This is a genomic window from Pseudomonas sp. RtIB026 (genome assembly GCF_016861355.2).
Classification (GTDB): domain Bacteria; phylum Pseudomonadota; class Gammaproteobacteria; order Pseudomonadales; family Pseudomonadaceae; genus Aquipseudomonas; species Aquipseudomonas peradeniyensis.
The window spans coordinates 500,001-556,107 of sequence record NZ_AP023348.2 but is presented as its reverse complement, the minus strand read 5'-3'; the positions used below and the strand labels follow the sequence as shown (position 1 = coordinate 556,107).

The 56,107-nt window shown below is 63.4% G+C and carries 51 protein-coding genes and 1 pseudogene (2 of these 52 only partly in view); 23 read left to right on the top strand and 29 right to left on the bottom strand.

From position 1 onward, the window contains the following. Nucleotides 1-733, bottom strand: partial view of a tonB-system energizer ExbB gene (gene exbB, locus PRtIB026_RS02490; RefSeq protein WP_203649378.1) — the 5' portion only. The gene continues 254 nt to the left of window position 1, outside the view; 733 of the gene's 987 nt are visible here — the first part of the coding sequence; the start codon lies at nt 731-733; its stop codon lies beyond the left edge, outside the window. Nucleotides 734-925: 192 nt separating this feature from the next. Between exbB and PRtIB026_RS02485 the strand changes: the two genes are divergently transcribed. Continuing rightward, nucleotides 926-1,783: an SDR family oxidoreductase gene (locus tag PRtIB026_RS02485; RefSeq protein ID WP_203649381.1), complete on the top strand. Its 858-nt coding sequence runs from the start codon at nt 926-928 to the stop codon at nt 1,781-1,783. Between the two features lie 156 nt (nt 1,784-1,939). Here PRtIB026_RS02485 and PRtIB026_RS02480 read toward each other — a convergent pair whose 3' ends face one another. The 5 genes from PRtIB026_RS02480 to PRtIB026_RS02460 form a co-directional block, all read right to left on the bottom strand. Next, complete coding sequence (locus tag PRtIB026_RS02480; RefSeq protein WP_203649383.1) at nt 1,940-2,665, bottom strand: hypothetical protein; 726 nt, start codon at nt 2,663-2,665, stop codon at nt 1,940-1,942. A gap of 59 nt (nt 2,666-2,724) precedes the next feature. Beyond that, nucleotides 2,725-3,105, bottom strand: coding sequence for a RidA family protein (locus PRtIB026_RS02475; RefSeq protein WP_028689951.1), 381 nt, complete (start codon nt 3,103-3,105; stop codon nt 2,725-2,727). 23 nt (nt 3,106-3,128) lie between these two features. Then, nucleotides 3,129-5,237: a bifunctional GTP diphosphokinase/guanosine-3',5'-bis pyrophosphate 3'-pyrophosphohydrolase gene (gene spoT, locus PRtIB026_RS02470; protein ID WP_028689950.1), complete on the bottom strand. Its 2,109-nt coding sequence runs from the start codon at nt 5,235-5,237 to the stop codon at nt 3,129-3,131. Nucleotides 5,238-5,296: 59 nt separating this feature from the next. Further along, nucleotides 5,297-5,560, bottom strand: coding sequence for a DNA-directed RNA polymerase subunit omega (rpoZ, locus tag PRtIB026_RS02465; protein ID WP_008091595.1), 264 nt, complete (start codon nt 5,558-5,560; stop codon nt 5,297-5,299). A gap of 278 nt (nt 5,561-5,838) precedes the next feature. Next, complete coding sequence (locus tag PRtIB026_RS02460; protein ID WP_203649385.1) at nt 5,839-6,714, bottom strand: LysR family transcriptional regulator; 876 nt, start codon at nt 6,712-6,714, stop codon at nt 5,839-5,841. 208 nt (nt 6,715-6,922) lie between these two features. On the opposite strand from PRtIB026_RS02460, the gene PRtIB026_RS02455 reads away from it, so the two are divergent. The 3 genes from PRtIB026_RS02455 (at nt 6,923) to PRtIB026_RS02445 (ending at nt 10,737) form a co-directional block, all read left to right on the top strand. After that, nucleotides 6,923-8,305, top strand: coding sequence for a glutamine synthetase family protein (locus PRtIB026_RS02455; RefSeq protein ID WP_203649387.1), 1,383 nt, complete (start codon nt 6,923-6,925; stop codon nt 8,303-8,305). 4 nt (nt 8,306-8,309) lie between these two features. Beyond that, entirely contained in the window at nt 8,310-9,083 is a 774-nt protein-coding gene (locus PRtIB026_RS02450; protein ID WP_203649389.1) for a gamma-glutamyl-gamma-aminobutyrate hydrolase family protein, read from the top strand. A 112-nt stretch (nt 9,084-9,195) separates the two neighbouring features. Continuing rightward, entirely contained in the window at nt 9,196-10,737 is a 1,542-nt protein-coding gene (locus PRtIB026_RS02445; protein ID WP_203649391.1) for an APC family permease, read from the top strand. Between the two features lie 134 nt (nt 10,738-10,871). Here the strand turns inward: PRtIB026_RS02445 and gmk are convergent, their stop codons facing one another. Together gmk and PRtIB026_RS02435 are read right to left on the bottom strand one after the other, a co-directional pair. Next, nucleotides 10,872-11,492, bottom strand: a complete 621-nt coding sequence (gmk, locus tag PRtIB026_RS02440; RefSeq protein WP_203649393.1) for a guanylate kinase — start codon at nt 11,490-11,492, stop codon at nt 10,872-10,874. Between the two features lie 13 nt (nt 11,493-11,505). After that, the gene (locus PRtIB026_RS02435) at nt 11,506-12,369 is read right to left on the bottom strand and encodes a YicC/YloC family endoribonuclease (protein ID WP_186712300.1); all 864 of its coding nucleotides are present in this window, start codon (nt 12,367-12,369) and stop codon (nt 11,506-11,508) included. 224 nt (nt 12,370-12,593) lie between these two features. On the opposite strand from PRtIB026_RS02435, the gene rph reads away from it, so the two are divergent. Further along, the gene (rph, locus tag PRtIB026_RS02430) at nt 12,594-13,316 is read left to right on the top strand and encodes a ribonuclease PH (RefSeq protein ID WP_009681991.1); all 723 of its coding nucleotides are present in this window, start codon (nt 12,594-12,596) and stop codon (nt 13,314-13,316) included. Between the two features lie 61 nt (nt 13,317-13,377). On the opposite strand, the gene PRtIB026_RS02425 is transcribed toward rph, so the two are convergent. Beyond that, nucleotides 13,378-14,157: an exodeoxyribonuclease III gene (locus PRtIB026_RS02425; protein ID WP_203649402.1), complete on the bottom strand. Its 780-nt coding sequence runs from the start codon at nt 14,155-14,157 to the stop codon at nt 13,378-13,380. 80 nt (nt 14,158-14,237) lie between these two features. On the opposite strand from PRtIB026_RS02425, the gene pyrE reads away from it, so the two are divergent. Then, nucleotides 14,238-14,879, top strand: a complete 642-nt coding sequence (gene pyrE / locus PRtIB026_RS02420; protein WP_011536401.1) for an orotate phosphoribosyltransferase — start codon at nt 14,238-14,240, stop codon at nt 14,877-14,879. A gap of 179 nt (nt 14,880-15,058) precedes the next feature. On the opposite strand, the gene argB is transcribed toward pyrE, so the two are convergent. The 4 genes and pseudogenes from argB to coaBC all read right to left on the bottom strand — a co-directional run bounded on the left by argB (nt 15,059) and on the right by coaBC (nt 19,175). After that, complete coding sequence (gene argB / locus PRtIB026_RS02415) at nt 15,059-15,964, bottom strand: acetylglutamate kinase (protein ID WP_028689938.1); 906 nt, start codon at nt 15,962-15,964, stop codon at nt 15,059-15,061. 30 nt (nt 15,965-15,994) lie between these two features. Further along, nucleotides 15,995-17,368 (bottom strand): annotated as a pseudogene (locus PRtIB026_RS02410) (phosphomannomutase/phosphoglucomutase); the annotation flags it as partial. 134 nt (nt 17,369-17,502) lie between these two features. Continuing rightward, nucleotides 17,503-17,958, bottom strand: coding sequence for a dUTP diphosphatase (dut, locus tag PRtIB026_RS02405; RefSeq protein ID WP_050707525.1), 456 nt, complete (start codon nt 17,956-17,958; stop codon nt 17,503-17,505). 5 nt (nt 17,959-17,963) lie between these two features. After that, nucleotides 17,964-19,175: a bifunctional phosphopantothenoylcysteine decarboxylase/phosphopantothenate--cysteine ligase CoaBC gene (gene coaBC / locus PRtIB026_RS02400; RefSeq protein ID WP_203649404.1), complete on the bottom strand. Its 1,212-nt coding sequence runs from the start codon at nt 19,173-19,175 to the stop codon at nt 17,964-17,966. Nucleotides 19,176-19,301: 126 nt separating this feature from the next. Between coaBC and radC the strand changes: the two genes are divergently transcribed. Next, nucleotides 19,302-19,982 carry a RadC family protein gene (gene radC, locus PRtIB026_RS02395; RefSeq protein WP_203649406.1) on the top strand — a complete coding sequence of 227 codons (681 nt, stop codon included), beginning with the start codon at nt 19,302-19,304 and terminating at the stop codon, nt 19,980-19,982. A gap of 112 nt (nt 19,983-20,094) precedes the next feature. Here the strand turns inward: radC and PRtIB026_RS02390 are convergent, their stop codons facing one another. The 4 genes from PRtIB026_RS02390 to PRtIB026_RS02375 form a co-directional block, all read right to left on the bottom strand. Then, nucleotides 20,095-20,589, bottom strand: a complete 495-nt coding sequence (locus PRtIB026_RS02390) for a DUF1643 domain-containing protein (protein ID WP_203649408.1) — start codon at nt 20,587-20,589, stop codon at nt 20,095-20,097. After that, nucleotides 20,589-21,539, bottom strand: a complete 951-nt coding sequence (locus PRtIB026_RS02385; RefSeq protein WP_203649410.1) for a dCTP deaminase domain-containing protein — start codon at nt 21,537-21,539, stop codon at nt 20,589-20,591. The genes PRtIB026_RS02390 and PRtIB026_RS02385 overlap by 1 nt, the downstream gene beginning before the upstream one ends. Before the next feature lie 14 nt (nt 21,540-21,553). Beyond that, nucleotides 21,554-22,117, bottom strand: coding sequence for a hypothetical protein (locus tag PRtIB026_RS02380; RefSeq protein WP_203649412.1), 564 nt, complete (start codon nt 22,115-22,117; stop codon nt 21,554-21,556). Between the two features lie 407 nt (nt 22,118-22,524). Then, a complete protein-coding gene (locus tag PRtIB026_RS02375; RefSeq protein ID WP_203649414.1) occupies nt 22,525-24,114 on the bottom strand; it encodes an ABC transporter substrate-binding protein in 1,590 nt (529 codons plus the stop codon). A gap of 362 nt (nt 24,115-24,476) precedes the next feature. On the opposite strand from PRtIB026_RS02375, the gene rpmB reads away from it, so the two are divergent. After that, on the top strand, nt 24,477-24,713 hold the full coding sequence (gene rpmB / locus PRtIB026_RS02370) for a 50S ribosomal protein L28 (protein ID WP_003258972.1): 237 nt from the start codon (nt 24,477-24,479) through the stop codon (nt 24,711-24,713). Between the two features lie 10 nt (nt 24,714-24,723). Then, entirely contained in the window at nt 24,724-24,879 is a 156-nt protein-coding gene (gene rpmG / locus PRtIB026_RS02365; protein ID WP_003253507.1) for a 50S ribosomal protein L33, read from the top strand. Nucleotides 24,880-24,974: 95 nt separating this feature from the next. On the opposite strand, the gene PRtIB026_RS02360 is transcribed toward rpmG, so the two are convergent. Then, complete coding sequence (locus PRtIB026_RS02360) at nt 24,975-25,334, bottom strand: cupin domain-containing protein (protein WP_050707521.1); 360 nt, start codon at nt 25,332-25,334, stop codon at nt 24,975-24,977. A gap of 196 nt (nt 25,335-25,530) precedes the next feature. Between PRtIB026_RS02360 and PRtIB026_RS02355 the strand changes: the two genes are divergently transcribed. Beyond that, entirely contained in the window at nt 25,531-27,024 is a 1,494-nt protein-coding gene (locus PRtIB026_RS02355; RefSeq protein WP_203649416.1) for an aldehyde dehydrogenase, read from the top strand. Nucleotides 27,025-27,157: 133 nt separating this feature from the next. Further along, nucleotides 27,158-28,297 (top strand): MFS transporter, encoded by a 1,140-nt coding sequence (locus tag PRtIB026_RS02350; RefSeq protein WP_203649418.1) that lies wholly within the window; start codon nt 27,158-27,160, stop codon nt 28,295-28,297. A 122-nt stretch (nt 28,298-28,419) separates the two neighbouring features. Here PRtIB026_RS02350 and PRtIB026_RS02345 read toward each other — a convergent pair whose 3' ends face one another. Continuing rightward, nucleotides 28,420-29,964, bottom strand: coding sequence for a phospholipase D family protein (locus PRtIB026_RS02345; RefSeq protein WP_203649420.1), 1,545 nt, complete (start codon nt 29,962-29,964; stop codon nt 28,420-28,422). A gap of 60 nt (nt 29,965-30,024) precedes the next feature. After that, nucleotides 30,025-31,455 carry a PLP-dependent aminotransferase family protein gene (locus tag PRtIB026_RS02340; RefSeq protein ID WP_203649422.1) on the bottom strand — a complete coding sequence of 477 codons (1,431 nt, stop codon included), beginning with the start codon at nt 31,453-31,455 and terminating at the stop codon, nt 30,025-30,027. Between the two features lie 178 nt (nt 31,456-31,633). On the opposite strand from PRtIB026_RS02340, the gene PRtIB026_RS02335 reads away from it, so the two are divergent. Then, nucleotides 31,634-31,864, top strand: a complete 231-nt coding sequence (locus PRtIB026_RS02335; RefSeq protein WP_203649424.1) for a DUF1127 domain-containing protein — start codon at nt 31,634-31,636, stop codon at nt 31,862-31,864. 145 nt (nt 31,865-32,009) lie between these two features. Here the strand turns inward: PRtIB026_RS02335 and PRtIB026_RS02330 are convergent, their stop codons facing one another. Then, nucleotides 32,010-33,302, bottom strand: coding sequence for an NAD(P)/FAD-dependent oxidoreductase (locus PRtIB026_RS02330; protein WP_203649426.1), 1,293 nt, complete (start codon nt 33,300-33,302; stop codon nt 32,010-32,012). A 183-nt stretch (nt 33,303-33,485) separates the two neighbouring features. On the opposite strand from PRtIB026_RS02330, the gene PRtIB026_RS02325 reads away from it, so the two are divergent. After that, nucleotides 33,486-33,839 carry a YkgJ family cysteine cluster protein gene (locus tag PRtIB026_RS02325; protein WP_203649428.1) on the top strand — a complete coding sequence of 118 codons (354 nt, stop codon included), beginning with the start codon at nt 33,486-33,488 and terminating at the stop codon, nt 33,837-33,839. A gap of 4 nt (nt 33,840-33,843) precedes the next feature. Here the strand turns inward: PRtIB026_RS02325 and dadR are convergent, their stop codons facing one another. Then, nucleotides 33,844-34,332 carry a transcriptional regulator DadR gene (gene dadR, locus PRtIB026_RS02320; protein ID WP_003258963.1) on the bottom strand — a complete coding sequence of 163 codons (489 nt, stop codon included), beginning with the start codon at nt 34,330-34,332 and terminating at the stop codon, nt 33,844-33,846. 156 nt (nt 34,333-34,488) lie between these two features. Here dadR and dadA point away from each other — a divergent pair, with 156 nt between their 5' ends. From dadA to PRtIB026_RS02290, 6 genes are all read left to right on the top strand, one after another. Next, nucleotides 34,489-35,790 carry a D-amino acid dehydrogenase gene (gene dadA / locus PRtIB026_RS02315; RefSeq protein WP_186732204.1) on the top strand — a complete coding sequence of 434 codons (1,302 nt, stop codon included), beginning with the start codon at nt 34,489-34,491 and terminating at the stop codon, nt 35,788-35,790. Between the two features lie 194 nt (nt 35,791-35,984). Next, nucleotides 35,985-37,058 (top strand): alanine racemase, encoded by a 1,074-nt coding sequence (gene alr / locus PRtIB026_RS02310; RefSeq protein ID WP_203649430.1) that lies wholly within the window; start codon nt 35,985-35,987, stop codon nt 37,056-37,058. A 108-nt stretch (nt 37,059-37,166) separates the two neighbouring features. Then, entirely contained in the window at nt 37,167-37,715 is a 549-nt protein-coding gene (locus PRtIB026_RS02305; RefSeq protein ID WP_023629132.1) for a cupin domain-containing protein, read from the top strand. A gap of 154 nt (nt 37,716-37,869) precedes the next feature. Next, the gene (locus tag PRtIB026_RS02300; RefSeq protein ID WP_036985953.1) at nt 37,870-38,274 is read left to right on the top strand and encodes a c-type cytochrome; all 405 of its coding nucleotides are present in this window, start codon (nt 37,870-37,872) and stop codon (nt 38,272-38,274) included. A 151-nt stretch (nt 38,275-38,425) separates the two neighbouring features. Then, nucleotides 38,426-39,337 (top strand): RHS repeat-associated core domain-containing protein, encoded by a 912-nt coding sequence (locus PRtIB026_RS02295; RefSeq protein WP_203649433.1) that lies wholly within the window; start codon nt 38,426-38,428, stop codon nt 39,335-39,337. 26 nt (nt 39,338-39,363) lie between these two features. Continuing rightward, nucleotides 39,364-41,226 carry an acetyl-CoA hydrolase/transferase C-terminal domain-containing protein gene (locus PRtIB026_RS02290; RefSeq protein ID WP_203649435.1) on the top strand — a complete coding sequence of 621 codons (1,863 nt, stop codon included), beginning with the start codon at nt 39,364-39,366 and terminating at the stop codon, nt 41,224-41,226. 151 nt (nt 41,227-41,377) lie between these two features. Here PRtIB026_RS02290 and PRtIB026_RS02285 read toward each other — a convergent pair whose 3' ends face one another. Both PRtIB026_RS02285 and rep read right to left on the bottom strand, forming a co-directional pair. After that, nucleotides 41,378-41,950 (bottom strand): xanthine phosphoribosyltransferase, encoded by a 573-nt coding sequence (locus PRtIB026_RS02285; protein WP_011536381.1) that lies wholly within the window; start codon nt 41,948-41,950, stop codon nt 41,378-41,380. Nucleotides 41,951-42,172: 222 nt separating this feature from the next. Further along, entirely contained in the window at nt 42,173-44,182 is a 2,010-nt protein-coding gene (gene rep, locus PRtIB026_RS02280; protein ID WP_050707509.1) for a DNA helicase Rep, read from the bottom strand. A 256-nt stretch (nt 44,183-44,438) separates the two neighbouring features. Between rep and PRtIB026_RS02275 the strand changes: the two genes are divergently transcribed. Further along, nucleotides 44,439-46,106, top strand: coding sequence for a putative bifunctional diguanylate cyclase/phosphodiesterase (locus tag PRtIB026_RS02275; protein ID WP_203649437.1), 1,668 nt, complete (start codon nt 44,439-44,441; stop codon nt 46,104-46,106). A gap of 125 nt (nt 46,107-46,231) precedes the next feature. Here PRtIB026_RS02275 and PRtIB026_RS02270 read toward each other — a convergent pair whose 3' ends face one another. The 5 genes from PRtIB026_RS02270 to PRtIB026_RS02250 form a co-directional block, all read right to left on the bottom strand. Further along, nucleotides 46,232-47,725 carry an acetyl-CoA hydrolase/transferase family protein gene (locus PRtIB026_RS02270; protein ID WP_050707507.1) on the bottom strand — a complete coding sequence of 498 codons (1,494 nt, stop codon included), beginning with the start codon at nt 47,723-47,725 and terminating at the stop codon, nt 46,232-46,234. A 267-nt stretch (nt 47,726-47,992) separates the two neighbouring features. Then, nucleotides 47,993-49,429: an NAD(P)(+) transhydrogenase (Re/Si-specific) subunit beta gene (locus PRtIB026_RS02265; RefSeq protein ID WP_203649439.1), complete on the bottom strand. Its 1,437-nt coding sequence runs from the start codon at nt 49,427-49,429 to the stop codon at nt 47,993-47,995. Nucleotides 49,430-49,431: 2 nt separating this feature from the next. Beyond that, a complete protein-coding gene (locus PRtIB026_RS02260; protein WP_203649441.1) occupies nt 49,432-49,746 on the bottom strand; it encodes an NAD(P) transhydrogenase subunit alpha in 315 nt (104 codons plus the stop codon). An 11-nt stretch (nt 49,747-49,757) separates the two neighbouring features. Continuing rightward, nucleotides 49,758-50,879 carry a Re/Si-specific NAD(P)(+) transhydrogenase subunit alpha gene (locus PRtIB026_RS02255; RefSeq protein ID WP_203649449.1) on the bottom strand — a complete coding sequence of 374 codons (1,122 nt, stop codon included), beginning with the start codon at nt 50,877-50,879 and terminating at the stop codon, nt 49,758-49,760. Between the two features lie 441 nt (nt 50,880-51,320). Then, a complete protein-coding gene (locus PRtIB026_RS02250) occupies nt 51,321-52,220 on the bottom strand; it encodes a LysR family transcriptional regulator (protein WP_203649451.1) in 900 nt (299 codons plus the stop codon). A gap of 163 nt (nt 52,221-52,383) precedes the next feature. On the opposite strand from PRtIB026_RS02250, the gene PRtIB026_RS02245 reads away from it, so the two are divergent. From PRtIB026_RS02245 to PRtIB026_RS02235, 3 genes are all read left to right on the top strand, one after another. Then, entirely contained in the window at nt 52,384-53,565 is a 1,182-nt protein-coding gene (locus PRtIB026_RS02245; RefSeq protein WP_028689912.1) for an acyl-CoA dehydrogenase, read from the top strand. 15 nt (nt 53,566-53,580) lie between these two features. Then, nucleotides 53,581-54,801 carry a CaiB/BaiF CoA transferase family protein gene (locus tag PRtIB026_RS02240; RefSeq protein ID WP_203649453.1) on the top strand — a complete coding sequence of 407 codons (1,221 nt, stop codon included), beginning with the start codon at nt 53,581-53,583 and terminating at the stop codon, nt 54,799-54,801. 437 nt (nt 54,802-55,238) lie between these two features. After that, nucleotides 55,239-56,107, top strand: the 5' portion of a protein-coding gene (locus tag PRtIB026_RS02235) for an IS110 family transposase (protein WP_203646634.1). Its footprint extends 157 nt past the window's final position; the window shows 869 of its 1,026 coding nt (coding positions 1-869); it begins with the start codon at nt 55,239-55,241; its stop codon lies off the right edge, out of view.

The window sequence follows — 56,107 nt, the reverse complement described above, 5'->3', positions numbered from 1 at the left end:
TGAAGCTGTTCATGATGCCCCACACGGTGCCAAACAGGCCGACGAACGGCGCGGTAGAACCGATGGTGGCCAGCACGCCGGTGCCGCTGCTCATGGTCCGGCCGCTGGCGGCCACCAGGCGCTCCAGGCGGAAGCTGACGCGTTCCTTGATGCCTTCCTTTTCGCGGGCGTTGGCCGACAGGCGCATCTCTTCGAGGGCGTCATGCACCAGGGTGTGGGCCAGGGTGCCTTCCTTGTTCGACACCTCGCTGGCCTCTTTCAGGCTCACCGAGCGCTTCAGGGCGGCGATCTCGCCACGCAGGCGGCGCTTGGCGCCCATCAGCTCGAAGCCCTTGGCGATCCAGATGGTCCAGGTGATGATCGAGGCGATGGCCAGGCCGATCATCACGGCCTTCACCACCACGTCGGCGTTCTTGTACATGCCCCATGGTGACAGGTCGTGGGCCATGCCCAGCGAGGTGTCTTCGACCATCGCCTGCACGTTCTCGTCGGCTGGTGCCTGGCCTTCCACCGGAGCATTTGCGTCAGCAGGCGCGGCGATCGGCGCGGCAACCGGTGCCTGGCCTTCGGCAGCTGGCGTGGCCGGGGCGGTGGCAGCGGCGGCTGCCGGGGTAGCGGCGACAGGCTCATCGGCCATGGCTGCCGGGGCCAGTACCAGGCTGAACATCAGCGCGGCAATGGCGCGCCAGGCGCGCGACGGGGTTGGCGAAGCGGAAGGTTGAGTACGTGTCATGCTGGCCGGACCTGATGAAGAGAAATGGGTTGAGTTCTTCAAGGCCTCGAAGCAGGCCGAGAACAGACAGGGCCGCCATTATTGCAAGTAATTCTTGTTAACAAAAGTAATACTGTTGCTTTTTTTGACCTTGGTATAGCCGTTTATCGCGCTAACCCGATAGCCTGTGCCTTTCGCATTAGGAGGTTTGGTATGTCAGACGTTTCAGCTTTGATCGTGGGTTGCGGTGATGTGGGCAGCCGCCTGGCCCGCCAACTGCTTGCTCAAGGCTGGCAGGTCAGCGGCTTGCGCCGTTCGGTCGATCAGCTGCCCGAAGGGGTTCGGCCGATCGCCGCCGATCTGGCCGAGCCGCAGATACCGAGCGCCTGGCCTGAGCAGGGGCCTGATTACCTGGTGTATTGCGTGGCGGCCAGCCAGCACGATGAAGCCGGCTACCAGGCGGCCTATGTCGAAGGTCTGCGCCATGTGCTGGGATGGCTGGCGGCGAAAGGGCAGCGGCCACGACGCCTGGTGTTCGTGTCCAGTAGCAGCGTGTATGCGCAGCAGGACGGTGAATGGATTGCCGAAGCGGCAGCCACGCAGCCCGAGGGCTATTCCGGCAAGGTGATGCTCGAGGCCGAGCGGCTGGCGCTGGACAGCGGCATTCCCGCGACGATCCTGCGCCTGACCGGCATCTATGGCCCGGGGCGTGAGTGGTTGCTGAGCCAGGTGCGCCAGGGTTACCGCGTGGCCGAGGAGCCACCGTTGTACGGCAACCGTATCCATGCCGAGGATGCCGCCGGCCTGATGGCGCACCTGCTGCGCGCCGATGCCCGGGGCGTTGCGCTGGACGACTGCTATATCGGTGTCGATGACGATCCGGCGCCGCTGGCCGAGGTGGTGGCCTGGCTGCGCGAGTACCTGGGCGTTACCCAGTGGTCGGATGAGCAGCGGGTGCGGCGTACCGGCAGCAAGCGTTGCAGCAATGCGCGGGCGCGGGCGTTGGGGTGGGTGCCGCAGTACCCGAGCTACAAAGAGGGGTATGCGGCCATTCTCGAGGGAAGAAACTAACCTTCAAGGCTTGATGCGCCCCCTTGTAGGAGCGGCCTTGTGCCGCGAAAGGGCTGCGAAGCAGCCCCAGCAATCCATGCGGCGCCTCTTGAATCCTGGGGCTGCTTCGCAGCCCTTTCGCGGCGCAAGACCGCTCCTACAGAGGGCGTGCGCGCTTCAGTCCTTTTCCAGCACCCACTGCCGCGCACCGGCGGCCAGTTGCGGCATTTCATCCGGCTGGGCGCGGTTCACCGCCTGGAAGATCTCCAGGGTGTCGCCGTCGCGCTTGAAGATCCACGGCGCGCCGCGCTGGTTGCGCTCCAGCCACAGGCTGTCGTTGCCATCGCCCATGGTCGCGCAGTCGCCCGCCAGGCACAGGGCGAAGCGGTCCGGGCCGGGCAGGCCGGTGACGTTACCGGTGTCGCTGAAGTGCACCACGGCGCCCTTGCCCTGGCCTTCGACGATCTTCCAGTCGCCGCCCAGGTATTGCTGATACAGCGCCTTCTCGAAGCTGCCGCCCAGCGGCGTGTTCTGTGGGCCTTCGCTGCGCACGAAGGTTTGCTGGTGACCGGACGGGTCGATCGCCAGCAACTCGTCGCCGTCGAGCTTGAGCTGTTCGACCAGGCCACCTTCGAAGCTGACCTGCCAGTCTTTCTCGTTGGCGCTCAGGCGTCCGTCGGCAGCCTCGAAGCCATTGCTGAAGCTGGCCTGCTGGTTCTTGACGTCGATCTTCCATTCGAACACCGGGCCCTGGGCGTCGAGGGCCTGGCGCAGGCTGGTGCCTTTGCGGGCGGCGTCGATGGCGGCCTGGTTGATCCAGGTGCCGTTGAAGTCTTCGGGTTTGTGGCTGGCGCAGCCGCCCAGGAGCAGGGCTGCCAGCGCGAGAGGCAATGCGTGGCGCATGGGGGAAACCTTGGGGCAGGAGAGGGTGGTGACGGGCGTGGCGCCCGTCACCGGGGGTATTACTCGAGGACCAGGATGGCGTCCATTTCGACCTGGGCACCCTTCGGCAGCGCGGCTACGCCGATGGCGGCGCGGGCTGGGTAAGGCTGTTCGAAGTAACGGCCCATGATTTCGTTGACCTTGGCGAAGTGGCTCAGGTCGGTGAGGAAGATGTTCAGCTTGACGATGTCCTTGAACGAGCCGCCAGCGGCTTCGGCCACCGACTTCAGGTTCTCGAACACCTGGACGGTCTGGGCTTCGAAGCCTTCGACCAGTTCCATGGTCTTTGGATCGAGCGGGATCTGGCCCGACATGTACACGGTGTTGCCAGCCTTGATCGCTTGCGAGTAGGTGCCGATGGCGGCAGGGGCCTTGTCGCTGGTGATGACGGTCTTGCTCATGATGACTCCTTGCGGTTGGCGGACTACGCACGCATCCGGGTGATGCGGACCACGCCGGTCAAGGTGCGCAGCTTCTTGATCACACGGGCCAGGTGCACGCGGTCGTGCACGCTGACCACCAGTTGGACCACGCTGATACGGCCGTCGCGTTCGTCCATGCTGATTTTCTCGATGTTGCCGTCGGCGGCGTTGACGCTGCTGGCCAGCAGCGCGATCAGGCCGCGCTGGTGCTCCAGCTCGACGCGCAGCTCGACGTTGAACTCGCCGGTGATGTCCTTGGCCCAGGAGAGCTGCAGGCACTTCTCCGGGTTGTGGCGGACTTCACTGATGTTGCGGCAGTCTTCCAGGTGCACGACCATGCCCTTGCCGGCCGACAGATGGCCGACGATAGGGTCGCCCGGGATCGGGGTGCAGCACTTGGCGTAGCTGAGCACCAGACCCTCGGTGCCGCGGATCGCCAGCGGGCCTTCCGGCGCCGGCAGCTGCTCGCCTTCGGCGGACAACAGGCGGCGGGCGACCACGTAGGCCATGCGGTTGCCCAGACCGATGTCCTCGAGCAGGTCCTCGAGCAGTTCCAGGCGGTACTCGGCGAGGATCGACTGGATGCGTTCCTGGGGGATCTTCTCCAGGCTGCTGTCGAAGCCGGTCAGCACCTTGTTCAGCAGGCGCTCGCCAAGGCTGATGGACTCGGAGCGACGCTGCTGCTTGAGGGCGTGGCGGATGTGCGTGCGTGCCTTGCCGGTGACCACGAAGTTGAGCCAGGCCGGGTTTGGCCGGGCGCCCGGTGCGCTGACGATCTCGACGGTGGAGCCGCTCTGCAGTGGCTCGGACAGCGGCGCCAGGCGGCGGTTGATACGGCAGGCGATGCAGCTGTTGCCAACGTCGGTGTGCACCGCGTAGGCGAAGTCGACGGCGGTGGAGCCCTTGGGCAGCTCCATGATCCGGCCTTTGGGGGTGAAGACGTAGACCTCGTCCGGGAACAGGTCGATCTTCACGCTCTCGATGAATTCCAGCGAGTTGCCGGCACGCTGCTGCAGCTCGAGGATGCCCTTGACCCACTGACGGGCGCGGGCGTGGCTGCCCTTGGGCTGCTCTTCCTCGTTGGACTTGTACAGCCAGTGCGCGGCGATGCCGTTGTTGGCCATCTCTTCCATTTCGCGGGTGCGGATCTGGATCTCGATGGGCACGCCGTGCATGCCGAACAGCGTGGTGTGCAACGACTGGTAGCCGTTGGCCTTGGGGATCGCGATGTAGTCCTTGAACCGACCCGGCAGCGGCTTGTACAGGTTGTGCACGGCGCCGAGCACGCGGTAGCAGGTGTCGACCTTGTCGACGATGATGCGGAAGGCGTACACGTCCATGATCTCGGTGAAGGCGCGGCGCTTGCCGCGCATCTTCTTGTAGATGCCATAGAGGTGTTTCTGCCGGCCGCTGACCTCGCCCTGGATGCCGTCGGCGGCCAGGCAGTTGGCCAGCGAGGTCTCGATCTTGGCGACGATTTCCTTGCGGTTGCCTCGCGCGCTCTTGACCGCCCGGTGGATCAGCGACGAACGCATCGGGTGCATGGCCTTGAAGCCGAGGTCCTCGAACTCGACGCGCACGGTGTGCATCCCCAGGCGGTTGGCGATGGGGGCGTAGATTTCGAGGGTTTCCTTGGCGATGCGCCGGCGTTTTTCGCCGGACAGTACTTCCAGGGTGCGCATGTTGTGCAGGCGGTCGGCCAGCTTGACCAGGATCACGCGGATATCGCGGGCCATGGCCATGGCCATCTTCTGGAAGTTCTCGGCCTGCGCCTCGGCCTTGGTCTCGAAGTTCATCTGGGTCAGCTTGCTGACCCCGTCGACCAGCTCGGCGACGGTCTCGCCGAATTGCTGGCTCAAGGCTTCCTTGGCGATGCCGGTGTCTTCGATCACGTCGTGCAGCATGGCCGCCATCAGGCTCTGATGGTCCATGTGCATGTCGGCGAGGATGCTGGCGACCGCCAGCGGGTGGGTCACGTAGGGCTCGCCGCTGCGGCGGCGCTGGCCATCGTGGGCCTGCTCGGCGTAGAAGTAGGCCCGGCGAACCAGGTTGACCTGTTCGGGGCCCAGGTAAGTCGACAGCCGTTCGGCGAGGGCTTCTATACCCGGCATGGTTTCACCTCTTGCTGAAGAAGAGGGCCTTGCGCCGCACGGTGTCGACTGGGCATCAATCAGACGGCCTCGTTGTTCTCGTCCTCGAACGCGGCGAATACCGGATCCTCGGTGACGATCTCTTCGGCGGCGATGAACTCTGGCGTGACGATGCCTTCGGCGATTTCACGCAGGGCGACGACGGTCGGCTTGTCGTTTTCCCACGCAACGCGTGGCTCTTTGCCGCCGGTAGCCAGCTGGCGGGCGCGCTTGGTCGAGAGCATGACCAGCTCAAAGCGGTTATCCACGTGTTCCAGGCAGTCTTCAACAGTTACGCGGGCCATGGTCTTCCTCAGTAGCAAATGCGGTAGGCGTGCGCCCAGAATGGGCAGGCGGACTCGATAGTTTAAAAAATCACCAGCCAATAGGGAAGGGCTGTTTTGTCGGGTGTGCCTGTGGCGCTTCTATCGCGGGGCAAGCCCGCTCCCACGAATGTGTTCCCGAAACGGGCAACGTGGGAGCGGGCTTGCCCCGCGATAGGGCCGATCCAGACAACTGGAGCCAACCGCCGATGCCCGACAATAGCGTGCCGTCCATCGCCGACACAACCGCCCCTGACGCGTTAACGCAACATTGCGTCGCGCAGGCGCGGAGTCAGCTCCTCGAACAGCGTCTGCACCGAGCGCAGGGCGCGGCAATCGGGTCGGGTCAGCAGCCACAACTGGGTGTCGCAGCCGGGCAGCGGGCCGCTCAGCGCCTCGACGCCGGGCAGGTCGTGGACCATGTAGTCGGGCAGTGCCGCGACGCCCAGGCCGGTGGTCACCAGTTGGGCGATGGTCGACATGCCGCTGCACTGGTAGCGCGGGATCAGCCCCGGGTGATGCTGGTTACGCCAGACCACCGTGGCGTGGTCCTGCATGGAATCGTCGGGGGCGATCCATGGCACGTTGGCGGCGGACTCCTGCAGGCGCTCGCGCAGCACCGGCAGGCCGCAGACCACGTAGGAGGTCGAGCCCAGGCAGCGGCCCACCAGGTGTTCCGGCGGCGTGTTGGTCAGGCGCAGGGCGATGTCGGCATCGCGGCGGCTGAGGTTGGCGAAGGTGTTGGAGGTGCCCATTTCCAGCGACAGCGCCGGGTAGTTGGGCATGAACTCGGCCAGCGCCGGCAGCAGCAGGCTGTGCAGCACCGCCTCGGTGCAGGTCAGGCGCACGGTGCCGCTGACCACCTGCTCACCGCTGGTCAGGGCGATGCGCGCCGCGTCCAGCGCCTGTTCGGCGCGCTCGGCCTGCTCGGCCAGGGCCTGGGCGGTATCGGTGGGCAGGTAGCCCTTGCGGCTCTTGACGAACAGCGCGGTACCCAGCGCCGATTCCAGCCGGCGGATCGAGCGGAAGACCGTGGAAACGTCGACCTTGAGCAGTTCGGCGGCCTTGGCCAGGGAGCGGCCGCGCTCCAGCGCCAGGACCAGTGAGAGGTCTGCATGGTTGATCTGATATTGCATCGGTGCACGCTCTGCTTGCCAAAATGCCAATGTCTGTTGCGTTGAGGCCATTTTATAGTGGAACGGCCCCCGGGAATCAATGCAGCCGGTCGGCAACAAGCCCCCCACGATGGGCCAGTTAAAAGAACAACAGCAGCACCATCGTCGCCTGCCAAGGCGTCATCCGCAGTTCCCCACATCGCCGCTCCAAATCGAAGGATGTACAGCCATGACGTCGGTCTCCCCGTGCGCCAGTTCTTCCCGCGAGATGAATGAGTTCCTGGATGCCCATCCGGATACCCAGTACGTCGACCTGCTGATCTCCGACATGAACGGGGTGGTGCGCGGCAAGCGCATCGAGCGCGCCAGCCTGCACAAGGTGTACGAGAAGGGCATCAACCTGCCAGCCTCGCTCTTCGCCCTGGACATCAACGGCTCGACCGTCGAAAGCACGGGCCTGGGCCTGGACATCGGTGACGCCGACCGTATCTGTTTCCCGATTCCCGGCACGCTCTGCGACGAGCCATGGCAGAAGCGCCCGACCGCGCAGTTGCTGATGACCATGCACGAACTGGACGGCGCGCCGTTCTTCGCCGACCCGCGCGAGGTGCTGCGCCAGGTGGTGAGCAAGTTCGACGACCTGGGCCTGGATATCTGCGCCGCGTTCGAGCTGGAGTTCTACCTGATCGACCAGGACAACCTCAACGGCCGTCCGCAGCCGCCGCGCTCGCCGATCTCGGGCAAGCGCCCGCAGTCGACCCAGGTGTACCTGATCGACGACCTCGACGAATACGCCGACTGCCTGCAGGACATGCTCGAAGCGGCCAAGGAGCAAGGCCTGCCTGCCGACGCCATCGTCAAGGAAAGCGCCCCGGCGCAGTTCGAGGTCAACCTGCACCACGTCGCCGACCCGATGAAGGCCTGCGACTACGCGATCCTGCTCAAGCGCCTGATCAAGAACGTCGCCTACGACCATGAGATGGACTCCACCTTCATGGCCAAGCCCTATCCGGGCCAGGCGGGCAACGGCCTGCATGTGCACATCTCGCTGCTGGACAAGAAGACCGGCAAGAACATCTTTGCCAACGACGACCCGCTGCAGAGCGACACCCTGCGCCACGCCATCGGCGGCGTATTGGAGACCATGCCGGCGTCGATGGCCTTCCTGTGCCCGAACATCAACTCCTACCGCCGCTTCGGCGCCCAGTTCTACGTGCCCAACGCACCGAGCTGGGGCCTGGACAACCGCACCGTGGCGGTCCGCGTGCCGACCGACAGCAGCGAGAACGTGCGCATCGAGCACCGCGTGGCCGGCGCCGACGCCAACCCGTACCTGATGCTCGCGGCGATCCTCGCCGGCATCCATCACGGCTTGACCAACAAGGTCGAGCCGGACGCGCCGATCGAGGGCAACTCGTACGAACAGCTGGAACAGAGCCTGCCGAACAACCTGCGCGACGCCCTGCGCGCGCTGGACGACAGTGAAGTCCTCAACCAATACATCAGCCCGGACTACATCGACATCTTCGTGGCCTGCAAGGAGAGCGAGCTGGCCGAATTCGAAGTGTCGATCTCCGACCTCGAGTACAACTGGTACCTGCACACGGTGTAAGCCCATGAGCGCAATTGCGGTCCCCTTGATCGGTGTCAGCGCCTGCCGCCAGCAGGTGGGGAAGAACTCGTCGCACACGGTGGGCGACAAGTATGTCGAGGCCGCAGGCTTTGCCGGGCTGCCGCTGATCCTGCCGGCGCGTGATGGCGGCAGCGACACCCAGGCGCTGCTGGCCCGGCTCGATGGCATTCTTTTTACCGGTTCGCCTTCAAATGTCGAGCCGCATCATTACAATGGCGCCCCCAGCGCGGAAGGTACCCGGCACGATCTTGCACGTGACCGCCTGACCTTGCCGCTGCTGCAGGCGGCCATTGCCGCCGGTGTGCCGGTGTTGTGCATCTGCCGTGGCTTCCAGGAACTGAACGTGGCCCTTGGCGGCAGCCTGCACCAGCGGGTGCAGGAGTTGCCCGGCTACCTGGACCACCGTGAACCTGAGGACGCACCCCTGGAGGTGCAATACGGCCCTCGTCACCCTGTCGGCATCGAGCCGGGTGGGGTGTTCGAGCGCCTGGGCCTGGCTGCGCGGTTCGAGGTCAACTCGCTGCACAGTCAGGGCATCGACCGTCTGGCCCCGGGCCTGCGTGTCGAAGCACGGGCCCCGGATGGCCTGATCGAAGCGGTGTCGATGCCTGATGCGCCGGGCTTTGTTGTCGGCGTGCAGTGGCACCCTGAATGGCGTTTCGCCGAAAACCCGGTTTCGCTGCGCCTGTTCGAGGCGTTCCGCGAGGCCTGCATTGCCCATGCTGCACGGGAGGGTGCGCGCCAGGAGCGATTCTGACGTCACCCGAAAGTCTCGGATGACTCACCCCCAAAGCGAGCTTTCAATGAGTGGAAGCGGGCCCTCTACGGCGGGTCTGTGACAACAATTCCAATAGTTACGGCAAATACTCATGAGCGATTACACAGAAGCCGGACGCCCACCCGACGTGGCGTCCGACTCGGGCAACACCCAGCGCGGCAAGGGCCTGGCCAAGGGCCGCCTCGGCCTGCTGGCCAGCGTCGTGCTGGGCATTTCCACCATCGCCCCGGTCTACACCCTGACCGGCGCGCTCGGCCCGACCGTGCGCGAAGTCGGCGCCCACCTGCCGGCGGTGTTCATCGTCGGCTTCCTGCCGATGCTGCTGGTGGCCCTGGGTTACCGCGAGCTGAATTCGGCGGAGCCCGACAGCGGCACCTCCTTCACCTGGTCGGCCCGGGCTTTTGGCCCGATGATCGGCTGGATCGGCGGCTGGGGGCTGGTGGTCGCCACCACTATCGTGCTGTCCAACCTGGCGGGCGTGGCGGTGGACTTCTTCTACCTGTTCCTGGCCCAGATCACCGGCAACCAGGAGCTGGCGGCACTGGCGGACAACCTGTTGGTCAACGTCACCACCTGTTGCGTGTTCATTGCCCTGGCGGTGTGGATCTGCTGTCGCGGCATGGCCACCACCATGACCGTGCAGTACGGCCTGGTGGCCTTGCAACTGCTGGTGCTGATCGGCTTCGCCTTCGCCGCCTTCGGCGAGACCACCGCGCCGCCGCCGCTGGCATTCGATCTTGCCTGGTTCAACCCGTTCGGCGTCGAGTCGTTCTCGGCGTTTGCTGCGGGCCTGTCGTTGTCGATCTTCATCTTCTGGGGTTGGGACGTGTGCCTGACCGTCAGCGAAGAGTCGGTCGGCAGTGAAGAAGTGCCCGGCAAGGCCGCCACCTGGACCGTGCTGCTGATTCTCGGCCTGTACCTGCTCACCGCCATCGCCACCCTGCAGTTCGCCGGGATCAGCGAGGATGGCCTGGGCCTGGGCAATCCGCGCATCCAGGAGAACGTGTTCGCCCACCTGGCCGGCCCGGTCATGGGGCCGCTGGCGATCCTGATGTCCATCGCCGTGCTGGCCAGCACCGCCGCCTCGCTGCAGTCGACCTTCGTCTCGCCGGCGCGCACCTTGCTCGCCATGGGTTACTACGGCGCCGTGCCGCAGCGCTTCGCCACGGTCTGCCCGCGTTCGCAGACGCCACGTTACGCAACCATCTGCGCCGGTATTGCCGCGGGCCTGTTCTACGTGACCATGCGTACCCTGAGCGAGAACGTGCTGGCCGACACCATCACCGCGCTGGGCATGATGATCTGTTTCTACTACTCGCTGACCGCGTTCGCCTGCGTGTGGTACTTCCGCCGCAGCCTGTTCGACAGCGTGCGCCACTTCTTCATGCGCGGCGTCTGCCCGCTGGTGGGTGGGGTGATCCTGTCGGTGATCTTCATGCGCACGGCGATCGACAGCGCTTCGCCGGACTTCGGCAGCGGCTCGCATGTGGGCGGGCTGGGGCTGGTGTTCGTGATTGCGGCGATCATCTCGGCACTGGGGATCGTGCTGATGATGCTGTCGCGGCTGCGGGCGCCGGCGTATTTCCTGGGGGCTACCCTGCGTCAGCAGGCGACCATTCAGTTGCAGGAATGAAGCTGGGGGCGCTCTGCGCCCCTTTCGCGGCACAAGGCCGCTCCTACAAGGGATCGCGTCAATATGGACTGATGCGATCGCCTGTAGGAGCGGCCTTGTGCCGCGAAAGGGCCGCAGAGCGGCCCCTCGGTCTATCAGTTCAGCAGTTCTTTTAGCAGGCCACCATGGCGCTGTTGCTGTTTCTTCAGCAGCAGGCGGTTGGCCTTGAACACAGCCTTCAACTCGTCCAGCGCCACGTCAAAGTCATCGTTGATGATGACGTACTCATACTCGTCGTAGTGCACCATCTCGCTGACCGCTTCCTTCATACGCCCGGCGATGATCTCCTCGCTGTCCTGCCCACGGCCATCCAACCGTTGACGCAAGGCCTCCTGGCTTGGCGGCAGGATGAAGATCGAACGCGCCTCGGGCATCAGCTTGCGCACCTGCTTGGCGCCTTGCCAGTCGATTTCCAGGATCAGGTCGAAGCCCTGGTCGAGAGTTTCCTGCAACGCGCTGCGCGACGTGCCGTAGAAGTTGCCGAACACTTCGGCGTGCTCGAGGAAGTCGCCCTGGGCGATCAATGCCTTGAACTCCTCGTGGACGACGAAGTGGTAGTTCACCCCGTGCTCCTCGCCCGGACGCATGGCGCGGGTGGTGTGGGAGACCGAGACGCGCACGTTGGTGTCGTCCTTGATCAGGGCCGTGACCAGGCTGGTCTTGCCGGCGCCGGACGGGGCCGAAACGATGTAGAGGGTGCCGCTGCTGTGGTTCATGGTGGGGGTGGCCTTACTCGATATTCTGTACTTGTTCACGCATCTGTTCGATCAGCACCTTCAGGTTGACCGCCGCCTGCGTGCTGCGCGGGTCGAAGGCCTTGGAACCGAGGGTGTTGGCTTCGCGGTTGAGCTCCTGCATCAGGAAGTCCAGGCGCCGGCCGGCGGCGCCGCCGGACTTGAGCACCCGGCGCACCTCGGTGACGTGGGTGCTGAGGCGGTCCAGCTCCTCGGCGACATCGCTCTTCTGCGCCAGCAGGACCATTTCCTGCTCCAGGCGCTGCGGATCGAGCTCGGCCTTCATGTCGCCGAAGCGATCGAGGACCTTCTGCCGTTGCGCGGCCAGCATCTGCGGCACCAGGGTGCGCAGGGTGGCGACTTCGCCGGCCATGCTGTCCAGGCGTTCGTTGATCAGCCGGGCCAGCTCGGCGCCTTCGCGCTCACGGCCCGCCTTGAGTTCGGCCAGCGCCTCGTCGAACAGGGCGATGGCTTCGGCATTGAGCGCCTGCGGGTCGCTGGCGTCGGCCACCAGCACGCCTGGCCAGGCCAGCACTTCCAGCGGGTTGAGCGGCGCTGGCTGCTTGATCAGGCCGGCGACGGTCTCGGCGGCGGCCACCAGCTGCGCGGCGCGCTCGCGGTCGACCTGCAACGGCTTGCCGGCGTTGTCCTCGCTCAGGCGCAAGGTGCACTCGACCTTGCCGCGGGACAGGCCCTGGCGCAGGCCCTCGCGTACCGCGCCTTCGAGGTCGCGCAGCGCTTCGGGCAGGCGCAGGTGGGGTTCGAGATAGCGGTGGTTGACCGAGCGCAGCTCCCAGACCAGGGTGCCTTGGCTGCCAGCGCGCTCGACACGAGCAAAAGCGGTCATGCTATGCACCATGGGGAGTACCTCGCGTATTCAGGTGAACGGGGAGCCTGTCGGCTGCAAGGCGCAGGATTGTAGCGCAGTGCGGCCCGGGCGCCCAATCCACCCATGCTACCGACCCTCTTCTGGCCTGTCGGAAAAGGCGACAGGCTGCGCGGGTACGACGACAGGCGTGCCTTCGGCGGGCGGCGGGCTCTATAATGCTCGGCAGATTCAAAGTCCCGGTACAGGTATCCCAGATGAAACGTCCAAGTGGTCGCGCCGCCGATCAGCTCCGCTCGATCCGCATTACCCGCAACTACACCAAGCACGCCGAGGGATCGGTACTGGTCGAGTTCGGTGACACCAAGGTCATCTGCACGGTCAGCGTCGAGAATGGTGTTCCCCGCTTCCTCAAAGGTCAGGGCCAAGGCTGGCTCACCGCCGAATACGGCATGCTGCCGCGTTCGACCGGCGAGCGTAACCAGCGTGAGGCCAGCCGCGGCAAGCAAGGTGGCCGTACCCTCGAAATCCAGCGCCTGATCGGCCGCTCCCTGCGCGCCGCGCTGGACATGAGCAAGCTCGGCGACATCACCCTGTACGTCGACTGCGACGTGATCCAGGCCGACGGCGGTACCCGTACCGCCTCGATCACCGGCGCCATGGTCGCCCTGTGCGACGCCCTGGCGGTGATCAAGAAGCGTGGCGGCCTCAAGGGCGGCAACCCGCTCAAGCACATGATCGCCGCAGTGTCGGTGGGCATGTACCAGGGCGAGGCCGTGCTCGACCTCGACTACCTCGAGGACTCCGCCGCCGAGACCGACCTGAACGTGGTCATGACCAGCGCCGGTGGCTTCATCGAAGTGCAGGGCACCGCCGAAGGCGCGCCGTTCCAGCCTGAAGACTTCAACGCCATGCTGGCGCTGGCGCAGAAGGGCATGACCGAGATCTTCGAACTGCAGCAGGCCGCATTGGCTGACTGACTGTTCCTGTAGACACGAAAAAGCCGACATCAATGTCGGCTTTTTCGTGTCTGGACAGCACTCAGATGGTCAGCGTCCAGTCGTAGTCCACGATCAGCGGCGCATGCTGGGAGAAGCGCGGCTGGCGCGGCAGACGGGCGTTGCGCACGAAGCGGCGCAGGCCTGGGGTGAGGATCTGGTAGTCGAACCGGTAACCCAGGTTGAGCATCTCGGCCTGCTCGTTGTCCGGCCACCAGCTGTACTGGTCGCCTTCACGGCTGACTTCGCGCAGGGCGTCGACATAGCCCATGTCGCCGACGATGGCGTCCATCCAGGCGCGTTCCGGCGGCAGGAAGCCGACCGACTGCTGGCTGTCGCGCCAGTTCTTGATGTCGAGCTTCTGCTGCGCCACGTAGAACGAGCCGCAGTAGATGTATTCGCGACGCTTGCGACGCTGCTTGTCCAGGTACTTGGCGAAGTCGTCCATCAACTTGAACTTCTGGTTCAAGTCTTCGTCGCCGTTCATGCCCGAAGGCAGCAGCAGGCTGGCAATACTGACTTTGTCGAAATCTGCTTGCAGATAACGCCCGTAGCGGTCGGCTGTCTCGAAGCCCAGGCCGGTGATGACTGCCTTGGGCTGCATGCGCGAGTACAGTGCCACGCCACCTTGGGTGGGCACCTCCGCGTCGCAGGCGTAAAGGAAATAGCCATCGAGCTGGAAAGCTGGGTCGTCGAGTTCAAAGGCCGAGGCGCGGGTATCCTGAAGGCAGATGACGTCGGCATTCTGGGCTTGCAGCCAGCTGAGCAATCCACGCTCGGCCGCAGCCTGAATGCCATTTACGTTCACACTGATGATCCGCATAAATGGCCCCAAAAATCTCGTGCGTGTATGATACCCGAGCTCAACACATTTAGCTAAATCCGTGGTGTCCGGGACCTTTCATGCAGCCGTATCAGCGCGACTTCATCCGTTTTGCCATCGATCGCGGCGTTCTGCGCTTCGGTGAGTTCACTCTGAAATCGGGGCGTACCAGCCCGTACTTCTTCAATGCCGGCCTGTTCAACACAGGTTCCGCGCTGGCCCAGCTGGGGCGTTGCTACGCGGCGGCCATCGTCGACAGCAAGATCCCCTTCGACGTGCTGTTCGGCCCGGCCTACAAGGGCATTCCCCTGGCGGCGGCCACTGCCGTGGCCCTGGCCGAACAGCACCAGCTCGACGTGCCGTGGTGCTTCAACCGCAAAGAGGCCAAGGATCACGGCGAGGGCGGCAGCCTGGTCGGCGCCCCGCTGGCCGGTGACGTGCTGATCATCGACGACGTGATCACTGCCGGTACCGCCATCCGCGAGGTCATGCAGATCATCAACGCCCAGCAGGCCAAGGCCGCTGGCGTGCTGATCGCGCTGAACCGCGAAGAGCGTGGCAATGGCGAGCTGTCGGCGATCCAGGAAGTGGAACGCGACTTCGGAATCCCGGTGGTCAGCATCGTTTCGCTGACCCAGGTGCTGGAGTTCCTGGCTGACGATCCGCAGCTCAAGCAGCATCTGCCGGCTGTAGAGGCGTATCGGGCGCAGTACGGGATCTGATCCTGGCCTGGAAATGAAAAAGGCGACCTTCTTGCGAAGGTCGCCTTTTTTGTGTCGCCTGTTCCGGCCCTTTCGCGGGTGAACCCGCTCCCACAGGATCGCCACAGCCCTCAAAGGCGGTGCTATCCCTGTGGGAGCGGGTTTACCCGCGAAGAGGCCAGAACAGGCTAACCGATCACTCAGCGTGGCTTGCGGTTGGTGATCAGGGTGCCCACGCCGCTGTCGGTGAAGATCTCCAGCAGCACGGCATTCGGCACGCGACCGTCGATGATGTGCGAGCTGTTGACGCCGCCCTGGACGGCGTCCAGCGCGCATTTGATCTTCGGCAGCATGCCGCCGTAGATGGTGCCGTCGGCGATCAGTTCGTTGACCTGCTCGGTGGTCAGGCCGGTGAGGACCTCGCCCTGCTTGTCCATCAGGCCGGCGATGTTGGTCAGCAGCATCAGCTTCTCGGCTTTCAGCGCCTCGGCCACCTTGCCGGCCACCAGGTCGGCGTTGATGTTGTACGACTCGCCGTTGGCGCCCACGCCGATCGGTGCGATCACTGGAATGAAGTCGCCTTTGACCAGCATGTTCAGCAGGTCGGTGTTGACGCTCACGACCTCGCCGACATGGCCGATGTCGATGATTTCCGGGGTGGTCATCTCCGGGGTCTGACGGGTGACGGTCAGCTTCTTGGCGCGGATCAGCTCCGCGTCCTTGCCGGTCAGGCCGATAGCGCTGCCGCCGTGGCGGTTGATCAGGTTGACGATGTCCTTGTTCACCTGGCCGCCCAGGACCATTTCCACCACGTCCATGGTCGCCGCGTCGGTGACGCGCATGCCGTCGATGAAGTGGCTGTCGATCGACAGGCGCTTGAGCAGGTCGCCGATTTGCGGCCCGCCGCCGTGCACCACCACCGGGTTGATGCCCACGGCCTTCATCAGCACGATGTCACGGGCGAAGCCGGTCTTGAGCTCCTCGCTCTCCATCGCGTTGCCGCCGTACTTGATCACCAGGGTCTTGCCGACGAAGCGGCGGATGTAAGGCAGTGCTTCGGACAAAACCTCGGCTACATGGGAAGCGGCATCGCGATCGAGGGTCATGCAGGGCTCCAGGTAAGGAACGTATAGTCGTCAGAACGGCAGTTGCAGGCCGGGTTGGACCCGCAGCAACTGCGTGCGGAATACAGCCTTGATTCGGTCGAGCTCTGCCGCGCTGTCGGCCTCGAAGCGCAGCACCAGCACCGGCGTGGTGTTGGAGGCGCGGACCAGGCCCCAGCCGTGGGGATAGTCGACCCGCACACCGTCGATGGTGGTCAGGTTGGCTTCGCCCCAGTCGGCGTCGCGTTGCAGTGCATCAATGATGCTGAATTTACCCTCGTCGGTCACATCAATGTTGATTTCCGGCGTGGAAATATCACTGGGGAACGCGGCGAACAGGGTTTCGGCGTCCTGCCCGGCCTTGCTGAGGATCTCCAGCAGGCGCGCGGCGCTGTAGATGCCGTCGTCGAAACCGTACCAGCGTTCCTTGATGAAGATGTGTCCGCTCATCTCGCCGGCCAGCAGCGATCCGGTCTGCTTCATCTTCTTCTTGATCAGCGAGTGGCCGGTCTTCCACATCAGCGCACGGCCACCGTGCTGCTCGATCAGCGGGGTCAGGCGGCGGGTGCACTTGACGTCGAAGATGATCTCGGCGCCCGGGTTGCGCGACAGCACGTCCTGGGCGAACAGCATCAGCAGGCGGTCGGGATAGACGATGCTACCGGTGTTGGTCACCACGCCGACGCGGTCGCCGTCGCCGTCGAAGGCCAGGCCGATGTCGGCACCGGTCTCTTTCACCTTGGCGATCAGGTCTTCCAGGTTCTCGGGCTTGCCCGGGTCCGGGTGATGGTTGGGGAAGTTACCGTCGACCTCGCAGAACAGCGGGATGACGTCGCAGCCCAGGGCCTCGATCAGTTGCGGGGCGACCACGCCGGCGGCGCCGTTGCCGCAGTCGACCACCACCTTCAGGCGCTTGGCCAGCTTCACGTCGGCGGTGATCTGCTGGAAGTAGCGGTCGAGGATCTCGACTTTTTCCACACGGCCTTCGCCGCGGGTCAGGTCGTTGGTCTTCAGGCGCGTCAGCAGGGCCTGAATCTGCTCGTTGGCCAGGGTGTCGCCGGCGATGACGATCTTGAAACCGTTGTAGTCCGACGGGTTGTGACTGCCGGTGAGCATCACCCCCGACTTGCCGGCCAGCACGTTGGCGGCGTAGTACAGCGCCGGAGTGGGTACCAGGCCGACATCGCTGACCTGGCAACCGGCGTCGGCCAGGCCCTTGATCAGTTGCTCGACCAGCATCGGGCCGGACAGGCGGCCATCACGGCCGACCGAAATCTGTGGCTCGCCCTGGGCGAGGGTCTGGGCGCCGATGGCGCGACCGATCCAGTAGGCGGTCTCGGCATGCAAGGTCTTGCCAACCACACCACGGATGTCATAGGCGCGGAAGATGCTGTCGGGCAGTGCGGGGACCAGCTGGGCCATGTCGTTCATCTCTGGGGACTCCATAAGTCAAAGGCTTCTGGGCAAGCGCAAACTGAACGCTTGGACGGCGGTTTCGCCAGAGAGTTCGCCATCCATGGCCCGAGCGGTCTGCTGTCGGCTCAGCGGGTGCCGGAGTGCCCGAAGCCGCCGGCACCGCGCTGGGTCTCGTCGAACTGCTCGACGATGTCGAAGTGCGCCTGCACCACCGGCACCAGGATCAGCTGGGCGATGCGCTCGCCGACGGTGATGGTGAACGGCGTATTGCCGCGGTTCCAGCAGGAGACCATCAGCTCGCCCTGGTAGTCCGAGTCGATCAGGCCGACCAGGTTGCCCAGCACGATGCCGTGCTTATGGCCCAGGCCCGAGCGCGGCAGGATCATGGCCGCCAGGCCCGGGTCGCCGATGTACACCGACAGGCCGGTGGGAATCAGCAGGGTCTGGCCCGGCTCGAGGACGGTGTCCTCCTTGAGCAGGGCGCGCAGGTCCAGGCCGGCGGAGCCGGGGGTGGCGTACTGCGGAAGGGGGAATTCGGTGCCCAGGCGTGGGTCAAGGATCTTGGCTTGAAGAGCGTGCATGTAACTTATTGAACCTGGTTGAGCCGTTCGGCGATGAAGGCAACCAGCTGGCGGGCGATCTTGCCCTTGCTGGTCTGCGCGAAGAGGGTCTGGTGCTGCTGGCGGTCGATCACGGTCAGGGCGTTCTCCTCGCTGTTGAAGCCGATGCTGGGGTTGGCCACATCATTGGCGACGATCAGGTCGAGGTTCTTGTCCTTGAGTTTGCGCGTGGCGTAGTCGAGCAGGTGCTCGGTCTCGGCGGCGAAGCCCACGCTGAACGGGCGATCAGGCCGACCGGCAATGGTCGCAAGGATATCGGGATTGCGCACCATCTGCAGCAGCATGCCGTCGCCTGTGGTGGGATCCTTCTTGAGCTTCTGTGGGGCGACGACTTCCGGGCGGTAGTCTGCGACCGCGGCCGAGGCGATGAACAGATCGCAGGGCATGGCCGCCTCGCAGGCCGCGAGCATGTCCCGCGCGCTGACCACGTCGATGCGGTTGACCCGGTCGGGCGTCTGCAGGTGCACCGGGCCGGTGACGAGGGTCACCCGGGCCCCGGCTTCGGCGGCGGCCTCGGCCAGGGCGAAGCCCATTTTCCCTGAGCTATGGTTGGTGATGTAGCGCACCGGGTCGATGTTCTCTTGCGTCGGACCGGCGGTGATCAGCACATGCTTGCCGGTCAGGGCCTGGCGCTTGAAGCTCTCGGCGGCGCACCAGGCCAGGTCCGTGGCTTCGAGCATGCGGCCCAGGCCGACGTCGCCACAGGCCTGGCTGCCGGAGGCCGGGCCGAACACCTGGATGCCGCGACTTTTGAGCAGCTCGAGGTTGGCCTGGGTGGCCGGGTCGCGCCACATGGCCTGGTTCATCGCCGGGGCGACGGCCACGGTGGCGTCGGTGGCCAGCACCAGGGTGGTCAGCAGGTCGTCGGCCATGCCTTGGGCCATGCGCGCCATCAGGTCGGCGGTGGCCGGGGCGATCAGCACCAGGTCGGCCCACTTGGCCAGCTCGATATGGCCCATGGCCGCTTCGGCGGCGGGGTCGAGCAGGTCCATGTGTACCGGGTGGCCGGACAGCGCCTGCAGCGTGAGCGGGGTGATGAACTCGGCGCCACCACGGGTCATGACCACGCGCACCTGCGCGCCGTGTTCCAGGAGTCGGCGAATCAGCTCGGCGCTCTTGTAGGCGGCGATGCCGCCACCCACGCCGAGAACGATGCGCTTGCGATACAACCGCTGCATAGGCCTTGCCTTATTCCAGTGAAAGCGGGTGGCGACGATAGCTGCCTGCGGCAGATCGTCGCATTTTCGAAGCGAACTAGATTAACACAGCGCCCGGAGGGGCCGCAGTAACGCAGGAGGAGGGGCATGAACATCAGGGAGTGGCCGGCGGAGGAGCGGCCGAGAGAGAAACTGTTGCAGCGGGGCGCTGGTAGCCTGACCGATACGGAGTTGCTGGCTGTGTTTCTCGGTTCAGGTGTGCGCGGGCACAATGTAGTAGAGCTAGCGCGAGGCCTGCTGGTTAAGTTTGGAAGCTTGCGTCAGTTGCTGGAGGCCGACCGCGAAGCCTTTGTCGATGAGCTTGGGCTGGGTCCGGTGAGGTACAGCCAGTTGCAGGCATTGCTGGAGATCGGGCGCAGGCATCTGGCTACCGCTATCGAGAACGAGTCTGTTATGGATAGCCCGAGAGCTGTGCGCAGCTATCTCAAAGCGATGTTGCGCCATGAAACTAGCGAGGTATTCGGCTGTTTGTTTGTGAATACAAAACACAGGCCACTTGCTTTCGAAATACTGTTCAGGGGAACGATTGATCGAGCGAGCGTTTACCCGCGAGAGGTAGTGCGTCGGGCATTATTTCATAACTCAGCAGCATTGATCCTATGCCATAACCATCCGTCTGGGCATAGTGAGCCAAGTCAGGATGATGTTCATATGACTATTACTTTGAAGCGCGCCTTGGCGCTGATTGAAGTGCGTGTGCTGGATCACATTATCGTCGGAGATGGGGAGCCGCTATCTATGCTTGAGCGCGGGTGGATCGCAGAGTAGAGAGCGCTGATTATAGCTCAGGACGTGTTAATGATTTATGCAGTTCCTAGGCGCGCTTGGTGGGTTGCATATGATGTAGATGCTTGAATACGGTATAAAATTTTCTGCGCAGTCATGGGTAAGGTTTGGGAATGGAATTTTTAGGAAGATAAAGTGGGTGGCCTGGCATTCCCGACTTAGTAACGGCGAGTGCTTGGAGCTTGCCGCTAGCCATTTCTAAAACATCTTTGGCTCTGGCTAATAGTGTTCCGTGGTTTCCCCAGGCGGCGATGATGATATCACTTGAGTCGATAATGGCTTTTATGTGTTTGTTGTTATCCGGTCCGATCGGATCAATAGCTAAATATAATTGCTTGGGGTCGGTGGAACGCAGTGAAAACAAATTAATCATCAAAAGGCTACCGCCGCCCCAAGCTTTAGCGAATGATATGCATCTGCGAATGGTTGGGTCGTCTGAAGATTCGTCAGCGGTGGAAGGGTTAAGTCCAATGAAGGCAATTCTCTTACCCTTGGCATCCCAGGTTCTAGTCAGCAAGTATCTATAATTGCGGCACTCTGAAAATATTGCGCCTTTGTCTTCGGAAAGGCCAAAGAGATCGGTTTGCATTATGGTGCCTTATTTGCTTTTTCGGGGTGTTTGGGTGTTTCTTGATTGGCGCTATTGGCGCTCACGGGGTGCTTAGGTACTTGGGTAGATTTTTTTGCTGTAGGTTTCTCAGCTTGATCTGGCGCGGTGTTGGCGTTTTGGGTTTTGGATTCGGCAACTATTGTTGCATTCACAAGCGGTAGCTGTCCGTTTTCAGATATGGAATTGGAAGTGACTAATTTATATCCGGCAGAGTTTAATGCTACGGCTATAATTGAGCCACTTAGTCCCGGCCACAAGGTGAATAGCGCTACTGCTATAGCAACAAGCGCGACAACCAAGCCTGCAATTGACATCCAGATTTTTCGCAGCTTCTCCATGCTCGATAGCTTCTCATTTACATCATCGAGCCTATTTTTTAAAGACTGAGGGCTAAAAACAGTGCTTGTTAGGTTTTCAACCAGCTTTGTATCAATTTCTTTTTGGTTCTTGGCCGCACCGTTGTAGATTTTTTGGGAGTCACGGTCGAGATAGGCGTAAACTATCAAGAACAAAGGCTCGCCTCGTCGCACGATAATGGGCTTGGTTCCAGCGTTATATACGCTAAATATTAATTTTCCTACCCAGCCTGGGTCGACATGGAACCCAGAAACGTTGATGAGTCCCTTGAACTTGTAGCCGGCTCGTATCGAGATCATGGCGATGGCATTACTTGGCACGGTTATGTTTTCTTCGGTCAGAAGAAACGCAAATTGGCCAGGAGATATGCGTATGGCCCCGTCGCTGGACTGGGTTCCAAGTTGCTTGATTAGGTTTACATCAGGTGATTGTGACTCAAGCTCCGCAGTTGTTACAAATGCCTGTTCGCCTACAGACAATCTGTACGATGCGCAGTCTAAGTTCCTGGAGGTGAATGGAAATATGAGTTGCGGGAGTTTTTCTTCAAGTAGCTCACCACTCCAAAATGTCACTTGGGCCTTCCTTGTTAAAGTGTGAAGTTGGTTTCTATCGCATGGAAGCGTTTTTCCATGGCAGCTTCAAGCTGAATGTCGAGCGTCGTAACGTGCTTTAGGAGATCGAATGTTAAAAGAGGCACGAGAGTCGACATTTCAACTCGAGGGTTTCCGGCCTCCATGTGGTCAGTAGACTCCATTATTTTTGCCATTTTTCCGCCGTGGGTAAGCAGGCTTTCCAAGATTTCACTGTATACGGCAGCGCTATCCGCTTGAGTTTTATGTGAGGAAAGTTCCAGGCAGAGATCGGTAATGTTTTTGGCGCTGCTCTGATGGTAATCGTCTAAAAAAATTCTAAGGGTGTTTGCAGAGGCGAGGCAAATTATTATCGAGTCGATAACAGTCTTTCTAAGTAACTCTGCATCGTCTGTTTTTTTTGCAGTGTTAATTTTTGATGCATACTTAAAAAAGTGCAGGGTCATGTGCTTGAGGCGGACGTACATATTCTCAGAAAGTATGTCCTGGTGTGACTGCTCATCATGACTTTTCTGGCGTCTTTGCAACTTTGTCAGTAGAGTCCGATGTGAGTATGACATTTACTGTTCCTCTGTAGCGGCAAAATCTATTACGTTTCCAGTTGCGATAGATTTTCTAGAAATTAGCGAATTTTACCTCTTTCCGCATTTGATTTCCAACCCACAGCATAGCTGGCAGATGGACAAATTAATCAAAATGTCTCAACGGTCCATGGGTAGCCATTCTTGAGGGCCCGCAGTCTCATTATGCCTATGATGAACGGCTACCGCAGACTTCGGCTCTGATGAACTATTGATTTTCAGTGTTTCAGAGAGTGGCTTCTCCAGCGGTTATGGCATTTTTGATAGTGAGTAACGAGCCGCTGTAAGTGGCCGCGCATAGGTGGCTTGAGGCCTAGGACTAGCCTTTCATGGTGGAGGTTTCAGCCCTTCGCAGGGCATTCCCCGCGAAGAGTCCTCAACATATTTCATTGATTAGCCTGCATCTTGCTGAAATCCTGCCGCCCGAACGGGCTCACCTGATAACCCTCGACCCCTTTGTGCAGCAGCGCCGCCGCCGTCGGATGTGCCAGAGGCAGCCACAGCGCCTGCTGCTGGATCAGCGTCTGCGCCTGCTGGTACAGGCGACTGCGCACGCTCTGGTCGTTGGTGGTGCGTCCGGCATTGATCAGTTGGTCCAGGCGGCTGTCGCAGAAGCGCGCGAAGTTGGTCCCGGACTTGACCGCCGCGCAGGCAAACTGCGGGCTGAGGAAGTTGTCCGGGTCGCCATTATCACCGGCCCAGCCCATGAACAGCAGGTCGTGCTCGCCGGCCTTGGCGCGGCGGATCAACTCGCCCCATTCGATGGTGCGGATCTCGGCCTTGATACCGACCTTGGCCAGGTCCGCCTGGAGCATCTGCGCGCCGAGGCTGGGGTTGGGGTTGAGCAGGCTGCCCGCCGGGCGGGTCCAGATCGTGGTCTCGAAACCCTTGGCCAAGCCAGCCTTGGCCAGCAACGCCTTGGCCTTCTTCTGGTCCTGGGCATAGCCGGGCAGGTCCTTGGCGTAGCTCCAGGTGTTCGGCGGGTAGGGGCCGTTGGCGGCGGTGGCGGTGTCTTCGAACACCGCCTTCAGGTAGGCGGCCTTGTCGAAGGCCAGGTTGATCGCCTGGCGCACCTCAGGCTTGTCCAGTGGCGGGTGCTGGCTGTTGATGGCGACGAAGGCGGTCATGAACGCTGGCGTGGTGACCACCTTGAGGTTGCCGTCCTTGCCGGCTTCGGCGATGTCCAGCGGCTTGGGCGACAGGGCCACCTGGCACTCGCCGCGCTTGAGCTTCTGCAGGCGTACGTTGGCGTCCGGGGTGATGGCGTAGATTAGCGGGTCGACGGACGGTTTGCCGGCGAAGTAGTCGGGGTTGGCGCGGTAGCGCACCACGGCGTCCTTCTGGAAGCGCTGGAAGACGAACGGCCCGGTACCCACCGGCTGGCTGTTGAGCTTGTCCGGGGTGCCGGCCTTGAGCAGCTTGTCGGAGTACTCGGCGGAGTAGATCGAGGCGAAGCCCATGCTCAGGGTGGCCAGGAAGGTGGCGTCGGCGTGGGTCAGGGTGAAGCGCACGGTGTGCGGATCAGGGGCGTCGATCGCCTTGATCAGGCTGCCCAGTTGCAGCGACTGGGCGTGCGGGTAGCCGCCCGGGGCGGTCTTGTGCCAGGCGTGGGCGGGGTAGAGCATGCGCTGGAAGCTGAACAGCACGTCGTCGGCGTCCAGCTCGCGGCTCGGCTTGAAGTACGCCGTGGTGTGGAACTGCACGCCCTGGCGCAGCTTGAAGTCGTAGATCAGGCCATCGGGCGATACCGACCAGCCTTCGGCCAGGCTCGGCACCACCTTGCCGAGGCCGGCGTCGAACTCGACCAGGCGGTTCATCAGCACATCAGCCGAAGCATTGGTGGTGGTCAGCGAGTTGTACTGCACCACATCGAAGCCCTCCGGGCTGGCTTCGGTGCACACCGACAGCGGTGCGGCCTGGGCCAGGCCGGCGGCGCACAGGGCGGTGAAAAACAAGGAAAGGGCGGCGGCACGCATGGTGGCTCCTTGGCTGGTCGGTGGCCCATCTGCCGGTGCAGTCTGGAAATGGCCCTACCCTAGTGCGCGCTACACGAAATGACCACCTTCTTTTTCAGGCGCTTGGCGACGAGCGGTCGACAGTGCGGCGGGCGAGTCGTTATGCTGCTCCCCCGCAATTTGCAGCACGTGGATGCTCACTTTCTGTTGTTGCGGCGTAGTCTTTCTGGTATAAAGCAGCGCTCTTTTCTAGGGGCTCGGCCTGTCGCATCAGCGAATCCGGTCGATAAGACCTCCAGAATCACGGCGCCTGGCGCCAAAGACTGAGAGATTAAGCGGCCAACCCATGCCGGGTTGGGCATGTGGTTTTAGAGGGCTGAGTCATGTCGAGAGTCTGTCAAGTTACTGGTAAGGGTCCAGTAACCGGGAACAACATTTCCCACGCAAACAACAAAACCCGTCGTCGTTTCCTGCCGAACCTGCAGCACCACCGTTTCTGGGTTGAGTCCGAGAAGCGTTTCGTGCGTCTGCGCGTATCCGCCAAAGGCATGCGCGTCATTGACAAGCGTGGTATCGACGTAGTGCTGGCCGAGCTGCGCGCTCGCGGCGAAAAGTTCTAAGGAGAACGTCATGCGTGAATTGATCCGTCTGGTTTCGAGTGCCGGCACCGGCCACTTCTACACCACCGACAAGAACAAGCGCACCACCCCGGACAAGATCGAGATCAAGAAATACGATCCGGTCGTCCGTAAGCACGTGGTGTACAAGGAAGCCAAGATCAAGTAATTGATCGGCGACCTGAGAAAACCCGCTACCGCAAGGTGGCGGGTTTTTTTATGCCTGCGAATCGGCAATCGCGGGGCAAGCCCGCTCCCACAAGGTTACTTCTGCTCGAACAGCACATAGATCTTGCGGCAGGGCTCCAGCACTTCCCAGGTGCCCTTGAAGCCGGCCGGGATGACGAACCGATCACCGGCACGCAGGGTCTTGGCGTTGCCTTCCTGGTCGCGCAGCACCGACACGCCCTGGACGATCTCGCAGTACTCGTGTTCGGTATAGCTCACCGTCCACTGGCCCACCTCGCCCTCCCAGACGCCGGCGGCGAACTGGCCGCAAGGGCTGGAATAGTGGTTGTAGACAGCCTGGTCAGGCTCGCCCTTGAGGATTTTCTCCGCCGCCGGGCGGTAGCGTTCGGCCTCGGTGAGAACCTGGGCAAAGTCGACGATACTGGCGATGCTCATGGTGATTACCCTGTTGTTGTTTAATAAAATGCACATCAGTAGGCGTTTAGGCCATTCGTGTCAAATATATTGATAGTTTGTCCGCCCTGGTTTAGGGTGTCGGATGCCGGTGTGCGTTCGTCGCCCGGCCAGAATTTCTGACAGCGCCCGTGAGTCCTCAGTGCGGCGTTGCACCTTAACAAGAGAGGAGTTTCCTATGACCACCCTGACTCGTGCGGACTGGGAACAGCGTGCCCAGCAACTGAAGATCGAAGGCCGCGCCTTCATCAACGGCGAATACACCGATGCCGCATCCGGTGAAACCTTCGACTGCCTGAGCCCGGTGGACGGACGCTTCCTGGCCAAGGTCGCCAGCTGCGACCTGGCCGACGCCAACCGCGCCGTCGACAACGCCCGCGCCGTGTTCGAATCCGGCGTCTGGTCGCGCCTGGCCCCGGCCAAGCGCAAGGCCAAGCTGATCCGCTTCGCCGACCTGCTGCGCAAGCACGTCGAGGAACTGGCCCTGCTCGAAACCCTCGACATGGGCAAGCCGATCGGTGACTCCTCCTCCATCGACATTCCGGGCGCGGCCCAGGCCATCCACTGGACTGCCGAAGCCATCGACAAAGTCTACGACGAAGTCGCCCCGACCCCGCACGATCAGTTGGGTCTGGTGACCCGTGAGCCAGTAGGCGTGGTCGGCGCCATCGTACCGTGGAACTTCCCGCTGCTGATGGCCTGCTGGAAGCTGGGCCCGGCCCTGGCCACCGGTAACTCCATCGTCCTGAAACCGTCGGAAAAATCGCCGCTGACCGCCATCCGCATCGCCCAACTGGCCATCGAGGCCGGTATCCCGGCAGGCGTGCTGAACGTGCTGCCAGGCTATGGCCACACCGTGGGCAAGGCCCTGGCCCTGCACATGGATGTCGACACCCTGGTGTTCACCGGTTCCACCAAGATCGCCAAGCAGCTGATGGTCTACGCGGGCGAGTCGAACATGAAGCGCGTCTGGCTGGAAGCTGGCGGCAAGAGCCCGAACATCGTCTTCGCCGATGCGCCTGACCTGCAGGCCGCCGCCGAGGCCGCCGCCAGCGCCATCGCCTTCAACCAGGGCGAGGTCTGCACCGCGGGTTCGCGCCTGCTGGTCGAGCGTTCGATCAAGGACAAGTTCCTGCCCATGGTGGTCGAGGCCCTCAAGGCCTGGAAACCGGGCAACCCGCTGGATCCGGCGACCACCGTCGGTGCGCTGGTCGACACCCAGCAGATGAACACCGTGCTGTCGTACATCGACGCCGGTCACCAGGACGGCGCCAAGCTGCTGGCCGGTGGCAAGCGTATCCTCGAAGAGACTGGTGGCACCTATGTCGAGCCGACCATCTTCGACGGCGTGACCAACGCCATGAAGATCGCCAAGGAAGAGATCTTCGGCCCGGTGCTGTCGGTGATCACCTTCGACACCGCCGAGGAAGCCATCGCCATCGCCAACGACACGCCGTATGGCCTGGCCGCCGGCATCTGGACCGCGGACATCTCCAAGGCCCACAAGACTGCCCGCGCCGTGCGCGCCGGCAGCGTCTGGGTCAACCAGTACGACGGCGGCGACATGACTGCGCCGTTCGGTGGCTTCAAGCAGTCTGGCAACGGCCGTGACAAGTCGCTGCATGCGCTGGATAAGTACACCGAGCTGAAGGCGACCTGGATCAAGCTGTGATCCAGTAACGTCTCATCGCGGGGCTCGTGGGAGCGGGCTTGCCCCGCGATGAGCCGCAGACAGCCGGGCCGGTTCACGCCGTCCCGGCTTTGTCGTCTCTGTCATACACGATTTGCGCTGAAAGGAGGCTGTGATGCGTTGGGGAACCTACTTTGCCGTCCTGGCGTCGGTGCTCAGTGTCGGGCTCGCGCTCGGTGTGAGCATGCCGCTGGTGTCCCTGCGCCTGGAGGGTTGGGGCTACGGCGGGTTCGCCATCGGCGTGATGGCGGCGATGCCGGCGCTTGGCGTGCTGGTCGGCGCTGCCATTGCCAGCCGTCTGGCCGGCTGGATCGGCGTCCCGGCCGCCATGCGCCTGTGCCTGTGGGGCGGGGCACTGTCCATCGGCTTGGTGGCGCTGTTGCCCAGCTACCCGCTGTGGCTGTTGCTGCGGCTGATGATCGGCATGTCGCTGACCGTGGTGTTCATCCTCGGCGAAAGCTGGATCAACCAGTTGGTGGTCGAGCAGTGGCGTGGCCGATTGGTGGCGCTGTACGGCAGCAGCTATGCCCTGAGCCAGCTGGCCGGCCCGCTGGTGCTGGGCTTTCTCGGTTCGGACGACGACTTTGGTTTCTGGGCGGCGACCGGGCTGTTGCTGGTTGCGCCGTTGATCCTGTTAGGCCGAGGTGGGGCACCGAGTACCGAGGCCTGTAGCGTTACTTTCCGCGACCTGTTCGGGTTCTGTCGGCGCTTGCCAGTGATCGCATGGGCCATTGCGCTGTTCGCGGCGTTCGAAGCGATGATCCTCACCCTGCTGCCGGTGTATTGCCTGCAACAGGGGTTCACCACGGAGGTGGCGCTGTTCATGGTCAGTACCGTGGTGGTGGGCGATGCGGTACTGCAATTGCCGATTGGCGCGCTGGCCGACCGTATGTCGCGACGCACGCTGTTCAGTGGTTGCGCGCTGACCTTGCTGGTTTCCAGCCTGGCGATTCCGTTGCTGTTGCACACACCGGTGATCTGGCCGCTGTGGGTGCTGTTCGGTGCCAGTGCGGGTGGCTTGTTCACCTTGTCGCTGGTACTGATCGGCGAGCGCTACCGGGACGACGAGCTGGTGCGGGCCAATGCCCATGTGGCGCAGCTGTGGGGCATTGGTTGCCTGCTTGGGCCGTTGCTGGCCGGGGCGGGGAGCCAGTGGATCAGCGGGCACGCGCTGCCGTTGCTGATGGCGGTGGGGGCGGCGGGGTTGGTGGTGCTGACCCGGCGGCGGGATGCCTTCGAGCCGGCGTCGGCCTGAGCCATCCTGGGGCTGCTGCGCAGCCCATCGCGGCACAAGGCCGCTCCTACAGAAGATCGCGGTCCCCTGTAGGAGCGGCCTTGTGCCGCGAAAGGGGCGCAAAGCGCCCCCGGAAATCCCAGCTACAACATCTTCTCCAGCCCGACCGCCTTGCTGATCCAGGCATTGAAGCGTCGCCATATCCCCCCCGGCTCGGTCAGCAGCATATGCCGCTGGCCATTGTCCTCGGTCGCCCAGGCCAGTTTCCCGTCCACCAGCTTCACCTCGTAGCTCAGCGCCGGCGCCATGCCCTGCACGGCCAGGTCGCGGGTGTATTCGGCCAGCTCCGGGCTGTCCACCAGCACCCCGACCTCGGTATTCCACAGCACCGAGCGCGGGTCGAAGTTGAACGAACCGATGAAGGTCTTGCGCCGGTCGAACACCATGGCCTTGCTGTGCAGGCTCGAATCGGAGCTGCCATGCAAGCCCAGGCGTGGCCGAGGGGCGCCGGGCTGGCGACGCAGCTCGTAGAGTTGCACGCCATGCTCGAGCAGGGCACGGCGGTAGGGCGCGTAGCCACCGTGCACGGCCGGTACGTCGGTGGCTTCGAGGGCGTTGGTCAGCAGCTTGACCGAGGTGCCGGCGTCGGCGCGGCTGGTCAGGTACAGCAGCCCCGGTTCGCCTGGAACAAAGTAGGCCGAGACCAGGATCAATTCCTTGTGCACACCGTTCAGCTCCGGGGCCAATTGCCGACTCATCAGCAATCGTGGATCCGGCTCGTCGTCCGCCAGCACCTTGCTTGGCGCATCCCACAAGGCTTGGCTGTGGGCCCAGATCAGCTCGTTGCGCCATACGTCCAGGCGCGGCAGCGACTGGTAGGCCATCAGGCGGTCGTACAGCGCCTTGCGCTCGACCCGCGCCTCGGCCAGCGACACCTCCAGGCGCTGGCGGCTGGCGAACAGGTCGTCGGCATCGGGCTGGCGCCAAAGGAAATCGCCGATGGGGCGGCTCAGGGCGCTGTTCCAGTACTGGTCGAAACTGTGGCCGAGCTGCTCGGCTACCGGGCCCACGCCCAGCAGGTCGATGTCGGTGAAGTTGAGGTTGGGCTCGGCGTCGAAGTACTCGTCGCCCAGGTTGCGACCGCCGACGATGGCCATGCTGTTGTCCACCAGGAACAGCTTGTTGTGCATGCGCCGGTGCTGGCGCGACAGGTTGAACAGTCGCCCTACCGCGCGGGTGACGCCGGTGCTGCGCCCCAGGTGCAGCGGGTTGAACACGCGGATGTGGATGTTCGGGTGGGCGGCGAGGGTGCCCATCAGGCTGTCCAGGCCGTCGCTGGTGGTGTCGTCGAGCAGGATGCGCACACGCACGCCGCGGTCGGCGGCGCGCAGCAGTTCGTGGACCAGGGCGCGGGTACTGAGGCCGTCGTGGACGATGTAGTACTGCAGGTCGATGCTTGTCCGGGCGTTGCGGATCAGCTCGGCGCGGGCGCGGAACGCCTCGTTGCTGTTGGGCAGCAGACGGAAGCCCGAGCGCCCCTCGTAAGGCGCGGCCTGGCGCTGCACCGAGCGACCGAACGCCGAGTCGGCTGCCGGTAATGCCTGGCTGACTTCACGCGGTGTACCGACGCTGGCGCAGCCAAACAGGCCGAGCGCCAGCAGCAGAGGCAGGGCTCGCTGGAGTCTCAAGGGTGGATCGTCCTGTGCAGCAAGGGCTTATGGGGTTGGACCGTGGAAGGCGGCGCAAAGTTACCCGCCGCCGTGCTCGGCCTCCAGTAGACGAAGGGCGGTTTCACCGACCTTGCGCACGGCGGCTTCGATCTGCGCCGTGGGCCGGGCGGCGAAGTTCATGCGCAGACAGTTGCGGTACTTGCCCGAGGCCGAGAAGATGCTGCCCACGGCAATCTGCACGCCTTGCTCCAGTAAAGCGCGGTTCAGGCGCAGCGTATCGAAACTTTCCGGCAATTCAACCCACAGCATGAAGCCCCCTTGGGGCCTGCTGGCGCGGGTGCCCGGCGGGAAGTGGCGGGTCACCCAGTCGCACATCTGGTCGCGGCCGCGCTGGTACTGGCTGCGCATGCGCCGCAGGTGCGGCTGGTAATGGCCTTCGGCGATGAAGTCGGCGATCGCCAGCTGCGGTTGGCAGGCGGTGCTACCGGTGCTGATGTACTTCATGTGCAGCACCCGCTCCAGGTAGCGCCCCGGGGCTACCCAGCCGACCCGCAGGCCAGGGGCCAGGGTCTTGGAGAATGAACTGCAGAGCAGCACGCGGCCATCGTCGTCGAACGACTTGATGGTGCGCGGACGTGGATAGGTGTAGGCCAGGTCGCCATACACATCGTCTTCGAGGATCGCCACGTCGTAGCGCTGGGCGAGGGTCAGCAGGGCCTTCTTGCGCGCCTCAGGCATGATGTAGCCCATCGGGTTGTTGCAGCTGGGGGTGATCTGGATGAGCTTGATCGGCCACTGTTCCAGGGCCAGCTCCAGGGCCTCCAGGCTGATGCCGGTGATCGGGTCGGTGGGGATCTCCAGGGCTTTCATGCCCAGGCCCTTCAGCGTCTGCATGGCGCCGTGGAAGCTGGGCGAATCGACCGCGACGATGTCGCCGGGCTGGCACACCGCGCGAATGCTGCACGACAGCGCTTCGTGGCAGCCGGTGGTTACCACCAGATCGGCTGGGCCCAGGCGGCAGCCGGAGTCGAGCATCAGTCGGGCGATCTGCTCGCGCAGCTGGGCGTTGCCGTGGATGTTGTCGTAGTACAGGCCAGGCATGTCCATGCGCCGGCTGATCTGCGCCAGGCTGCGCAGCAGCGGTTTGAGGGTGGGGCTGTCGACGTCGGGCATGCCGCGACCGAGCTGGATCACATCCGGGCGCGGGGTGGCGCGGACCAGCTCCAGCACCTGTTCCCACTGGGAGATATCCACAGGCCGCTGGGCGGGGCGACTGATGTCGGGGAGGGCGGGGAGCTGGCGATCCTCGGCGACGAAATAGCCGGACTTGGGCCGTGGCGATACCAGGCCGTTGTCCTCCAGCAGGCGATAGGCCTGCTGTACGGTGCTCAGGCTGACGCCGTGCTCGACGCTCAGGGCGCGCACCGAGGGCAGGCGCTGGCCGGGGCGGTAGAGGCCTTGCTCGATACGCGAGCCGAGCAGTTCGGCGAGGTTGAGGTAGAGCGTCACGGCATACTCCTGCGCGTTTTGCGGGTCGATGACCGATACAGATGGCTGGAAAATACTTCATTCAGCCGACTTTTCGCCAATTCTGTATGGGAATAATAAGTCACGGTTGGCTCTGTATTGTCGAGGGCGCGAGCGCGCATGCTTTCTCCACGGTATCAACTGATGGGAGAACGCAGTGATGGGTGGCTTGAGCGATGTGCGCTTGCAACTGTTGCCTGGTGAGCTTGAGGCCGGGCAGCGGCCCAGGGTCTTCAATGCACCGGCCGGCTTGAGTCGTTGGGGCCTGATGCTGCATCGCTGGCGGACCCGCAGAGCGCTGCTGCAACTGGATGATCGGCAGTTGCGCGATATCGGACTGACCTGGGAACAGGCGCGACAGGAAGGGCGTAAACCCTTCTGGAAGGATTGAGCCGATCTTCTGTAGGAGCGGCCTTGTGTCGCGAAAGGGCTGCACAGCAGCCCCGGCAATCTTCAGTCTGATTCGAGACCCTGGGGCCGCGCTGCGGCCCTTTCGTGGCACAAGGCCGCTCCTACAGGGGCGTGCTGAATTCGGCTCAAACCAGTTCTTTGAGCCGGTACCAAAGCATCCCCAGCGCCAGCAGCGGCGAGCGCAGCAGCTTGCCGCCGGGGAAGGTGGTGTGCGGCACCTTGGCGAACAGGTCGAAACGACCACCCTGTTGGCCGCTGATGGCCTCGCCGAGCAGGCGCCCGGCCAGGTGGGTGGCGTTGAGTCCATGACCGGAATAGGCCTGGGCATAGTAGACGTTGGGCTGGCTGGCCAGGCGGCCGATCTGTGGCAGGCGGTTGGCGCCGATGCCGATCATGCCGCCCCACTGGTAGTCGATGCGCACATCGGCCAGTTGCGGGAACACCTGGAGCATCTTCGGTCGCATGTAGGCGGCGATGTCCTGCGGATCCCGGCCCGAGTAGTGGCAGGCGCCGCCGAACAGCAATCGGTGGTCGGCGGACAGCCGGTAGTAGTCCAGCGCCACGCGCTGGTCGCACACCGCCATGTTCTGCGGCAGCAACTGGCGGGCGCGCTCTTCGCCCAGGGGCTCGGTGGCGATGATGTAGCTGCCGGCGGGCAGCACCTTGCCGCCCAGCTCGCGGTTGAGGTCGTTGTGGTAGGCGTTGCAGCACAGCACCAGGGTCTTGGCGCGCACCCGGCCCCGGGCGGTGTGCACCTTCACCTCGGAGCCGTACTCGATGCGGGTTACTTCAGACTGCTCGTACAGGCCAACGCCCAGGCGGCTGGCCACGGCGGCTTCGCCGAGTGCCAGGTTGAGCGGGTGCAGGTGGCCCGAACCCATGTCGACCAGGCCACCGACATAGCGGTCGGAGCCCACCACCGAGTGCATGTCGCCGGGCTGCACCAGGCGCAGTTCGTGGCGATAGCCCAGACTGCGCAGTTCCTCGGCGTCCTCGGCGAAGCCTTGCAGTTCGGCGGGTTTGTTGGCCAGGTCGCAGTAGCCCCAGGTCAGGTCGCAGTCGATGCCATGGCGCTCGACGCGGTCGCGGACGATCTCCACGGCCTCAAGGCCCATGAGCTTCAGGCTGCGAACACCGTCTTCACCGAGCACCGGGAGAAACTGCTCCAGGCCGTGGCCGACGCCGCGGATAAGCTGGCCGCCGTTACGGCCGCTGGCGCCCCAGCCGAGCTTGCGGGCTTCCAGGAGGATCACCGAGAAACCGCGCTCGGCCAGTTCGATGGCGGTGTTCAGGCCCGAGTAGCCGCCGCCGACGATGCATACGTCGGCGCTGTGCTCGCCTTGCAGGAACGGATGGTCTGGGTGTGGCGCGCTGCTGGCGGCGTAGTAAGAGGCGGCGTGCTGCGCGCTGTGGACCATGGGTCGATTCCTGGGTTGAGACGAAAGGGGGAGGATAGGCAACTGCCCAATCGCGGGGCAAGTCGCATCGGCGCACCGCCGCTCCCACGCTTACGTACTGGCGTGGGAGCGGCGGTGCGCCGATGCGACTTGCCCCGCGATTGGGCTTATAATTCAACCTCATTCATCGCACTGTCCTCGGTCATGTCCTGCAACCGCCACAAGATCCACTTCCTGCGCGAACTCATTCCCTCGTTCGAGTGCGAGCCCGGCTGCCACGATTGCTGCGGCCCGGTCACCACGTCCGCCGAGGAGATGGCCCGCCTGCCGCGCAAGGCCCAGGCCGAGCAAGACGCCGCCCTGGAGCGCCTGGACTGCGTGCACCTGGGGCCGAACGGCTGCACGGTCTATGAAGAGCGCCCGATGATCTGCCGACTGTTCGGCACCACCCCGCGCCTGGCCTGCCCCCGTGGCCGAGGGCCGGCGCAGCCTATCGAGCCTGCGGCCGAGCAACTGGTCCACCAGTTCATCGCCACGACCCGTCAGGTGCTGGTCTGAGGGGTCAGTCCGGGATCGGCAGGCACAGGCTCTCTTTCACTTCTTCCATCACGATGTAGCTCTTCGACTCGCGCACATGGGGCAGCTTGAGCAGGATGTCGCCGAGCAGCTTGCGGTACGAGGCCATCTCCGAGATCCGCGCCTTTACCAGGTAGTCGAAGTCGCCCGACACCAGGTGGCATTCCAGCACATGGGGCAGCTTGAGCACGGCGCGGCGGAATTCCTCGAAGGTGTCGCCGGACTTGTAGTCCAGGCTGATCTCGACGAACACCAGCAGGCTGCCCTTCAGGTGCTGCGGATTGAGTCGGGCGTTGTAGCCCATGATGATCCCCTCGCGCTCCAGGCGCCGTACGCGCTCGGTGCAAGGGGTGGTGGACAGCCCGACCTTCTCGCCCAGTTCGGTGAAGGAAATACGCCCGTCATTCTGCAGGATCCGCAGGATGTTGCGGTCGATCTTGTCCAGTTCACGTTTGCTCTGGTGCTGGGTTCTCATAGGGGATGCCCCTCCGTGAAAGGCGATTTTGCCGAGAATTCTCGCCAAATATAGCTGCTTATATAGTGAATAGCACTGGCTTGAGATTCATATACTGCGCGCATCCATGCCATTTCAACAAAAGACTGCGGCGAGCCGCGTGCGAGGGATACAACAATGCGAGTTCTGGTACTTGGTAGCGGTGTGATCGGTACCGCCAGTGCCTACTATCTGGCCCGGCAAGGTTTCGAGGTCACGGTGGTCGATCGCCAGCCGGCGGTGGCCATGGAAACCAGCTTCGCCAACGCAGGCCAGATCTCGCCCGGCTATGCCTCGCCCTGGGCCGCCCCGGGCGTGCCGCTCAAGGCCATCAAGTGGCTGCTGGAGCGCCACGCGCCCCTGGCCATCAAGCTGACCGGCGACGTCGACCAGTACCTGTGGATGGCGCAGATGCTGCGCAACTGCACCGCCAGCCGTTATGCGGTGAACAAGGAGCGCATGGTGCGCCTGTCCGAGTACAGCCGCGACTGCCTCGACGAGCTGCGCGCCGAAACCGGCATTGCCTACGAAAACCGCAGCCTGGGCACTACCCAGCTGTTCCGCACCCAGGCCCAGGTCGACGCCGCGGCCAAGGACATCGCCGTGTTGGAACAATCCGGCGTGCCATACGAGCTGCTCGACCGCGATGGCATCGCCCGCGTCGAACCGGCCCTGGCCGGGGTGAAGGACATCCTCGCCGGTGCCCTGCGCCTGCCCAACGACCAGACCGGCGACTGCCAGCTGTTCACCACCAAGCTCGCCGAGATGGCCATCAAGCTGGGCGTCGAGTTCCGCTTCGGCCAGGACATCCAGCGCCTGGACGTCGCCGGCGACCGCATCAACGGCGTGTGGATCGACGGCAAGCTGGAAACCGCCGACCGCTACGTGCTGGCCCTGGGCAGCTACTCGCCGCAGCTGCTCAAGCCGCTGGGCATCAAGGCCCCGGTCTACCCGCTCAAGGGCTACTCACTGACCGTGCCGATCACCAACGGCGACATGGCGCCGACCTCGACCATCCTGGACGAGACCTACAAGGTCGCCATCACCCGTTTCGACGACCGCATCCGTGTCGGCGGCATGGCCGAGATCGCCGGTTTTGACCTGTCGCTGAACCCGCGTCGGCGCGAAACACTGGAGATGATCGTCAACGACCTTTATCCTCGCGGCGGCGACCTGAGCCAGGCGAGCTTCTGGACCGGCCTTCGCCCGGCCACCCCGGACGGCACCCCGATCGTCGGGGCGACCAAGTTCCGTAACCTGTTCCTCAACACCGGTCACGGCACCCTGGGCTGGACCATGGCCTGCGGTTCCGGTCGCCTGCTGGCGGACCTGATCGCGCGCAAGAAGCCGCAGATCAGTGCCGAAGGCCTGGACATCTCGCGTTATGGCAACAGCCGCGAGATCGCCAAGCATGGCCAGCCGGCGCCTGCGCACCAGTAAGCGGGCGTCTGCGCCGGCCCTTTCGCGGGTAAACCCGCTCCCACAGGTTTGTGCTGCCCCCTGTGGGAGCGGGTTTACCCGCGAAGAAGTTCACACCGATTGACCTGTTCCCTCACCCCGGCGCGGTGGGTACCTACCCCCATCTGCCGCGTCGGGGCTTTATCGAAAACCAGAACTGCCAGAAGGCTGCCGCCATGCGTCCCGCCCGTGCCCTGATCGACCTCCAAGCCCTCCGTCACAACTACCGTCTGGCCCGTGAGCTGACCGGCGCCAAGGCCCTGGCCGTGGTCAAGGCCGACGCCTATGGCCATGGCGCGGTGCGTTGCGCCCTGGCGCTCGAGCCCGAGGCCGACGGTTTTGCCGTGGCCTGCATCGAGGAAGCCCTGGAGCTGCGCGCGGCGGGCATCAAGGCACCTCTGCTGCTGCTCGAAGGTTTCTTCGAGGCCAGCGAGCTGGCGCTGATCGCCGAGCATGACCTGTGGTGCGTGGTGCATTCGCTGTGGCAGCTGGAAGCGCTCGAGCAGACTTCGGTACGCAAGCCACTGACCATCTGGCTGAAGATGGATACCGGCATGCACCGCGTCGGCGTGCACCCCAAGGACTACCACGACGCCTACCAGCGCCTACTGGCCAGCGGCAAGGTGTCGCGCATCGTGCTTATGAGTCACTTCGCCCGCGCCGACGAGCTCGATGCCGCCGCCACCGATCAGCAGGTCGCCGTGTTCGAGGCCGCACGCCAGGGCCTGGCTGCCGAGTGCAGCCTGCGCAACTCACCGGCCGTGCTGGGCTGGCCGAGCATCAAGAGCGACTGGGTGCGCCCGGGCATCATGCTCTACGGCGCCACGCCGTTCGAGGTGGCGCAGGCCGAAGCGGCCCGCCTGCAACCGGTGATGACCCTGCAATCGCGGATCATCAGCGTGCGCGAGCTGCCGGCCGGCGAACCGGTGGGCTACGGCGCCAAGTTCCTCAGCCCGCGCCCGACCCGCGTGGGCGTGGTCGCCATGGGCTATGCCGACGGCTACCCACGCCAGGCGCCCACCGGCACCCCGGTGGTGGTGGCCGGCAAGCGCACCCAGCTGATCGGCCGGGTGTCGATGGACATGCTCTGCGTCGACCTCACCGAGGTGCCCGAGGCCACCGTCGGCAGCCCGGTGGAGCTGTGGGGCAAGCAAGTCCTGGCCAGCGACGTGGCGATGCAGGCCGGGACCATTCCGTACCAGATTTTCTGCAATCTCAAACGCGTGCCACTGGACTATATCGGCGAATAAGGCGCTGAAGCGGACAGGCTGCGGGGCTGTGTGTTGTAAATACTGAACGGCATTGCCATCATATCGTTCACACTACCCCCATCTCGACCGATTCAGGAGGCTCCAGCTTTGGACGTCGGTGAACGACTGCAAGCCATCCGCAAGCTCAAGGGCCTGTCCCAGCGCGAACTCGCCAAGCGCGCGGGGGTGACCAACAGCACCATCTCGATGATCGAGAAGAACAGCGTGAGCCCGTCAATCAGCTCCCTGCGCAAGGTGCTCAGCGGTATCCCCATGTCCATGGTCGAGTTCTTCTCGGTGGAGCTGGCGCCGGAAAGCCCGACCCAGATCGTCTACAAGGCCCACGAGCTGATCGATATCTCCGACGGCGCAGTGACCATGAAACTGGTCGGCAAGTCGCATCCCAACCGGGCCATCGCCTTCCTCACCGAGGTCTACCCGCCGGGTGCCGACACTGGCGCGGAAATGCTCACCCACGACGGCGAAGAGACCGGCATCCTGCTTGAAGGCCGCCTGGAGCTGGTGGTCGGTACCGAGATCTTCATTCTCGAAGCCGGCGACAGCTATTACTTCGAAAGCACCCGTCCACACCGCTTTCGCAACCCGTTCGAGGAGCCGGCACGTTTGATCAGCGCGGCGACCCCGTCGAACTTTTGATCCAGCGCAGTGCATTGATTCGCCAATACCCTTTCCCTGAGTGTGGTCGTTTCACGCCTTCCGGGTTCCCGCTATACTTTTCAACGCTCGCAATTCCGTGGCCGCGGGCGTGATTAGCCACCATGAGGGTGTTCGCGTGAACCAAATCAAGAAGATGCTGGCCGTACCAGCAGCCGTATTCGCCCTTTGGGCAATGAGCGCAACCGCTGCAACCAACGACGACATCGCCAAGCGCCTCGAGCCGGTCGGCCAGGTGTGCGTCCAGGGCCAGGAATGCAAGGGCATGGAAGTGGCCGCCACTGCCGGCGGCGGCGGTGCCAAGACCCCGGACGAGATCATCGCCAAGCACTGCAACGCCTGCCATGGCACCGGCCTGCTGAACGCGCCGAAGATCGGCGACACCGCGGCGTGGAAAGAACGCGCCGATCACCAGGGCGGCCTCGATGGCATCCTGGCCAAGGCCATCACCGGCATCAACGCCATGCCACCGAAGGGCACCTGCGCCGATTGCTCGGATGAAGACCTGAAGGGTGCGATCAAGAAGATGTCCGGGCTGTAAGCCATAGATGGAATACACAAGGCCCGCCTATCCTGGCGGGCTTTGTTTTTGCACCTGGAGTCCTATAGGCCGATACCTGGTATTTTTACCAGTACTCTGTTTCAGGTGTGGTCATGATAATAATGCACCCAGCCGTGGCAGAGGGTGCATCATGATGGTCGACAAAAGAGTTAGTACATTATTGGCCGTGGCTCAGCAGCGTTCGACGCTGACTAGAGTCAACCCCTGCTGTTCGCTGCAGAGCGTTGCCTATTCACCTTACGGCTACCATCCTGAGCTGACGATTAGCCTCGGTTTTAATGGGGAGCGATTAGAACCGATAACCGGGCATTATCTTTTGGGTAATGGCTATCGTGCATTTAATCCAGTACTGATGCGCTTCAGTAGCCCAGACTCCCTGAGCCCATTTGCGCGGGGTGGTTTGAATGCGTATGCATACTGCCTGGGGGATCCAGTAAACCATCGCGACCCAAGTGGTCACACCATAAAGCGTTACTTTGTTAGCGCTTTCGAAAGACTTTTGCGGAATGCACCGGATGTAATGGAAGCTTCTCTTACAGGTCAGAATTCGTTGCCGCTGAAGTTGATTTCTCTACATGGAAGCGATAAGGCAAATGAGCACTCGTTGAGAAATGGGGTGTCGTTGGCGTTTTCGGAAAGGCAAGCCAATGGGGCTGGTTTTTATACCACGCCAGACACTGAAAAAGCCACGGACTATGCTAGAAATTCCACTGACGGAGGGTATGTCTACGGAGTGTTTACAAAGCAGCCTGAAATTTTTGTGGCTGGAGTGCATTATGTACAATACCCTTCAGGTGTATTGTTACTCCTCGAGCCTTCATTTGAGTTTCTTGTCGTGCGAAAGGGAACTGCAGGGACAATGCATTACAACGCTACGTATGTAGAGTTTGCAAAATATTCAGGTATCAAGTTTTCAAAAGATCTGAGCCATCCATTGAGTAACTACGCCGGTCCCTGGGAAGCTTGGTATATAATTGAGCACTCGGCCGGGATGAGGTTGGAGCCCGCAACCAACCCGCATGGACCACTGTCCAACCCCTGAACCCACGGACGACTCAGGAGGCCGAGATGTACCTCTGCTCCATTGATCAGGCTGTCGAGCAGACCCTGTCACGCCTTCCTGCCCACATCCACATGGGCCTTCCTTTGGGCCTGGGCAAGCCCAATGCCTTCGTCAATGCCCTGTATGCCCGGGTGAAGGCACTACCGGAGCGGCGGTTGACCATCTACACGGCCCTGTCGTTAGGCCGTCCATCTCTGGGCGATGGCTTGCAACGGCGCTTTATCGAACCCTTCATCGAGCGTGTTTTCGCCGATTACGAGGAACTCACCTACCTGGCCGACCTGCGTGCCAACCGACTCCCGCCTAACATCCGTGTCGAGCAGTTCTTCATGCAGCCCGGCAGTCTGCTGCACAGCGAGGCGGCGCAGCAGGACTACGTCAGCAGCAACTACAGCCACGCTGCCCGCGACATCAACGCCAAGGGCCTGAACCTGGTTGCGCAACTGGTGGCGGCCACGCCCGAGCGGCCCGACCACCTGAGCCTGGCCTGCAATCCCGACATCACCCTTGACCTGCTGCCGATGGTCGCCCGGCGCCGAGCCGCCGGCGAGACCATCCTGGTACTCGGCCAGGTCCACGACGAACTGCCCTACATGCCTGGGGACTCGGAGCTGGGCCTGGAGCAGTTCGACCTGCTGATCGACCAGCCCGAACAACGTCGGCTGTTCTCCACGCCGAACATGCCGGTGAACACCCAGGACCACTGCATCGGCCTGCATGCCAGCGCCCTGGTGCGTGACGGCGGCACCCTGCAGATCGGCATCGGTGCCATGGGTGATGCGATCACGGCGGCACTGCTGGCGCGCCAGGGCGACAACGAGGGCTATCGTGCGCTGCTCGATGAGCTGGATATCGGCCCATGGCAGGCGCTGATCGAGCGGGAAGGGGGTCTGGATACCTTCGCCCAGGGGCTGTACGGCTGCAGCGAGATGTTCGTCAATGGCCTGCTGGCACTGGCCGACGCCGGGGTGGTGCGCCGCCCTGCCGACGAGCAGGGGGTGCTGATCCATGGCGGGTTCTTCCTCGGGCCACGGGCGTTCTACCAGCGCCTGCGCGAGATGCCGTTGGAGCAGCGCGCACGGTTCGCCATGAGCGCCATCAGCTTTATCAACGAGCTCTATGGCCAGGAGGAGCGCAAGCGTCGCCAGCGGCGGGATGCGCGCTTCATCAACACAGTATTCGGCATGACCCTGCTGGGTGCGGGGGTTGCCGACCAGCTCGAGGATGGCCGGGTACTCAGCGGCGTGGGCGGGCAATACAACTTCGTCGCCCAGGGACATGCGCTGGAAGGCGGTCGCTCGATCCTGTTGCTGCGCAGCTGGCGCGAGGCCGGTGGCGAGGTCACCTCCAACCTCTACTGGACCTACGGCCACTGCACCATTCCCCGGCACCTGCGGGACATCGTGATCACCGAGTACGGCATCGCCGACTTGCGTGGGCAGACCGACAGCGAGGTGATCGCACGGTTGCTGGCGATCAGTGACTCACGTTTTCAGCGCGAGCTGATGGAGCAGGCCAAGGCGGCGGGCAAGCTGGCCAAGGACTTCGAGCTGGATGCGCGGTTCATGGACAACACGCCTGAGCGGCTCGAGGCTATTCGGGCACGGCATGCGCGGTTGTTCCCGGAGTATCCGCTGGGGACTGATTTCACGGCAGAGGAGCGGGATCTGTTGCGGGCGCTGAACTGGTTGAAGAGCAAGTTCAAGCTGAGCGAGGTTTTGGAGTTGGGCAAGGCGGCATTGGATGCGCCGGGGCCCGAGGGGTATGGGGCAGCGTTGGCGAGGATGGGGCTGGGTGAGCCACAGGGGTTGAAGGAGGAGTTGTATCAGCGGTTGCTGTTGGCGGCGCTTCAGGCCACGCGGCAATGACGGGCATTCCTGGCCCCCTGTAGGAGCGGCCTTGTGCCGCGAAAGGGCCGCAAAGCGGCCCCGGCGATCTGTGCATGAACGCTGAAATGCTGGGGCCGCTGCGCGCCCCTTTCGCGGCACAAGGCCGCTCCTACAGGGTACGCGCAAGGCTTTACTCGATGAAGGTGACCACGCCGCCTTCCAGTGACTTGACCCGGGCCAGCGATTCGACGCGGTAACCCTGGCTGTCCAGCTCGGCACGGCCGCCCTGGAACGACTTCTCGATGACGATGCCCAGGCCGGCCACGGTGGCGCCGGCCTGCTTGATGATCGAGATCAGCGCCTGGGACGCCTTGCCGTTGGCCAGGAAGTCGTCGATCACCAGCACGCGGTCGCTGCTGTTGAGATGGCGCGGCGAGATGGCCACGGTGTTCTCGGTCTGCTTGGTGAAGGAGTACACCGAGGCAGTCAGCAGGTTCTCGGTCAGGGTCAGCGACTGGTGCTTGCGGGCGAAGATCACCGGCACGCCGAGCTTCAGGCCGGTCATTACCGCCGGGGCGATGCCGGAGGCTTCGATGGTGACGATCTTGGTCACGCCCGAATCGGCGAACAGGCGGGCGAACTCGTCACCGATCAGCTGCATCAGCGCCGGGTCGATCTGGTGGTTGAGAAACGCGTCGACTTTGAGAACCTGGTCGGAAAGCACGATGCCTTCTTCGCGAATCTTCTGCTGCAGTGCTTCCACTGTTTTTTCCTCGATGTAGATAGTGGCCTGTATGGCCGATTTGTAAGCCCAACTTCGGCGCCAGCCTTCGTCACACTGCGTTGCTGCTCCTCGCCGTAGCTGGGCTACGACTCGTCGCGGCGCCTTGTGTGCCGAACCCTGGCACTCGAATTTGAGCTCACAAATCGGCCATACAAGCCACCGTGGCCGCAAATAGCGGCAAAGTTTAAGAGTAATGGTTGATCAGCGTTTGAGCATCGCCCGGATATCGGCCAGGGCGTTGTTGCCGCGCGCGGCTTTCACTTCCACGGGCGCATCGTCCAGGCCTTCCCAGGCCAGGTCGTCCGGCGGCAGTTCGTCGAGGAACCGGCTCGGGGTGCAGTCGATGATCTCGCCGTACTGTTTGCGCTTGGCGGCGAAGGTGAAGGCCAGGGTCTGGCGTGCGCGGGTGATGCCCACGTAGGCCAGGCGGCGTTCCTCTTCGATGGTGTCGGCCTCGATGCTCGAGCGGTGGGGGAGGATCTCCTCCTCCATGCCCATGATGAACACGTAGGGGAACTCCAGGCCCTTGGAGGCGTGCAGGGTCATCATCTGCACGCCTTCGGCGTTCTCTTCCTCTTCCTGCTGGCGCTCGAGCATGTCGCGCAGCACCAGCTTGCCGATGGCGTCCTCGATGGTCATGTCACCCTCTTCATCCTTCTCGAGGGTATTCTTCAGCGCTTCGACCAGGAACCAGACGTTGCTGATGCGGAACTCCGCGGCCTTGTCGCTGGCGGTCTGCTGGCGAATCCAGTTCTCGTAGTCGATGTCGCGGATCATCTCGTGCAACGCGGCGATCGGATCTTCCAGGGCGACCTTGTGGCGCACCCCGTCGAGCCAGTGCTTGAAGCGCTGCAGGCGCTCGGTGTAGCGGGCATCCAGGTGCTCGCCCAGGCCCAGCTCCTCGCTGGCGGCGTACATCGAGATGCCGCGCTCGGTGGAATAGTTGCCGAGCTTTTCCAGGGTGGTCGAGCCGATCTCGCGGCGCGGCACGTTGATCACCCGCAGGTAGGCGTTGTCGTCGTCCGGGTTGACCAACAGGCGCAGGTAGGCCATCAGGTCCTTGACCTCCTGTCGGCCGAAGAAGCTGTTGCCGCCGGAGAGGCGGTACGGCACCTGGTGGTGCTGCAGCTTCAGTTCGATCAGCTTGGCCTGGTAGTTGCCCCGGTAGAGGATGGCGAAGTCGCTGTACGGGCGGTTGGTGCGCAGGTGCAGGGTGAGGATTTCCATGGCCACGCGTTCGGCCTCGGCTTCCTCGTTCTTGCAGCGGATCACGCGGATCTCGTCGCCGACGCCCATCTCGCTCCACAGCTCCTTCTCGAAGGCGTGGGGGTTGTTGGCGATCAGCACGTTGGCGCAGCGCAGGATGCGGCTGGTGGAGCGGTAGTTCTGCTCGAGCATGACGATCTTCAGGGAGGGGTAGTCCTCCTTGAGCAGCATCAGGTTTTCCGGGCGGGCACCGCGCCAGGCGTAGATCGACTGGTCGTCGTCGCCGACCACGGTGAACTGGTTGCGCATGCCGATCAGCATCTTCACCAGCAGGTACTGGCTGGCGTTGGTGTCCTGGTATTCGTCCACCAGCAGGTAGCGTACGCGGTTCTGCCAGCGTTCGAGCACGTCGGGGTGTTCCTGGAACAGCTTGACCGGCTGCAGGATCAGGTCATCGAAGTCCACCGCGTTGAACGCCTTGAGCGTGCGCTGGTAGTGGGTGTAGACGATGGCCGCGGTCTGCTCGCGCGGGTTGCGCGCCTTTTCCAGGGCCTCGGGCGGCAGGATCAGGTCGTTCTTCCAGGCACCGATCATGTTCTTGATCTCGTCGATGCCGTCGTCGCCGGAGTATTCCTTCTGCATGATGTCCGACAGCAACGCCTTGATGTCGGATTCATCGAAGATCGAGAAGCCCGGCTTGTAGCCCAGGCGCTCGTGCTCCTTGCGGATGATGTTCAGGCCCAGGTTGTGGAAGGTGCACACCGTCAGGCCCCGGCCTTCCCCCGGGCGCAGCAGGGTGCCGACCCGCTCCTTCATCTCGCGCGCGGCCTTGTTGGTGAAGGTCATCGCCACGATGTACTGGGCACGGATGCCGCAGTTCTGGATCAGGTGGGCAATCTTGCGCGTGATCACGCTGGTCTTGCCGGAGCCTGCACCGGCGAGCACCAAAAGAGGGCCGCCGACGTAGTCTCGGGCTTCCTGTTGCCGGGGATTGAGTCGGGACATGCTAGAAACCGGGGGTAACCAGAAAATAGCCGCGCATTCTAGCAGGCATGGGGCCGTTAATGCGCGACCGTCTGACGTTGTGATGCAGGGCGCGAATCGGATTTGCCGCATCTGCTACTTTCGCGCAGGATGCACGTCAGATTGCGTCGGGATGGCGGCCAGGGAAGGGCAACGACTAAAAGTGAAAATCATTTCCAATTAATCGGGTAGGATTGCCCGCGCTCGCCGTTCCACCGCCCATGTCTAAGGAGCCCGCTTGTCCACGCCTGTCGAACCCCTGCGTTTGCTGCTGTTGGCTGATGAGCCGGAGTGGACCGTGCATCTGCGCGAGTGCCTGCAGCCGATGGGCGGTAGCGTCGTGCTGCTGACCGCGCCCAACTGGGCAGCGGTTGACAGCTTGTTCGCCAATGACCGCCAGGCCGTGGTGCTGGCCACGCCCGAGCTGCAGCCAGCGCCGGGGCGTTGCGAGCTGCCGACCATCCTGCTGCTGGAGCAGGAGCCGGCCAGCGCGCCGCTGGGCGTCAGCGACTGGCTGGTGCTGGCGCAGCTGACCACCGACACCCTGCGTCGCTCGCTGCGTCATGTGCGCGAGCGCGGCGTGCTGGTGGCCACCCTGCAGCGCCTGGCCGAACAGGATCCGCTGACCGGTATCGCCAACCGCCAGGGCTTCCAGGCCCTGCTGACCGCGCGCCTGGCGGAGAACGAAGGCCGCGGCCTGGCGCTCGGCCACCTCGACCTGGACAACTTCCGCCACGTCAACGACGCCCTCGGCCACCAGGGTGGCGACCGGCTGATCCTGCAGGTGGTCGGTCGGTTGAAACACCAGTTGGAAGCGAGCGACCAGCTGGCACGCCTGGGCAGCGACGAGTTTGCCCTGTTGATCGACACCCGGCGCGACCCCAATCGCGCCGAGTGGATGGCCGAGCGCATCACCGAAGCGCTCACCGAGCCCTACTGGATCGACGGCGAGAGCCTGCTGCTCGGTTGCAGCCTGGGGATCGCCCATGCCCGCGCCCAGGCCGGCGCCGACCCGCTGATGTGGCACGCGCACATCGCCATGCGCCAGGCCAAGAGCAGCCAGGGCTGCACCTTCCATGTGTTCAACGAGCGCATCAACCGCAACGCCCGCAGCCTGGCTGACCTTGAGAGCGAGCTGCGCCGCGCCCTGCGCCGCGACGAGCTGGAGCTGCACTATCAACCGCGGCTCAACCTCGCCGACGGCCGCATCGTCGGGCTGGAGGCGCTGGTGCGCTGGAATCATCCCGAGCGCGGCCTGCTCGCGCCGAGCGAATTCGTGCCGTTGGCCGAGCAGAGCGGGTTGATCGTGCCGCTGGGCTACTGGGTGATCTCCCGGGCGCTGAGCGACATGCAGGCCCTGCGCGAGCGCGGCCTGGCGCCGCTGCACATGGCGGTGAACCTGAGCTTTCGCCAGTTCCAGGACAGCCAGTTGCTGGCCACCCTGAGCCGGCTGATCGTCGAGCACGGCGTCGATGCCCGCTGGCTGGAGTTCGAGCTGACCGAGACTGCCGTGATGCGGCGCAACGAGCTGGTGCGCCAGACCATGGACGCCTTGGGGCGCCTGGGGGTGCGTTTCTCGCTGGATGACTTCGGGACCGGCTTCTCGTCGTTCGTGCACCTGAACAGCCTGCCGATCACCCTGCTCAAGGTCGATCGCAGTTTCGTCGGCGGCATGGAGCAGCGCGAGGAGAACGCCAAGCTGGTGCACGCGATGATCAACCTGGCGCACAACCTCAACCTGGAGGTGGTGGCCGAAGGGGTGGAGAGCGAGGAGCAGCTGGCGCTGCTGCGGGCATTCGGTTGCGACCAGGTGCAGGGGTTCCTGGTGAGCCGGCCGTTGCCGGTGGAGGCGTTGATCGAGTACCTGTTGCAGGTGCCGAGTCCGGGTCTGGTGCAGACCTTGTAGATCTCATGCAGCCCTTTCGCGGCACAAGGCCGCTCCTACAGGGGATCGCGGTCTTCTGTAGGAGCGGCCTTGTGCCGCGAAAAGGGGCGCAAAGCGCCCCCGGCAATTTCAAGCCGTGAAGATGATCAACCGACCAGCATCCGCCCGGTTTCTTCCAGGTTCTCATGCCAGCTCAAGGCTTCGCGCAGGATATGCGGGGTATGCCCGCCACGCTGGCAGGCGCGCTCGAAGTAATCGTTGAGCGCGGCGCGGTAGTCCGGGTGCACGCAATTGTCGATGATCACCCGGGCACGCTCGCGCGGTGCCAGGCCACGCAGGTCGGCCAGGCCCACCTCGGTCACCAGGATGTCCACGTCGTGCTCGGTGTGGTCGACGTGGCTGACCATCGGCACCACGCTGGAGATCGCGCCGCCCTTGGCGATCGACTTGGTGACGAAGATCGCCAGGTGCGCGTTGCGGGCGAAGTCGCCCGAGCCACCGATGCCGTTCATCATCTTGGTGCCGCAGACGTGGGTGGAGTTGACGTTGCCGTAGATGTCGAACTCCAGCGCCGTGTTGATGCCGATGATCCCCAGGCGACGCACTACTTCAGGGTGGTTGGAGATCTCCTGCGGACGCAGCACCAGCTTGTCCTTGTAGCGCTCCAGGTTGCCGAACACGTCGGCGTTGCGGCGGCTCGACAGGGTGATCGAGCTGCCCGAGGCGAAGCTCAGCTTGCCGGCGTCGATCAGGTCGAAGGTCGAGTCCTGCAGCACTTCGGAGTACATGGTCAGGTTTTCGAACGGCGACTCGATCAGGCCGCACATCACCGCGTTGGCGATGCTGCCGATGCCGGCCTGCAGCGGGCCGAGGTTGTTGCTCATGCGCCCGGCGTCCACCTCGCCCTTGAGGAAGGCGATCAGGTGGTCGGCAATGCCCTGGGTCTCGTGGTCAGGCGGCAGCACGGTGGACGGCGAGTCCGGCTGGTCGCTGATGACGATGCCGACGATCTTGGCCGGGTCGATCGGGATCGCGGTGCTGCCGATGCGGTCGTCGACCTTCACCAGCGGGATCGGCGTGCGGGTCGGGCGGTAGGTCGGGATGTAGATGTCGTGCAGGCCTTCGAGGTTGGCATGGTGCGACAGGTTGATCTCGACGATGACCTGCTTGGCGAAGATCGCGAAGCTGGCCGAGTTGCCGACCGAGGTGGTCGGCACGATGTGGCCCTGTTCGGTGATCGCTACCGCTTCGATGACCGCGATGTCCGGCAGGGTGAGCTGTTTATTGCGCAGTTGCTCGACGGTTTCCGACAGGTGCTGGTCGATGAACATCACCTTGCCGTCGTTGATGGCCTTGCGCAGGGTGCTGTCGACCTGGAACGGCATGCGCCGGGCCAGCACGCCGGCCTCGGTCAGTTGCTTGTCCAGGTCGTTGCCCAGGCTGGCGCCGGTCATCAGGCTGATCTTCAGCGGCGACTGTTTTGCACGTTCGGCCAGTGCGTGGGGCACGGCCTTGGCTTCGCCGGCGCGGGTGAAGCCGCTCATGCCGACGGTCATGCCGTCCTGGATCAGGCCAGCGGCGTCAGCCGCACTCATAACCTTGCTGTGCAGGGAGGACAAGCGGATACGATCACGGTACATGGATTGTTATCTCAGGCTACTGAAGCTACTGGAAGCGCAGTCTAGAGATTTCACCCGGAACCGTCCCGCGACCATGGTCGTAGGCGAAGGCCGGAAGTAGAGCCGTTGATCTGGATCAGGCAAATACGACAAACCCCGGGAGTGACTTCCCGGGGTTTGTTCGACAGCAGCGGTTTCGTGGGAGCGGGCTTGCCCCGCGATGGCCATGCTGCAGTTCAAGCCTTCATCGCGGGGCAAGCCCGCTCCCACAAAGCATCGCTGCGGCGATTACTCCACCGCCTTGACCATGTCCTCGATGACTTTCTTGGCGTCACCGAACACCATCATGGTCTTGTCCAGGTAGAACAGTTCGTTGTCCAGGCCCGCGTAGCCGCTGGCCATGGAGCGCTTGTTGACAATGATGGTCTTGGCCTTGAAGGCCTCGAGGATCGGCATGCCGGCGATCGGCGACTTCGGATCGTTCTTCGCCGCCGGGTTGACCACGTCGTTGGCGCCCAGCACCAGCACCACGTCGGCCTGGCCGAACTCGGCGTTGATGTCCTCCATCTCGAACACCTGGTCGTACGGCACCTCGGCCTCGGCCAGCAGCACGTTCATGTGCCCGGGCATGCGCCCCGCCACCGGGTGGATCGCGTACTTCACGGTCACCCCGTTGTGGGTCAGCTTCTCGGTCAGTTCCTTGAGCGCGTGCTGGGCGCGGGCCACCGCCAGGCCATAGCCGGGGACGATGATCACGCTGTCGGCGTTGCTCAGCAGGAAGGTGGCGTCGTCGGCCGAGCCGGACTTCACCGGGCGCTGCTCCTTCGAACCCTGCGCCGCGCCGACATCGGTATCGCCGCCGAAGCCGCCGAGGATGACGTTGAAGAACGAACGGTTCATCGCCTTGCACATGATGTACGAGAGGATCGCACCGCTGGAGCCCACCAGGGAACCTGCGATGATCAGCATCGAGTTGTTCAGCGAGAAGCCGATACCCGCCGCCGCCCAGCCCGAGTAGCTGTTGAGCATCGACACCACCACCGGCATGTCGGCCCCGCCGATCGGGATGATGATCAGCACGCCCATGACGAAGGCCAGGGCCAGCATGAGGGTAAAGGCGCTGTAGTGGCCGGTGAAGGTGAACAGCAGCCCCAGGGCGATGGTCGCCAGGCCCAGGATCAGGTTCAGCTTGTGCTGGCCGGCGAACTGTACCGGTGCGCCCTGGAACAGGCGGAACTTGTACTTGCCCGACAGCTTGCCGAAGGCGATCACCGAGCCCGAGAAGGTGACGGCACCGATGGCCGCGCCAAGGAACAGCTCCAGGCGATTGCCGGTGGGGATCGGGTCGCTGATGGCGGCGACGATACCCAGCGATTGCGGCTCGAGCACGGCAGCGATGGCGATGAACACCGCGGCCAGGCCGATCATGCTGTGCATGAAGGCGACCAGCTCGGGCATCTTGGTCATCTCGACGCGCTTGGCCATGATCGAGCCGGCGCTGCCGCCGACCAGCAGGCCGACGATGACGTAGCCGATGCCGGCGGTCGCAAGCTCTGCGCCAAGCTTGTAGATCAGGCCGACCGTGGTGAGGATGGCGATACCCATGCCGATCATGCCGAACAGGTTGCCGCGGCGTGAGGTAGTCGGATGCGAGAGTCCCTTGAGCGCCTGGATGAAGCAGACCGAGGCGACCAGGTACAGAAGCGTTACCAGATTCATGCTCATGCTTACTTCTGCCCCTCGCTCTTGGTTTTCTTCTTGAACATTTCCAGCATGCGGCGGGTGACCAGGAAGCCACCGAACACGTTGACCGCAGCCAGCGCCACGGCCAGGGTGCCCATGACCTTGCCGGCCGGGGTGACGGTCAGCGCGGCGGCCAGCATGGCGCCGACGATGACGATCGCGGAAATGGCGTTGGTGAGCGCCATCAGCGGCGTGTGCAGGGCCGGGGTGACGTTCCACACCACGTGGTAGCCCACGTAGATGGCCAGCACGAAGATGATCAGGTTGTAGATGCCGTGGGAAATCAGCATGTCTTCCATTGTCGTGCTCCTCAGCCGTTCTTGCGCACGACTTGGCCGTCGCGGCACATCAGGCACGCGGCGACGATGTCGTCTTCGAGGTTGATGACCAGGTTGCCGTCCTTGTCGAACAGCAGCTTCATGAAGTCCAGCAGGTTGCGCGCGTACAGCGCCGAGGCATCGGCGCCGACCTGGGCCGGCAGGTTGGTCGGGCCGACGAGGGTCACGCCGTTGTGCATGACGACCTGATCGGCCACGGTCAGCGGGCAGTTGCCGCCCTGGGCCGCGGCGAGGTCGATGACCACCGAGCCGGGCTTCATCTGCGCCACGGTCTCGGCGCTGAGCAGGGTCGGCGCCTTGCGCCCGGGAATCAGCGCAGTGGTGATGACGATATCGGCCTGCTTGGCGCGCTCGTGCACGGCCTGGGCCTGACGCTGCATCCAGCTGGCCGGCATCGGCCGGGCATAGCCGCCGACGCCTTCGGCGCACTCGCGTTCTTCATCGGTCTCGTAGGGCACGTCGATGAACTTGGCCCCCAGCGATTCGATCTGCTCCTTCACCGCCGGACGCACGTCCGACGCTTCGATCACCGCACCCAGGCGTTTGGCCGTGGCGATGGCCTGCAGGCCGGCGACGCCGGCGCCGAGGATCAGCACGCGGGCGGCTTTCACCGTACCTGCGGCGGTCATCAGCATGGGCATGAAGCGAGGGTAGTGGTGAGCCGCCAGCAGCACGGCCTTGTAGCCGGCGATGTTGGCCTGGGACGACAGCACGTCGAGGCTCTGGGCCCGCGAGGTGCGTGGCGCGGCTTCCAGGGCGAAGGCGGTGATGCCGCGTTCGGCCATCTTGCCGATCAGTTCGTTGTTGAAGGGGTTGAGCATGCCCGCCAACAGGCTGGTGCTGTTGATCAGCGCCAGTTCCTGATCATCGGGCGCGACCACCTTGAGTACCAGCTGCGCGCCGAAGGCGTCGGTGGCTTCACCCAGGGTGGCGCCCACGGCTTCATAGGCACTGTCGGGAATGCTGGCTTTGAGCCCTGCCCCCCGTTGCACGGTGACCTGATGGCCCTGGCCTACCAGTTTCTTGATGGTTTCCGGGGTCGCGGCGACCCTTGTCTCACCCGTCTGCGTCTCGAGAGGAACACCAATGTGCACGACTATGTCTCCTGCGGTGACCTTTATTGTCTTTATGGAAACCAGCGCACTTCGGGTGGTGCGGCTGGGCGGCCGTAGAGCACGACTCCGCCTGGTTCGAGGCGGGAGAGGCATTTTGCAGACGAACCCAGGGGCCTTCAACAGGTTCTGAAGCGAAACGAACTCAAAACTACAAGTCACCCTGTGACCGTATGTCGCAACGATTCCGATCGAGCCCGTCAAGTACGCGCTATTCGCAGCTTAGGGGAAAAAACGAAAAAATTTCGGCCGTTTTCGTTCGCGGCGTTGTGAATGTCGCAAAATAAGCCGCAAACCCGCGCAGTCACTAGGGTTGCTACGGTTTTTCCGGTAAACGGAACAGATTACGAATTTGCGACAAATCCATATATCTGTAGGTGTTCAAAATAATTGACTACGGAGTCAGGTTGTCGCTTTATGGCCTCAGCTGGTGGCGGTGTACTGCTGTGCCTGCGCCACCAGCCAGTCGCGAAACGCCCGCAGCGAAGCGGACTCCACCTTTCGCTCAGGGATCATCAGATGGTAGGCCTTGTCGCTGGACAGGGCATGCCTGTTAGCGACCAGCAATCGACCTTCCTGCAACTCGCGCTGGATCAGGAACGGCGGAATCAGCGCGATGCCCATGTCGTGCATGGCGGCCTGGGCCAGCATGGAGAACAGTTCGTAGCGCGGGCCAGTCATGTCGCGCTCGACGCTCATGCCCAGGCCGTCGAACCATTGCCGCCAGGCATAGGGGCGCGTGGTCTGCTGCAGCAGGGGCAATTCGGCGATGCGCCGGGCGTCGAGGCTGGCTTGTCCGTCCAGCAACGCGGGGCTGCACACCGGCACGGGGTTCTCGCCCATCAGTCGGTGGGACTGGGTTCCGGACCAGTCGGCGTCGCCGAAATAGATGGCGGCGTCGAAGGGCGTGTCGGCGAACAGGAAGGGGCGGGTGCGGTTGGTCAGGTTGACCGTGACCTCGGGGTGGCGCTGCTGGAAGTCCTTCAGGCGCGGCAGCAGCCATTGCGTGCCGAAGGTCGGTACCACCGCCAGTTCGATCACGTTGGCGCCCTGCTGGCGCATCACCGAAAGCGTGTCGCGCTCCACCGCATCCAGCTGCGCAGCCACCTGGCGGCTGTAGGACAGCCCGGCTTCGGTCAGTTTCACGCCCCGGCGCGAGCGGCGGAACAGTTCGACATTGAGGAAGGCCTCAAGGCCACCGATCTGCCGACAGACGGCGCCCTGGGTCAGGGCCAGTTCCTGGGCGGCCTTGGTGAAGCTCTCGTGACGCGCGGCCGCCTCGAAGCAGACCAGGGCGGTGGTGCTGGGGATCTTGCGGCGCATGTACGTCAACCTCACTTGTAGGGCGTTGAACAGGGCATTTCGATGATTACGAAGTGAGAAAATATCACTAAACCGTGCGCAATCCTCGTTTGTCCCGCAGGCCGATCAGGCCTAGGATCAATCCAGCACAACAATTCGTTCCCATCTTTCGAGGAATCCGCACATGGCTGGCAAGGCAAGCTTCAACTGGATCGACCCGCTGCTGCTGGATCAGCAGCTCACTGAAGAAGAGCGCATGGTTCGCGACAGCGCCTATCAGTTCGCCCAGGACAAGCTGGCACCCCGTGTGCTGGAGGCGTTCCGCCACGAGCAGACAGACCCGGCGATCTTCCGCGAGATGGGTGAAGTCGGCCTGCTTGGCGCGACCATCCCCGAGCAGTACGGCGGTAGCGGCCTGAACTACGTGTGCTACGGCCTGATCGCCCGCGAGGTGGAACGCATCGACTCCGGTTACCGCTCGATGATGAGCGTGCAGTCGTCGCTGGTGATGGTGCCGATCAACGAGTTTGGTACCGAGGCGCAGAAGCAGAAGTACCTGCCGAAGCTGGCCAGCGGCGAGTGGATCGGCTGCTTCGGCCTGACCGAGCCCAACCATGGTTCCGATCCGGGCTCGATGATTACCCGCGCCCGCAAGGTCGACGGCGGCTATCGCCTGACCGGCAGCAAGATGTGGATCACCAATAGCCCGATCGCCGATGTGTTCGTGGTCTGGGCCAAGGATGATGCCGGCGATATTCGCGGCTTCGTGCTGGAGAAAGGCTGGGACGGCCTCAGCGCCCCGGCCATCCATGGCAAGGTGGGCCTGCGCGCCTCGATCACCGGCGAGATCGTCATGGACAACGTGTTCGTGCCGGAAGAGAACATCTTCCCGGACGTGCGTGGCCTCAAAGGTCCGTTCACCTGCCTGAACTCGGCCCGCTATGGCATCTCCTGGGGCGCCCTGGGCGCCGCCGAGGCCTGCTGGCACACTGCGCGCCAGTACACCCTGGACCGCCAGCAGTTCGGCCGCCCGCTGGCTGCCAACCAGCTGATCCAGAAGAAGCTGGCCGACATGCAGACCGAGATCACCCTGGCCCTGCAAGGCTGCCTGCGCCTGGGGCGGATGAAGGACGAAGGCACCGCGGCGGTGGAAATTACCTCGATCATGAAGCGCAACTCCTGCGGCAAGGCCCTGGACATCGCCCGTCTGGCCCGCGACATGCTGGGCGGCAATGGCATCTCCGACGAGTTCGGCGTGGCCCGCCACCTGGTCAACCTCGAGGTGGTCAACACCTACGAAGGGACCCATGACGTGCACGCGCTGATCCTTGGGCGTGCGCAGACCGGCATCCAGGCGTTCTATTAATAGAGGAGCCAGGCCATGGGCGCGCTTTCCCATCTGCGGGTGCTGGATCTTTCCCGGGTGCTGGCCGGCCCTTGGTCTGGCCAGATCCTGGCCGACCTTGGCGCCGATGTGATCAAGGTCGAGCGTCCGGGGGCGGGTGACGACACCCGTTCCTGGGGGCCGCCTTTCCTGCGCGACGCCCAGGGCGAGAACACCAGCGAGGCGGCCTACTACCTGTCGGCCAACCGCAACAAGCGCTCGGTGACCATAGACTTCACCCAGCCGGAAGGCCAGCGCCTGGTGCGCGAGCTGGCGGCGAAGTCGGATATCGTCATCGAGAACTTCAAGGTAGGCGGACTGGCGGCCTATGGGCTGGACTATCAGAGCCTGAAGGCGGTCAATCCCAAGCTCATCTACTGCTCGATCACCGGCTTCGGCCAGACCGGGCCGTATGCCAAGCGTGCCGGCTACGACTTCATGATCCAGGGGCTGGGTGGGCTGATGAGCCTGACCGGTCGCCCGGAGGGGGAGGAGGGTGCCGGGCCGATGAAGGTTGGTGTGGCGCTGACCGACATCCTCACCGGGCTGTATTCCACCGTGGCGATCCTGGCGGCCCTGGCGCATCGTGACCAGGCTGGTATTGGCCAGCACATCGACATGGCGTTGCTGGATGTACAGGTGGCCTGCCTGGCCAACCAGGCCATGAACTACCTCACAACCGGTACCGCGCCTCGCCGGTTGGGCAATGCGCACCCGAACATTGTGCCGTACCAGGATTTCCCGACGGCTGATGGCAACTTCATTCTTACCGTGGGCAATGACGGGCAGTTCCGCAAGTTCGCGGAAGTGGCCGGGCAGGCGCACTGGGCGGATGACCCACGCTTTGCCACCAATAAACAGCGGGTGGCCAATCGCGCCGAGCTGATTCCGCTGATTCGCCAGGCCACGGTGTTCAAGACCACGGCCGAGTGGGTGAGTGAGCTTGAGAAGGCGGGCGTGCCGTGTGGGCCGATCAACGACCTGGCGCAGATGTTCCAGGATCCGCAGGTGCTGGCCCGTGGGCTGGCAGTGAATGTTCCTCATCCGTTGGCGGGCAGCGTGCCGCAGGTGGCCAGCCCGATCCGGTTGTCGGAGACGCCGGTGGAGTATCGGCAGGCGCCGCCGTTGCTGGGGGAGCATACCGAGGTGGTGCTGGGGGAGGTGCTGGGGTTGGATGGAGAGGCGGTGCAGCGGCTTCGGGGGGCTGGGGTGTTGTGATGCTTTCTATATAGATATAGGAAGAAGCGGGGAGGCCGAGAGGTCGCCCCGCTTTGCTTTTTGGAGTTGCTTATATAGGTGTCGGGGCTGGCAGGTGCGTGTCTTGGGATTGGGTAGTGTGTGCGAGGTGTTCGCCTTGGGGTTGCGTTGTGTCTCAGAGGTGTTCGCCGAAGATTCTCTGGCGCCTATGAGATCGAGCGCCGCCCGCGCGGCGCATCGCGGCACAAGGCCGCTCCTACATCTGTTTCGGGCCAATTGTTCCTGGGAGTGAGGCGGCGCCTGCCTTGGTGCACGCCGAAACCGCGTCGTGCCAACAAGGCTGGCAACCATGGCCTGACAGGTTCGGCACGTTGCAACAAATAATGAAATGGCTACCCCCGCCCCACCCTGTGTCAGCCCTCTAAGCTTTCACAGGGTGCCTATCGGAGTGCAACGCCATGAACACTGTCGCCATCATCGCCATCGACCTGGGAAAGTTGAGCTTCCATGTACACGCTCAGGATGATCGGGGTCATGAGCTCTATCACCGCAGGTTCAACCGTGAGTCACTCATCCGCCACCTTGCCAATCTTGCGCCCTGTACGGTGGCGATGGAGGCCTGTGGTGGCTCTCATTTCATGGCGCGAGAGGTGACGAGACAGGGTCATACGCCCAAACTTATTCCCGCACAGTTCGTTCGCCCCTACGTGAAAAGCAACAAGAATGACTTTGCCGATGCTGCCGCTATCGGTGAGGCGGCAACCCGCGATCAGATGCGCTTCGTGCCTCCCAAAACCGAGGCCCAGCAGGCGCTGGCGATGCTCAATTCACTGCGCGACAGCTTCATCAGAGACCGTACTGCCACCATGAACCGCATCCACGCTTATTTGCTCGAGGTGGGGGTCAGTTTGGCACCCACCTTCAAGGCGGTCCGGGAGCTCCCCATTCTGCTGGACGACAGTACCTTCTCACCGTTGATCAAGAAGCTGTTGCTGGACCTACATGCCCACTTCCGCTATCTCGATGATCGGATCAAGGCTCTAGACAAGGAAGTGCATAGCCAGGCCGTTAGCGATGATCTTGCTTCCCGTTTGATGTCGATACCTTGTATTGGCCCGATCACCGCTACCGCCCTGGCTGCGGAATTGGGTGATGGTAAGCAGTTCCGCTGTGGGCGAAATTATTCAGCCTCCATAGGCCTGGTTCCCAGGCAGCACACGACAGGCGGCAAACCTTGCCTGGGGCGAATCAGCAAGCGGGGCGACGGCAATCAGCGACGACTGCTGATCCAGTGCGCGAGGGTCTATCTGATTGGGCTGGAGCGCAA

Bases quoted from the DNA above. Each gene is read 5' to 3' on its own strand.
- PRtIB026_RS02485 (WP_203649381.1), top strand. From the start codon at position 926: ATGTCAGACGTTTCAGCTTTGATCGTGGGTTGCGGTGATGTGGGCAGC.
- PRtIB026_RS02480 (WP_203649383.1), bottom strand. From the start codon at position 2,665: ATGCGCCACGCATTGCCTCTCGCGCTGGCAGCCCTGCTCCTGGGCGGC.
- PRtIB026_RS02475 (WP_028689951.1), bottom strand. From the start codon at position 3,105: ATGAGCAAGACCGTCATCACCAGCGACAAGGCCCCTGCCGCCATCGGC.
- spoT (WP_028689950.1), bottom strand. From the start codon at position 5,237: ATGCCGGGTATAGAAGCCCTCGCCGAACGGCTGTCGACTTACCTGGGC.
- rpoZ (WP_008091595.1), bottom strand. From the start codon at position 5,560: ATGGCCCGCGTAACTGTTGAAGACTGCCTGGAACACGTGGATAACCGC.
- PRtIB026_RS02460 (WP_203649385.1), bottom strand. From the start codon at position 6,714: ATGCAATATCAGATCAACCATGCAGACCTCTCACTGGTCCTGGCGCTG.
- PRtIB026_RS02455 (WP_203649387.1), top strand. From the start codon at position 6,923: ATGACGTCGGTCTCCCCGTGCGCCAGTTCTTCCCGCGAGATGAATGAG.
- PRtIB026_RS02450 (WP_203649389.1), top strand. From the start codon at position 8,310: ATGAGCGCAATTGCGGTCCCCTTGATCGGTGTCAGCGCCTGCCGCCAG.
- PRtIB026_RS02445 (WP_203649391.1), top strand. From the start codon at position 9,196: ATGAGCGATTACACAGAAGCCGGACGCCCACCCGACGTGGCGTCCGAC.
- gmk (WP_203649393.1), bottom strand. From the start codon at position 11,492: ATGAACCACAGCAGCGGCACCCTCTACATCGTTTCGGCCCCGTCCGGC.
- PRtIB026_RS02435 (WP_186712300.1), bottom strand. From the start codon at position 12,369: ATGGTGCATAGCATGACCGCTTTTGCTCGTGTCGAGCGCGCTGGCAGC.
- rph (WP_009681991.1), top strand. From the start codon at position 12,594: ATGAAACGTCCAAGTGGTCGCGCCGCCGATCAGCTCCGCTCGATCCGC.
- PRtIB026_RS02425 (WP_203649402.1), bottom strand. From the start codon at position 14,157: ATGCGGATCATCAGTGTGAACGTAAATGGCATTCAGGCTGCGGCCGAG.
- pyrE (WP_011536401.1), top strand. From the start codon at position 14,238: ATGCAGCCGTATCAGCGCGACTTCATCCGTTTTGCCATCGATCGCGGC.
- argB (WP_028689938.1), bottom strand. From the start codon at position 15,964: ATGACCCTCGATCGCGATGCCGCTTCCCATGTAGCCGAGGTTTTGTCC.
- dut (WP_050707525.1), bottom strand. From the start codon at position 17,958: ATGCACGCTCTTCAAGCCAAGATCCTTGACCCACGCCTGGGCACCGAA.
- coaBC (WP_203649404.1), bottom strand. From the start codon at position 19,175: ATGCAGCGGTTGTATCGCAAGCGCATCGTTCTCGGCGTGGGTGGCGGC.
- radC (WP_203649406.1), top strand. From the start codon at position 19,302: ATGAACATCAGGGAGTGGCCGGCGGAGGAGCGGCCGAGAGAGAAACTG.
- PRtIB026_RS02390 (WP_203649408.1), bottom strand. From the start codon at position 20,589: ATGCAAACCGATCTCTTTGGCCTTTCCGAAGACAAAGGCGCAATATTT.
- PRtIB026_RS02380 (WP_203649412.1), bottom strand. From the start codon at position 22,117: ATGTCATACTCACATCGGACTCTACTGACAAAGTTGCAAAGACGCCAG.
- PRtIB026_RS02375 (WP_203649414.1), bottom strand. From the start codon at position 24,114: ATGCGTGCCGCCGCCCTTTCCTTGTTTTTCACCGCCCTGTGCGCCGCC.
- rpmB (WP_003258972.1), top strand. From the start codon at position 24,477: ATGTCGAGAGTCTGTCAAGTTACTGGTAAGGGTCCAGTAACCGGGAAC.
- rpmG (WP_003253507.1), top strand. From the start codon at position 24,724: ATGCGTGAATTGATCCGTCTGGTTTCGAGTGCCGGCACCGGCCACTTC.
- PRtIB026_RS02360 (WP_050707521.1), bottom strand. From the start codon at position 25,334: ATGAGCATCGCCAGTATCGTCGACTTTGCCCAGGTTCTCACCGAGGCC.
- PRtIB026_RS02355 (WP_203649416.1), top strand. From the start codon at position 25,531: ATGACCACCCTGACTCGTGCGGACTGGGAACAGCGTGCCCAGCAACTG.
- PRtIB026_RS02350 (WP_203649418.1), top strand. From the start codon at position 27,158: ATGCGTTGGGGAACCTACTTTGCCGTCCTGGCGTCGGTGCTCAGTGTC.
- PRtIB026_RS02335 (WP_203649424.1), top strand. From the start codon at position 31,634: ATGGGTGGCTTGAGCGATGTGCGCTTGCAACTGTTGCCTGGTGAGCTT.
- PRtIB026_RS02330 (WP_203649426.1), bottom strand. From the start codon at position 33,302: ATGGTCCACAGCGCGCAGCACGCCGCCTCTTACTACGCCGCCAGCAGC.
- PRtIB026_RS02325 (WP_203649428.1), top strand. From the start codon at position 33,486: ATGTCCTGCAACCGCCACAAGATCCACTTCCTGCGCGAACTCATTCCC.
- dadR (WP_003258963.1), bottom strand. From the start codon at position 34,332: ATGAGAACCCAGCACCAGAGCAAACGTGAACTGGACAAGATCGACCGC.
- dadA (WP_186732204.1), top strand. From the start codon at position 34,489: ATGCGAGTTCTGGTACTTGGTAGCGGTGTGATCGGTACCGCCAGTGCC.
- alr (WP_203649430.1), top strand. From the start codon at position 35,985: ATGCGTCCCGCCCGTGCCCTGATCGACCTCCAAGCCCTCCGTCACAAC.
- PRtIB026_RS02300 (WP_036985953.1), top strand. From the start codon at position 37,870: ATGCTGGCCGTACCAGCAGCCGTATTCGCCCTTTGGGCAATGAGCGCA.
- PRtIB026_RS02295 (WP_203649433.1), top strand. From the start codon at position 38,426: ATGATGGTCGACAAAAGAGTTAGTACATTATTGGCCGTGGCTCAGCAG.
- PRtIB026_RS02290 (WP_203649435.1), top strand. From the start codon at position 39,364: ATGTACCTCTGCTCCATTGATCAGGCTGTCGAGCAGACCCTGTCACGC.
- rep (WP_050707509.1), bottom strand. From the start codon at position 44,182: ATGTCCCGACTCAATCCCCGGCAACAGGAAGCCCGAGACTACGTCGGC.
- PRtIB026_RS02270 (WP_050707507.1), bottom strand. From the start codon at position 47,725: ATGTACCGTGATCGTATCCGCTTGTCCTCCCTGCACAGCAAGGTTATG.
- PRtIB026_RS02265 (WP_203649439.1), bottom strand. From the start codon at position 49,429: ATGAGCATGAATCTGGTAACGCTTCTGTACCTGGTCGCCTCGGTCTGC.
- PRtIB026_RS02260 (WP_203649441.1), bottom strand. From the start codon at position 49,746: ATGGAAGACATGCTGATTTCCCACGGCATCTACAACCTGATCATCTTC.
- PRtIB026_RS02250 (WP_203649451.1), bottom strand. From the start codon at position 52,220: ATGCGCCGCAAGATCCCCAGCACCACCGCCCTGGTCTGCTTCGAGGCG.
- PRtIB026_RS02245 (WP_028689912.1), top strand. From the start codon at position 52,384: ATGGCTGGCAAGGCAAGCTTCAACTGGATCGACCCGCTGCTGCTGGAT.
- PRtIB026_RS02240 (WP_203649453.1), top strand. From the start codon at position 53,581: ATGGGCGCGCTTTCCCATCTGCGGGTGCTGGATCTTTCCCGGGTGCTG.